Source organism: Streptococcus entericus DSM 14446, from assembly GCF_000380025.1.
GTDB classification, from domain to species: Bacteria; Bacillota; Bacilli; order Lactobacillales; family Streptococcaceae; genus Streptococcus; species Streptococcus entericus.
The window spans coordinates 56,741-105,772 of sequence record NZ_KB904182.1 but is presented as its reverse complement, the minus strand read 5'-3'; the positions used below and the strand labels follow the sequence as shown (position 1 = coordinate 105,772).

The window sequence follows — 49,032 nt, the reverse complement described above, 5'->3', positions numbered from 1 at the left end:
CCCGAAAACTGCACGCATGATACTACCTCTTTGTCTTGAATGATTCCTTGTTTTAGAGATGTCATTTTCAATACTCGACGTCTAGCGTCCCACATACTTTGATAACATTCTTTCTAAAACAGGTGTCTTGCCAGTTTTTGTTGCGACGTCTAGCGTCAAAAAGCCCCACGACTTAACAAGACACCTCTACTTTATCATCTTGAGAATGAAAAAAGTAGTGAGTACTCTCTCCCGTCGGAGATTTCCTCACTACTAATCTTAGTATGTTTTTGTACTCCATTAGAACTTTTTGTTTACGGTGTTCAAATGCTATTTTTTTCTAGATGTTATGGTAAAATTGCTCATATCAACCGTGGATAGGAGAATGGTATGATCATTTTCGAATTCCCAGGGACAGGGAAAACAACATTGTCCAAGAAGAATGATAGGGCCATTGATTTGGAGCTATCTGAAATCAAATACGATAACAGTACTGTGCAACACCTGACAAAGGAGCAACGAAAAGCTATCAGACGGCCATTGAGTTCTAAAGGATACAAGAAAAAATATGTCCAACAAGCTAAGTTTTATCATGAAAAAGGTTATCTGGTGCTAGTTGCGATTAACATGATGCTGTGGTTGCTGTTGGCCATGCGAACATGGTCGGATCAGAGTTTTCATGTGGTTGTCCCGTCCTGGCAGTTGAGGCAAGAATACAAATGGCGCTATCAAGAGCGTGGTAATAACCGACGATTTATTACTGAAGTTATGCTGGTCTGGTATCCAACAACCTGGTTTTTCGGTCTTATGGCTCTGATTTTTCCAAATCAAGTGACCATTCTTCAATCGGGTGAGTACCTTGGGAAGGTTTGTTTAACAAAGGGCTATCTCTCCTCAGGCAAGATGACTTGACACCTTTTGTTTTTGGTACTTTTTTAGTGATACGGTAAATAGCTGAGCTGATTTCTTATACTGCCTGTTAGCTTACTTCTTAAACGAGTTAATCGTTTTCAAATTTTCATTTGAAAAAAAACTTAAAAAGAGTTACAATAGACGTATAAAATTTATTATGTCAAAAGGAGTCTTTATGGCAGTTAGTACACGTCTTATCGAAACGATTGATGGGCAGGAGATTCATCAAATTACCTTGTCAAATCGCCGAGGAACTCGGGCGGATTTTCTGACCTTGGGAGCGACTTGGCAAAGTTTTTATTTCCCTCAACCTGATGGTCGATTGACTAATTTAGTCTTGGGGCATGAGCTGCCTAGTGACTACCTTAAAAATGGCATCTGTGCTGGTCAGACAGTCGGTCGGGTGGCTGGTCGGATAAAGGCTGGTCAAGCCATAGTCAATGGTGAGCTCTGCCATTTACCAGCCAATAATAACGGGAATACCCTACATGGTGGACCTTGTGGTCTTCACCGCCAAGTCTGGGATTACGAGGTTATTGAAGAAGAAGGCAAGTCAGGCGTTCGTTTTAGCTATCGTGCCTTGGCTGCCCTTGATGGCTTTCCTGGAGATATGACCATCACTGCAACTTATGTGCTGGATGATCACGACCGTCTCACTGTGACTTATGAGGGTAGTGAGGCGACCAGTGATACCCTCTTCAATCCGACTAATCATGTTTACTTTAACTTAGGTGAGCAGGATAATTTAGCGCGGCATACCTTGTTTATCGCTGCTAATGCCCGGCTTGAAACAGATGAGCATTTGATTCCGACAGGGCGACGTCTGGATGTCACAGGAACACCTTATGATTTTCGGAAGAGCACATCAGTTATTGAAGCAATCAGCCTCACAGGTGGGTTAGACGATGCCTTTGAGGTCCTTGTTCCTGAGACCAATCCTATTGCTATCTTGACTGATCAGATGAGTGGCAATCAGGTCACCGTTTACTCTGAGCGTAATGGTCTGGTGGTTTACAGTTTTAACTTCCCTGAGGAAGGTGTCGTCTTCAGCCGAAGCAATGGGCGAGAAAACTTGAAACATGAAGGAATCGCTCTGGAAGCCCAAACCTTACCTGATGCGGTCAACCATGCTGATTTTGGGGATATTATTTTGAAAGCAGGTCAGACTGCCCGTTACACGATCACCTACGATTTTGACAGGATTGACTAATAAGTTCTAAAAAGCCACCAGCTGTCTCGCTGGTGGCTTTTTAGGGTTAGCGACCTTTCAATTCCAGATAGCGATTGTACCAAATCTTAACGTATTCTTCTGAGAAGGGGCCTTTTTTTTGATTGATCCAGTCAACGAGGATTTTCACATTTTCCTTTAGGATCAAGTCCAAATCAGTAGGGTAGCCCATCTGACGACGATGCTGCTCATATTCTTCAATATCCAGCAGCTTTTTTGTTCCGTCAGTAAATACTTTGACATCGAGGTCATAGTCGATATACTTGAGCGCCTCTTGGTCGAGAATATAAGGGCTAGCCATATTGCAATAATAAGAAATCCCCTCATCTCGAATCATGGCAACCACATTAAACCAAAATTTCTTATGGAAATAGACCAGAGCTGGTTCTCGTGTTACCCAGCGCCGCCCATCATTTTCCAAGACCAGAGTGTGGTCGTTGACCCCAATAACCGCATGCTCAGTGGTTTTTAGAATCATGGTATCTCGCCAAGTGCGATGGTGCTGGCCATTATGCTTATAACTCTGAATCGAAATAAAGTCGCCCTCTTTAGGTAACTTCATCCGCTTACCAACTTTCTAAAAAGTTTATCCACGTTATTTTACCATAATCTGACTAAAAACGCACTAAAAATAATCCCGAAAGGCACGGTCAATGGCGGAAAACGAATAACCTTTCCGAGCTAAGGCCTGCTTTACCCGCTGTTTCAGTTCATAGCCCTCGTATTTTCTGCTGTATTTCCGCTCTTGTTTCTCGAGTTCCGCCAGCAAGAGTTCGTCCTCTTTCTCTTCGTCGGTGTCAATTGTTGCTGACGCAATGGCGGAGCTTGCTGTCTGATAGGAGAAACCCTTGTTGAGTAGGTGTTGGGTGAGCTTGTCTTTGAGCGCTTTCTGTGGTAGTTTACCACTATACTTTCGGATGGCCTTGTTGACGAGCCGTTCAACAACCTCAGTAAAATCAGACTCCTCTAAGGCAGCCTCAATCACTCTCAGAGGAACCCCTTTTTGTATCAGTTTTTGTTTCAGTGCAAATGACCCCTTGTCACCAGAATAGAGATTGCCTTGAATCAGTTGCTGGGCATAGCGGGCATCGTCCAGCCATTTATCGACAGTCAGGCTGTCAATAACGGTCGAGATGATACCTTCGTCAATCTCATGCTTCATCAGGTAATCACGGACTTCCTTGCTTGTTCGCTGTTTGAAAGAGAGGTGATAGAGGGCGAGATTTTTACCATAGGAAAATTGCGCAAACTGGCGAATGTCCTCTAGTTCCACATCGGTAATGTCCTTGCCCTTGGTCAACATGAAACGAACAATGGTATCCTCGGTGATGTAAAGTCTCTCTGTGTCGTCTAGCTCTAGCAGGTAAAGACGTTTTTTCTTTTCAAGTTTAGTAATCTTCATGTCTTCTATTATAGCAAAAAAGCGGTCCAGCTAACAATCAGGGCAATCTTGTGGCTTTGTAAATCGTTTCTTAAACCGTTATCCAATAGGAAAAAACGCACAAGAGCAGGCAATCAGGTCTCCTGAACTTGTGCATTTTCATGGGTTATGGTGCGGTAATCGTATCTACCCCACCCATGTAAGGACGTAGGACTTCTGGGATAGTGACAGAACCGTCTTCATTTTGGTAGTTTTCAAGGATGGCTGCCACGGTGCGACCAACTGCCAAGCCTGAACCGTTGAGGGTATGGAGAAGCTTGACCTTGCCATCTTCGTCACGGTAGCGGATTTGGGCACGACGGGCTTGGAAATCTTCGGTGTTGGAACAGCTGGAAATTTCACGGTAGGCATTTTGCGCAGGGATCCAGACTTCCAAGTCGTAAGTCTTAGCCGCTGAGAAGCCCATATCGCCTGTGCAGAGGGTTAAAACGCGGTAAGGCAGTCCTAGTTTTTGCAGGATATTTTCAGCGTCAGCGGTCATTTTTTCCAATTCCTCGTAAGACTCTTCTGGCTTGGCAAATTTGACCATCTCCACCTTGTGGAATTGGTGAAGGCGGATGAGACCGCGGGTGTCACGACCAGCAGAGCCAGCTTCAGAGCGGAAAGATGGGCTCATAGCGGTGAAGTAAATCGGCAAATCCTTGCCGTCGATGATCTCGTTGCGGTAGAAGTTGGTCAACGGAACTTCGGCTGTCGGAATCAGTACCAACGGACGCTCGTCGTCTGCGATTTCAAAGGTGTCTTCCTTGAATTTTGGATAATTACCTGTGCCGAACATGGAATCACGGTTGACCAAGTATGGTGTGATGATTTCTTGGTAGCCTTCGGCATTGTGCTCGTCTAACATGAAGTTGTAGAGGGCGCGCTCTAATCGAGCTCCTAATTTCTTGTAGAAGAGGAAGCGGCTACCTGTGACTTTTGCCCCGCGTTCCCAGTCTAGGATGTCGAGGTCTTCGCCCAGGTCCCAGTGAGCTTTGGGTTCAAAGTCAAAGGTGCGTGGTGTCCCCCAACGGCGGACTTCCACATTGTCTTCCTCATCTGCTCCCACAGGGACGCTATCGTGGGCAGTATTTGGCAGGATAGCGATGGTCTGGCTGATTTGCTCATCAATGCTGGTCAATTCAGCATCGATCGCTTTGATGTTAGCCCCTAGCTCTTGCATGGCAGCGATTTGGCTGCTGGCATCTTCTTTGTTGCGTTTGGCAGTTGCAATAGCCTCGGAAGACTTGTTGCGCTTGGCCTTAGCTTCTTCAGACTGGACCAAGAGTTCACGGCGCTTTTCGTCTAAGGTTTTGAGGGTTTCTAATACCTTGCGGTCTACCCCACGTTGGGCGAGTTTGCTAGCTGTACCGTCAAAATCAGTACGTAGTCGTTTGATATCTAACATAAGAGTCCTCCAAAAAATAAGTGATTAAGCCTTAAAGTCATCAAGGCTGATAGCAACAGATGGGTAGTGTGACAAGGTCGTCAAGTCCGTATCTAGCGGTAAATCGTAGATGGCGAGGTAGTCGCTAGGGTATTGCCCTTGAAGCTGTTGCAACTTTTCTTCGACGCGTGCCGAATCGGTTGACGCAAAAACAACTTCTACAACCCCATCTGTTTGATCGATAAAGGCATGGACAATGAGTTTGATCAAGATGACCTCCTTGATAAAAAAACAGCACCAGTGTTTCTGCTGGAGCGTGTTCACGCGGTTCCATCCAGCTTCGCACAAGTGCCTTGATTAGTGATTGAGTTGTCTACACGGTAGAATTTCATCTGTCTTTTCTATCTGCTCACAGCTACCGCAGACTTTCTGAAAGAAAAGGACACACTACTTATCCGTTGGTCTTATTATACTTGATTTAGGACGATTTGGCAAATACTTGCTTGATTTTTTTACCGATTGTCTGCAAGAGTGTTGGCAATTTAATCACCTTGTCATTGCCAAGCTTCTCTCGAGCGATTTTCAGAATCTTACCAGAGTCCTTGCTGGCAAAGAGGAATTTTCCGCTGTCAGTTTGGATTTCAAAATGTCGGCTAATGGTTTTTCCATGAACGTTCGCACCGATATGCTGAATGTTGCCCCAAGGAATCTGGATGTAGCGTTCGACATTGGTGTCTGGGTAAAATTCGATTGCTTTGTCGCCAATGAGAAATTTGCCGACCTTGCTACCGATGTCTGCGTAGGACACGCCAGTTGTTTGAAAAAGAACAGTTGTGTTGAGTGATTGTGCCATCGTATCTCCTTTTGCTGTTTCTATTATAGCATAAAACCCTCACTATGTGAGGGTTTGCCATCTTACATGATACCTGTAACGCGTGCCAAGATACCAACGATGAAGAGACCTACAATAATGGTGATTGGAGATACTTTTTTCTTGAGCAACCACATACATAGGAAGGTCAAGAGCAAGTGCATAACACCTGGTAAGAGACCGTCTAAGTTTTGTTGGAAGCTAGTTATCTTAGTTGGTGTTTGAGAGAGACCTTGACCAACTTGGGCAAAGGCTTCACGAATTCCCTCGCTACCTTCTGGCAATTTATCCCAGTGGATAAATGCTTTATCATCTAATTGCACTTCTGAAACGTTAAAGGCAAACTTGATGGATACCCAGCGTTCTGCCAAAACAGCGATGATGAACATCCCAAGGATTGAGGCACCTTTGGTGATGTCTTGAAGGATACCACCTGACATGTCTTTAGTGATTTCACGACCAGATTTGTAACCGAACTCTTGGGTGTACCAGAGGAAAAGCATACGGATGGCGTTCCAAGCGATGAAGAAGAGCAGTGGACCGATGATGTTACCTGATACGGCAAGGGAAGCACCGAGGGCACCGAGGATTGGGCGAACAGTAAACCAGAAAACAGGGTCACCGATACCAGCGAGAGGTCCCATCATCCCGATTTTAACCCCTTGGATAGCGGCATCGTCTACTTGACCACCGTTAGCACGCTCTTCTTCAAGAGCGAGGGTAACACCGACGATTGGTGCTGCCACGTAAGGGTGCGTGTTGAAGAATTCCATGTGGCGTTTAAGTGCCGCTTGTTGGTCTTCCTTTTTAGTGTAAAGTTTTTTGATGGCTGGCACCATAGTGTAGGCCCAACCCAAGTTTTGCATCCGTTCGTAGTTCCAAGAAGCTTGAAGGAACTGAGAACGCCACCAGATGTTCTGACGGTCTTTCAGGGTTAATTGTACTTTTTCTGACATGTTTTTATCCCCCTTCTTAGTAGTCTTCTAAAATGTCGCCAATTGGGTCACCTGAACCAGCGTTACCAGCGTTACCGCCTTTTTTAGAGAGGTTGAGGTAGATGAAGGCAAGGGCTGTACCAATGGCACCAAGAGCAATCAAGGTCAAGTCGCTGACAGCAGCCAGAGCAAAACCAAGAGCAAAGAACGGCCAAACTTCGCGGGTTGCCATCATGTTGATAACCATGGCAAGACCAACCGCGATAACCATGCTACCGCCGACAGCCATACCACCTTGCAACCAATCAGGCATAGCTTCCAGCATGGCACGTACAGCATCAGCAGGAACGGCAATCAAGAGCGCCGCAGGAATAGCGATACGCAGACCTTGAAGAGAGAGAGCAACCAAGTGGTAGCGCTCAAGTGCCGCAAAGTCACCGCGCTCAGCAGCTGCGTCGGCACCGTGCACCAAACCAACGGAGATCGTGCGGACAATCATGGTCAAGAAAAGACCAGCAACAGCTAGAGGGATAGCAACGGCTTGTGCGACTTGGATACCATTGTTTGAGAAGTCGCCACCTTTGATCAAGATGATAGCAGAAGCTACAGAAGCCAGAGCCGCGTCAGGAGCTACCGCAGCACCGATGTTAGCCCAACCAAGAGCCAAAAACTGGAGGGTACCACCGAGCATGATACCGGCAGTTAGGTTACCACTCACCAGACCAATCAAGGTACAAGCCACGATGGGTTGGTGGAATTGGAATTGGTCAAGGACACCTTCCATACCAGCTAGGAAGGCGACCACGACGATTAAAATAGCAGAAATAATTGAAATATCCATTATTTTATCCTTTCAGTAAGATACAAAGGGTGTTAAAAATCCACAGTGAAAATAGGCAACTAGACGAAGAAACGCTAGTTTCTAGGAGAGTTGGTCTTTTTCACACAGGATTTAACCCGTGTTCAATTTCATAAGACATAAGGACGTTAAGAAAATGCGATAAAATCCGCAGGCAGATCCGCCGATGGTATTGCCATCTAGGAGCTGACCAAATTTTGGAGCATTTTTAGTCCGAATTCAGTTTTGAGTTTAACAAAGAAAAGTTAGTTCACATTTGCTTTTTTAATCAAGTCAAACAGGTTGCCAGGTTTATCATTTGGCACCTTGCGAACGTCGAAGCTGACACCGAGGTCGCGTAGCTCTTCAAACGTTGCCACATCGGCCTTATTCATCGACAAGGCGTTTGTGACCATGGTTTTACCTGTCGAGTGCGCCATTGAACCAACGTTGAGGACTTGAATTGGCACACCACCCTTGATAGCTTCGAGAGCTTCTTGAGGTGTTTCAAACAAGATCAATGCTTTCGTGTCACCAAAGCGAGGGTCTTTTGCCGCTTCAATGAGTTTTCTAATCGGCACAACGTTTGCTTTCACCCCGTTTGGTGCAGCTTGCTTGATAAGTTGCTTACGCAGTTCATCTTGGGCGACAGTATCTGAGGCAACGATGATACGGTTGGCTTTAGAGTCCGGTGTCCAAGCAGTTGCCACTTGACCGTGCAAGAGGCGGGTGTCGATACGCGCCAAGTTGATTTTGAGCTTGCCGTCTCCGATGACTGTGCCCTCAGGAATAGCTCCTTGACGAACTGGTGCTGCAACTGGTGCGGCAGTTGTTGATGCAGGCTCGAGTGATTCAGGTAGAACCTTAATCCCTTCGCGTGCTTCTTTGAGAATATTAGCTGCCACTTGTTCGACACCAGCACTAGCGTCCATCAGGCGCTCTGTGTAGGCTTGGATTAACATTGGCAGGTTGAGGCCTGTGATGATAGCTACCTTGCGTTCAGGAGTTTCACCTGCGACACGGCTGGCTTGGTTAAATGGCGAACCACTCCACAAGTCAGCGAGGACAAGGATTTCATCATCGGCGTCAAATTGAGCGATAGCTGCACTGATTTTTGCGTGCAAGTCATCTGGACCTTCGTTTGGCATAAAGGTCACGACTTGTACTTTTTCTTGTTCGCCAAAAATCATTGCACCTGACTGGTGAATGCCAGCAGCAAACTCACCATGGCTGGCAATAACAATACCGATACCCATTCTTGAATTTCCTCCTTTAAATTATTTTTCATTGACATGACTAAAATAGCCTCTTATTGTGTTAAAAGTCCTTCTTAACCATGTCAAAGAAAGTCAAGAACGTCATTATTGTAAAACGATTTCAATTTCTTGTCAATAGGTAGAAATTATAATAATTAATCAAGTTAACCTATAAGTGAGCGAGTAAACAAAAACGAAAAAACAAGCTAGATAGCCTGTTTTTAGGAGTTTTTGGGTAGTTCAGTTTGTTAAAACATGAACAAAAGTAACATAACAATTGTTTCTGCTTGTTCGAAAATATTTTTATTTTTTCAATTAATTGAAAATGCTTACCTTTTGCTTTCGATATTTTTCTGAAACTTACAAAAACAATTCACGAAGTTGCTGGGCGACCCCGTCTTCATCGCAAGTATATGAAATCTGTTGATCAGCATATTCAAGGAGCATGGGATTGGCATTTTTCATGGCATAGCCAACGTTTGCAAAAGCTAGCATCTCTGTGTCATTTTGCTCATCGCCAAAAGCAATCAAGTCTTCTCTGGACCGTCCTAAACTGGTCAATAATCGCTCTAAAGCATAGGCTTTGTTGATGCCTTTGGGTGAAAACTCTAACAGATTTAAGGGTCCGCCCCAAGAATCAACTTCAATCTCATGCCTGAAATAGGCTTTAATCTCTTTTGCCAGCTGGTACTTATCCTCGTGACGGGTTTGCACTAACAATGCAAGAGGATCTGCGAGTAGCTGATTTGGGTTAAGCAAGAGGTCATCGCTCAGCTCATTGAGCCCAAAAAGTTTTGGATCAATCTTATCCCGCTGATCTAGAGTGACGAGGAAATGGTCGCGGTATTCGCTAGCGACGAAGTCTAGTTCGAATCGATGGGTTTCCTGCAGTAACTCAAGGAGGTAAGAGCGATCGATGGTAATGGCATGTTCACCTGCCCAAGCTTTTTCAGGGATATGTAACATTGCTCCGTTAAAGTTAATCATCGGGGAGGTCAGCCCAAGCTGTTTATAGTAGGCTTTTGCCATACGATAAGGGCGCCCTGTAGCAATGACAACTGTATGCCCCTTGGCGATAACCTGTTGAATCGTCTTAACACTGTTTTCTGAAATGGTGTGGTCACGGCGAAGGAGTGTGCCGTCTAAATCAATAGCAATTACTTTTTTTGTCATAAGAGGTATTATAGCAAAAAATTGGGAAAAGTTCAGCTGCAAAGCTATCAAATCACCAGTCAAAGGTTGTAAATTTTGAATAAGGTTAAAAAATTATTGTTTTTTAATAAAAAAGTGTTGCAAAAGAATTTTTTTGTGGTATACTAAAGATGTCGACAACATATTGATAAACAATAAAAAAGAGTTGAAAAGAGGTAAAAATAATGATTTAATCAGTTCTGAAAACGATTTATTGGCTTTGTAACTATTCTTAATATCTAACTAACAAATACATCAAAAGGAGTTTCATCATGAAAAAAGAATTATCATATTTAAAAATTGTCGTACCTATCTTGAAAGTGATAGCGATTATTCAAAGTATCGGTTTAGCTGTTGGTGTAGCACTGGCAACTTTCTTTAGTATTAACGGTGTTGATAAGGGGTGGAAAATATTAACAAGTTGGGCAGCAAGCACAGGTGGAACCATCACTGGTAAATTTCCAGATATTCCACATCCTATTTTCTTATGGGTGGGTATTTTTCATGGAGTTCTAATTTTAATGTTGATGATTCTAATCCGAAAATTCTGCCAGAACCTTGTGGTGGGTAAAATTTTTGTTCCTGCTAATGTTACCTTGACCCGCCAAGCGTCACTTGTATTGCTTATAAACGGCTTTATTAGTGTGACTGGTGTTATTGGTGAGATTTCAGTAGGAGGCATTGATTTATTGACACTCCTAGCAGCTCTGGCAGTTTTTACCATTTCTAAAATTCTTGAGCAAGCAAACGCCATCGCTGAAGAAAATGATTTTACCATTTAGGAGGTTAGTCGATGATTATTGTGAACCTAGATGTGGAATTAGCAAAGAAAAAAATGAAATCACAGGATTTGGCTGAAAAGATAGGCATCACGACCGCTAATTTGTCTATCTTGAAAACAGGAAAGGCGAAAGCCGTTCGTTTCTCTACTTTAGAAGCTATCTGCCGTGAGCTCAACTGCCAGCCAGGCGATATTTTAGCCTATCAACCAGACCAAGACTAAACCTAAAACCAGCCAATAGGCTGGTTTTTTGGTATAATATAGCTATATCGTTTTATTCGGTGAAAATCCATCAAAATCGGCTTTTTTACATCCTTTTGTGTATGTGGTGCGTAGAAAAAGCAGGACGAAACTGATATAAATTGAAAGCTAGGGGGGATAATCGGGGGATTATTCCCCTCTTTTTTATTGGATTACTTTGAGGAAGTTATCAGTTACGCTGGCCGATATTTCTTCTTGGATATGGGTGTACTTCTCGGTCATATAACTTGTTGAGTGACCAAGAGCGGCTGCCATATGTTCAATCGGAATACCGGAGGCGACAGCTTGGGAGGCGAAGAAGTGTCTCATCATGTGCGGACGGACATAAATACCGCAAGCTTTTTCTACCTGATGAAAAAGGTCTTCAACACGACTAATAGGAATAGGGAACCCCCTACGATGAGCGTTAGGATAGTGGGCAAGAAAGAGGTAATCATCTGGGTTCAGTATTCGTCCCTGCTCCTTAGCCAGATGGCGTGAGGTTTGAATAGCCGTGCGGAAAAGGTTGCTTGTTTTTTGGTCTAGCACGACAACACGACGGGAGTCTTTGGTTTTCATCTGTTCCAGACCCTGCTTGTTCCGCCCATCACGGCGGTTTGTCCTTGAAGCTGTTAGATGGAGTTCTAGGCGACCGTCTGACCGTTCTACGGGCGTTTTGAGCTGAATACCTGCGACTTCACTTTTTCGCAGGCCAAAGTAGGTGCTACGGAAGATGGTGTACTCGTAATCGCCGAAGAGGTTGCGAGCTGTCTGGTCTATGATTTTGAAATCAGCCAACTTGAGCTTGCGGTTTTGGGGTAGAATATGGCTCTCTCCAATGTAAATTTTTTGTAAGGTATTCTGGGTCAGATTGCCACAGGCGACAGCATCGTTGAGAATAGCCATGAAAATCCCATGGGCTTGTCTGACGCTATGTTTGCTGTGGGTCTTGAGCATGCCATTGATGAAGAGCTCGTAGTCCTCACGGTTGAGGTCTTTGAGCTTGACGTGACCATATTTGGGAAGGAAGTGGTTGGTATAGATGCTGACCTTGTTGGCTTCGGTGTCAGGTGCCCATTGACCAGTTCTAGTCTTTTTATCGTAGTATTTTTCCCAAAACTGGTCAACGGTCAGGTTTTTGCTGATGTGGTAGTCGCCTTGGTCGATTTTATTTTCAATCTCCGCGAGGGCTGACCGTGCCTCGGCAAGGGTTTTGAGACCGCTCTTGGTAACCTCTTGCTTGCGACCGTTGATCATGAAAGAGCGCCTGATGTAGTAACGTTTGCCCTTGGTGGTGCTGTAAGTAAAAATATTTGGGTAATTTGTTGGTATTTTTGTCATTGTTTTTCTCCTTTGTGATGACTTCTGGACAAGGTCTTTTTCACGTCGGAGAGGTTGACATCACCCCCTTTCAGGTGTTAAAATGGGTATAGTAAAGAGGCCTACTGAAAAGCTGGTTTTTACTATACAGGCTAAGTCCATCACTCAAACTTTGGTCGGGGAGAGTGGTGGGTTTTTTTATTTGTTCAAAATTAAAGGAATGAGTATTCCTAAAATAGCAACTGCTGTTCCTATAGACCATAAAATAAGCTCTCTCTTATCTTTACGAGCTTGTTCTAGAGATTCTATTTTTTCATTGGCTAAATCAACTTTAAGATTAGCAAATAAATTCTCTAACTTATTTTCAAAATTATCAAATTTTAAATCAACTTGTTTGGTCAATGCGTCAAATTTTAAATCCGATTTTTCCGAGCTATGCTGAACATCCGTACTGATTTTGTCAAATTTCAAATCTATTTCAGATTTAGTGTATGTTTCCTGTGACATAATAGATTCCTCCTGTTGTTTTCTTGATTCTATTATACCATTAATGTGTGACGGGGGTGCTTTTGTTTCTGCTTTTGCATTATTTAAATACGCAATATTTGTAGGCTTGCTTTTAAAATTGTCCTGTGCTTCCATCATATCATCTCCCATAAGCCAAAATGATGATAGCTATATGCTGTGTCAACTTCTTTACCATTTTCATCTAGCAATACAAATAAAAACAAGAAGTCACTTGGAGCCTGAATTGTAAAATTGAAATCAAAATTTCCTGTAGCTTTTCCATATCCATCTTTCAGTAAGACAAAATCTTGGTTTGCAATATTTACTCTCGTGGCGTGGACTGGATAGTTTGTACCATCTGGGAAATGTGCTGAAACAGATAGTATGTAATTGGTATCAGGTCGTAAATTAAAAAAATCTAAGAAAGCCACTAAAGATACAGAGCCAGGATAGAAATCAAAATTGTTGATAGTACTTAACAGCTGACCATTGCCTGTATTTACAATTTTTAGAGCAGTCATTTTCTCTTTGAATAGATTTTGTTTTAGCGGGATACTAACCATATTTACTCCTTTACTATAAACCAACTATATTCCTAAACTCTTCCTGGATCATGTTGCCCCTCCACCGGTGTGAAGCTGCCGACTACCTCAAAGATTTTGATGTGGGTGTCTTCGCTTGGTGGGAAGGGGATGGTAAAGTCTGGGAACTGGTCTTTGTCTTCGTTGATGGAGACCAGAAGTAGCCCCTCATCGGTGGTGTAGACTTTTTTGAAGTAGTTCTTATCATCGACGACGACGACGCACTCTTGACCGTTGTAGTGGCTAGTGCCGTAGTCTCTGAGGTAGAGGATGTCGCTGTCGTCATAGTCTGGTGCCATAGACCAGCCATCAACCATGGTGGCGATATCGTAGCGGGGTGGCTCTTCATCGGTGTAGACGTACTTGTCGTTGTCGTAGTCATCGTAAGAGAAGCCTGTGGGTCCTGCTTTGGCGGCAGACGTGTAGTAGACTGTGAAGAGCAGTTGCTCTGCGAGTGTTGCCTCGTCCTCCTCACGTTCTAGAACCTCTCTAGCGTAGCCTAGGACGCTTTTTTTACCCTCTGGGGATAATTCCCTCACTGTCTCTATAATCGTCGCTGTGAGTTCGTCTGTGGGCGTCTGTGAACCTGGGGAGGTTTTGGTTTTAGGAGAATACACCTCCACGAGGTCAGACTTTTCCACCTTGAAGAAATTGGCCATCATTTCTATTTTGTCAATTCGAGGGTAGGTTTTTGCATTGACCCAGTCGAGGACAGTTGTATATTTGAAGTTCATTGTTGTGGCAAAATCTTTGACATTCATCCCTAATTTGTTAAGGTGTCTTCTGATATTAGTTGCCATAATTTCTTTATTTCCGAGTGAACTAGTCATAAGTTACCTCCGTTCTCTACATTTATAGTATAACGGGAAAACCGTGTTTTTGTCAAATAAAAATAAAAAAAATAAAAAAATCGGGGTTTTTGTGTTGACAACACGGTTAAACCGTGTTATAATAGTCTCGTAAGGTTGATAAAGACCTTAACAAAAAGAAGGAGGAAAGGCGGATGATGGAACACATCATAAAAAGCCTAGTCGATAAGGAACTCACACTTCCAATCATCGTCCTAGGCTTAGCAAGAGAAGCCCGCTTATGGCACAAACAAGTGCTTGAGCACAGGCGGAACTTGCACAACAAAAAGTAAGAGCAAGGGGCGAAAGCCCCAACCTCTTATCTTTAGTGTATCATCATCTGCCCAAGAAAGCAAGATGGAAAAAGTCGTCTTAGTGTTAGGTGGTCTTTTGGTGGTATCTTTTGTGACCAGACAGATTGTGAAATATAAGAAAAAGTCCAAAAAGAGGTAGGAAGGAGAATAAGTTATGACTCAAGAAACTAGCGGTAGCATTCAACAAACAGTCGACAGCGAAGTGGTCAAGCTGGTTAAAATTTCTGTTTTTCGTGGGGCAGGAACCCCAGAAGATCCAGGACGGACAGTTGAGCAGTATTTTAATTTTGACCATGAATTGATTTACGAAATTGACCCTTGGCGTGAGTATCTTCGCATGCAAAGTAGTCTGCTATTTTCGTCTGAGTAATTGCTTATCGTCGTTGATTGTGAGGATATTTTGGAGAAGTGCTTCTTTTTCTGCACGTTCAACATACCAGCCTTTAATCAATACTTCGATGAAGCGAATCAGTTTTAGCGCTTCTCCTGGTTGAATATCAACAATCAGATTGACATCTTTTTCTGGATGAGCCCCAATGTTTCCGAGTTGGCGGAGGGCATCAAGGACTTTTCTGGTGGTTACATCGACTTTGTCCTCAATCAACTTGATTTCGTCAAAAAGACTTTTTCCTGTGACACCCCAGAAGTCTCTAATCATGCCTTGTAAGCAACGCCGTGACAGGGTTGCTGAGGCTTTGGGACTAAGGTTTAAGATGGCGCAGGCTTCGTTATAGTCCTCAAGAATAACTTGGGGGACGTAATCTGGGAACTGGATAGCTTCGGAAAGCGGGTAGAAGCTGATGCCTTTGTCTGGGAATTGTTTCCCAACACCTTGAATATCGATGGAAATTTTGTGGCAGTCTGCATTTGGACAAGCAAAGAATTGAACTAGGATTTCATCATCACCGTTGCTTACAGTGTCATTGATTTTCATAGCCTTTCCTTGTCGGAAGGATAAACTCTCTTCCTTGTAGGTTCCATAGGTTTCAGTTGCACCTTGCTGGCAGAATGGGCAACGCAAATTATTTTTATCCATAAGATTTCTCCAATCATTTTATTTTCATTATATCACATAGAAAGGGGGTGAGGGGATTTGAAGTTGACTTTGAGAATGCTTCGAGCAGGGACGAAAATGACACAAGAAGAAGTTGCTCAAAAGTTAGATATTGCTACTTCTACATTGAGCAAATGGGAAAACGGTAAATCGTTTCCTGATGTCTCTGAAATAAAGAAGTTAGAAGAGTTATACAATGTCAGTTACGCTGACATTAACTTTCTACCAAACAACACGGTTTAACCGTTTTGATATCCCCGCAACCAGCGGGTAGGAAGGAGGAAGAATGAAAAATTCAATTACAGAGTATGATAATGCACTTTTTATTAATGATTACCGAGTCCCTTATGTTATTAAGGACTCTGTAAAAGTAGATCAAGATAGCATGCAAGTCACGATTACTATCGCGATTAGCGACTATTTAAGGATTCATAAACAAAAAGAACCTGTAGAGGTTTACAAGTTCGACGATAATTTACCAGAGTAAATTAGCTATTGCTTTTGAGATACTGCTTGGGGTGAATGGCAAACCTTCTGACTTTAGAAATTCCTTTGCTTTTGTTTTTGTATCAGAGTTTTCTAAAGCTCGTAGGTAAGAATGTCCAGCCGTTGATATCCTATTGATTTGGTACAACGTCCCGTCAACTGTTGGATAACGTTTTGCGATAACTAGACCATCATCAATAAGATTATCAAGAACTTCAAGGGTTGCCTCAACCATCAGTTGTTTTGGAAAAGTTTCTCTCATTTGGAAAAGTTCTTCTTTTTCAGATAAGAATTCAAACAGTTGGAAGGCATCGTTGATACGCTCGTCATGGATAACCTCTAAAATACACTTATAAATGACAAAATAGTCTAGCATGCGAACCTCACGTTTTTATTTCAGTATAACATATTTTTAATAGCTCTGCCATTTTCCGAAATGGTCGAAGAAAGGGGGTGAGGGGAGTGGAACATAAAATATCCTCTTTGCTTACCTCGCTTCCGAAAGAAAAGCAGATATGGGGCGAACTGTTCATGTGGGTCGTTATGTATGGGATTCTTTACCCTAAGGACAAGCAGGATATGACTTTGACCCGAATTGTTACCGAGACATCAGACGGTAAGAGAAAGACGGTCTATAAACTAGAAATTGATACGGAGGTATAATATGGAATTACAAATTTTCAAAAATGACCAATTTGGTCAAATTAGAACAGCTGATATTAACGGCGAGGTCTACTTCAATCTCAAAGATTGTTGTCACATCTTGGATATTAAAAATCACAAAGACGTGGTTTCTCGATTAAATCCAAAGGGGGTAGCTACTACCGACCTCCTTACTAATGGCGGAACTCAACAAGCAAACTTTATCAACGAAGCTAACTTCTACAAACTGGTTTTCCAGTCTCGGAAGCCAGAAGCAGAAAAGTTTGCGGATTGGGTCACCGCAGAGGTTTTGCCAACAATTCGCAAGCAAGGTGCTTACGTTACGGATTACAAGGCAGTTGAATTGGTCAGCAACCCTAAAGCTCTAGGAGATTTTTTGCAAAGTCTAACTGATCAAGTCAAATCGCTTGAGGCTAAATTGGAAAAACAAAAACCTCAGGTTCTGTTTGCCAACGCCGTCTCAGCCAGCCAGACCTCTATCTTGATTGGTGACTTTGCCAAACTGCTCCGTCAGAACGGCAAGAACATCGGTCAGAACCGTCTGTTTGCTTGGTTGCGGGAACATGGTTTTTTAATCAACCGAAAGGGTAATAGTTGGAATATGCCAACTCAACGAAGTATGGATATGGGGTTGTTTGAAATCAAGGAGACGACCATCAATCATTCGGACGGACATATCACCATCAGCAAAACACCGAAGATGACGGGCAAGGGCCAGGTTTACTTTATGGAGAAGTTGCTGGTCGAGGAAGTGGCATAGGAAGGAGGTGAGGGGATGAGACCTAAACGGTATCCGTATAGACAAAAAGAACCTACTGCGGTAACAGTAGATTCAGGAAAAATAGTCCTTGGGAATTGGACTAAAGAACAAATAGACTCAACTAAACAAATCTAATAAAATCACCTTCAACTGTGAACTCATTATTAGATTTAATAGTAATTTGACCTTGCGAAACCTCATCTAAAACAATTGTTCCGTCATCAAAAATATAAAATCTTTGAAAATATAATCGGTCTGAACTGTTTACAAACTTATAGACTAGATTACCTTTGGGAATAAATTGATAACCTTGAGGATGGTCGCTTGGCGATACATACACATGTTGTAAATTTTGTTCTTCTATATTCATATAATCACCTCCTTTCCGTGTTGATTTTTGTGTGAATAAAGAGTGTAAAGGTTTACTCACAAAGCTATTATATCAGAAAGGTTAGAAAAACACAACATGTGGTTGTGGAAAACTTTATAAGCACTAGATGTTGTGTTTTTGATATATATGTGGGAAAAGTTATCTCAACTAATGGAAGAGCGCCAGTTGAATATGAATCGGTTGGCAATCCGTTCAGGAATTAACAAGAGTCATTTCGCTGATCTGAAAAGGGGCAAAATTAAATCACTGTCCTGGGCGAATATGGTCAAGCTCGCTGATGCATTAGACATCAGCCTAGACGAATTTAGATGAAAGGAGGAGAAATGGACGAAAACTTGCGAGGAATTCCATGCGGATACAATCCAGTTGTCTTAGGAAGTATAGTCAGTGCTGATACACGTATTTGTGGAGAGATCGTGACTGTATTTCGTGGCGATATTGTCTTTGGAAATCTGACAAAACTAGATGTGCAGACGGAATGCGATATCAGACTATCTGATTTGTACGATAAGAATAAAGACGATATCCCACCAAACGATTGTTTATATGTCGTTGTCACTGATGGTTTGTCTGGTACTATTTATGTTTGCGGACATACTCGTCGAAATGAATGGAGTGTGTTTGCAAAAACGGCAGGTTATGCCTAGTGCACAAAAAAAACGACTGTGGGAACAGTCGCTAACTAAAAATACTTACTTAGATTATACCACAGGAGGCTAAAATGGAAAAGGTTTTTGATGGTTTTATTGAGTGGTTAAAGGGGGTTATCCTTGAAACTCTTGATAAACTGGTTCAGCTTCGGCTGATGGAACTTGAGGCAGACGTCTATAATTTGAAAGAAGTTGCCGAGAAATTAAACATGAGCCCTGAAACCTTCAGAGCTTATCAGCACGAATATGAGGCTCTGGGTTTTCCTAAAGAGCTTCCTGGAAAGAAATGGAAAAAGCTGGCGGTTTTGAACTGGCTAGCTGATAAAAATTAAGACTTCTGGACAAGGTCGAAAAATAAAGGAAGAGAAATGAAAAAAAATGAAGTTAACACGCCGTCACGGCTGACGAGGCTGGAGAAGTCTGTCAGGGCGGTTGAGTCGAACCAAAAGGAGGTCGACTATCGTCTGAAATTGTTAGAAAAGACGACTAGGCGACAGGAGACACTTATCGGTGGTTTGTTGGTGATTTGCGGGCTGTCGATACTGGTTTCGATGTTGGCAGTTCATCTGGCTTTTCAGTCGGTGGATCGCGTGCATGAGCTGGATAGGCAGGCGGTAAGATTAAAAGACAGCTATTTAGCCAATAGTCAGCGTTTGGAGCGGATGTTCAGAACCGCTATTGCAGGAAAGGAGTATTACGGTGATTAAGCAATTTTTACTCAAACAAGCGATTGATTTTGTGTTCAAGTGTCTCAAGGAGAGCAATCTATCCAGCAGAGACAAGTTGCGCTTTGGGGATGCGCTTGGTCAGTTGGCTTGGCAGTTAGAGCAGGACTTGGACGATGGTCGGGGTCTGGTGGTTGATTTGGACAGCTTGGAGGTGTGAGATGATACGGTTTAAGATTGAGCAGATGGTGATGTCGTTTGGTCACTATGTAGAGACTGGGGACTTTGAACATTTGGGCGATATTGCTCGGATTTTGGTTTGGGATGGGACGTCTGGGGAGGTGAAACTATAAAAACTCTAACGAGAATGGAACTTTTGCTCCAGTCCTTACAGCGATGGAATGCTACAGGAGATGAGGAGCATTATCAGGATTTGCAACGGATTTTAGATTATCAAGAAGGAGAAGAAAATGGCTGTTAGAAAAACAATTGGTACCCAATCAACAGGCTATGGCCGGATTGGTTGTGACATGAGTTTTTACAATGATATTGTGGAGATAGCTGAAAAATGTAATATGACATTAACTTCTGTCACGAATGCTCTGTTAGGTTTTGCTCTTGCAAATAGTGAGATTGTGACAGAGCAGAAGACTATTGAAGTTTGTTCGTTTAGAATTGGCGGGGAGGATTTCGAAAATGGTCACGATCAATAAATTAGAAATTGAAAACGTCAAGCGTATTAAGGCGGTTAAGGTCGAGCCTGCTGCTAAGGGGTTGACGATTATTGGTGGGAATAACAACCAAGGCAAGACCAGTGTGTTAGACGCTATTGCTTGGGCGTTGGGTGGCAACAAGTACAAGCCTAGTCAAGCGATGCGTGAGGGGTCACAAGTACCACCTACTCTAAAAATCACCATGTCAAACGGTCTGGTGGTTGAGCGTAAAGGTAAGAATGCGAGCCTCAAGGTTATTGACCCTAATGGTCAGAAGGCGGGGCAGCAGTTGTTAGATAGTTTTGTCGAAGAACTATCTATCAATCTTCCTAAGTTCATGGAAAGTACACCAAAGGAAAAAGCAGATACACTCTTGCAGATTATCGGTCTTGGTGATGTGTTAGCAGAACTGGAAATCAAAGAGAAAGAACTTTATAACCAACGACATGCTATCGGTGTCATTGCTGACCAGAAGGAAAAATTTGCTAAGGAGCAGGTACATTATCCTGACGCACCAAAGGAGCTTATCAGTATTTCAGAGCTCATTGCACAACAACAATCTATTTTGGCGAAAAACGGTGAGAATGCTCGTAAACGGCAACAGCTAGTAGTCATCGAGCAAAACCATGCGTTCAAACAGAATGAAGTTGATGAACTCAAACGCAAGCTCAGTGAAGCTGAAAAGCAGCTGCAACAATTGACTGATGATTTGACTATCGCAAAAATGGATACTATGGATCTCCATGATGAATCAACCAGAGAAATTGAGGAGAACATTGCTCAGATTGATGAGGTGAACCGTCGTGTTCGAGCTAATTTAGATAAAGAAAAAGCCGAAGATGATGCCAAGGCTGAGCGTGTCAAGTACACTGAATTAACAACGAAGATTGAAGCGGTAAGGCAAGAAAAACGCGACTTGTTGACGAATGCCGATTTACCTCTTGAGGGCTTGATGGTAGATGATGGAAAATTGCTCTATCTTGGTCAGGAGTGGGATAACATGTCAGGAAGCCAACAACTCACGGTGGCAACTGCTATTGTCCGCAAGCTCAAGCCAGAATGTGGTTTCGTCCTCATCGATAAATTGGAGCAGATGGACAAACAGACCTTGGAAGAGTTTGGTGCATGGCTGGAACGTGAGGGTTTGCAGGCCATTGCGACCCGTGTGTCAACTGGGGAAGAGTGCGCGATTATCATCGAAGACGGCTACTCTTTGGAGAATCCAGACTATCAGCCAGCACCTGCTCAACCAGCGGGGGCACCTAATTGGACATTTTAGAAAGGAGTAACACATGCAAATTACACGAGGCAAACGTGCGCGGGCGCAGCGAGTAGTCATCTACGGACCTGAGGGGATTGGTAAGTCGAGCTTTGCCGCTCAGTTCCCAAATCCGCTCTTTATCGACACGGAAGGGTCAACGGATAATATGGATGTGGCTCGCTTGGATAAACCAACTAGCTACACCATGCTAAAAAATCAGATTGCTTGGGTTAAGGCTAACCCAACAGTCTGTCAGACTTTGGTCATTGATACCATTGACTGGGCGGAGACCTTGGTTAATGATGATGTTTGTGCTCAACACAATGTCAGAGGGATTGAAGAAATTGGCTGGGGGAAGGGCTACACCTATGTCAAGGAAGAAGTAGGACGTTTGCTAAATCTTCTCAGTGAGCTGGTTGACTTGGGTATCAATGTGGTCTTGACTGCTCATGCTCAAATGAGAAAGTTTGAACAACCTGATGAAATGGGAGCTTATGACCGTTGGGAATTGAAGTTGGGTAAGAAGACTGGCTCACAAACGGCACCTCTGGTCAAGGAATGGGTTGATATGGTGCTTTTTGCTAACTATAAGACGGTTGTTATGACTACCGATAATGGGAAGAAAAAAGCTCAAGGTGGTCAGCGTGTTCTCTATACCCAACATCACCCTGCTTGGGATGCTAAAAATCGTCATGGTTTACCAGAGGAGCTACCGTTGGACTATGGGGCTATTGCCCATATCTTTACCTCACAAAGCCAACCTGTACGAGCTCAGCCTGATTCTGTCTCTCAAGAACCTCAAGCAGGCACTATGGGACCAAATCCTGTTGAGCGACCAGCACAGGAACAAACGAGCCTAGATGTGAATATGTCGCAGGTTGTACCGTCAGTTACTCCGAATTTTGCAAGAGAAGTTTCTAACATCACTGAGGTAATACCTCAACCTTTGAGGGAGCTCATGCAGTTGGACGGTGTGACAGAAGATGAACTCAGAGGGATTCAATCTGAGCTGAACCACATCCCAACAGATACACCTTTTGAAAATTATCCTGATGGGTATTTTGACTTTTTAGTGAGTTACTGGAACAATCCAGGTTCAAATGGTTCGAGCATTAAAGACATCATTTTGAAAAATAGAGCATTTTAGGAGGAATTTATGACTAAAACAATTAACCTAGACCTGTCCGTCATTGGTGAGGGTGGTCTGCAAGAGAAAGTGGATAAGGAATTGGCTAAGGTCTTTGACAATATCCTTGATCCTAACACCGATGTTAAGACTGCCCGCAAGGTGGTCATCACCCTGACCATGAAGCCTGATGAGGCTCGTCAAACAGTTAACACTGTTATGGATGTCAAGTCCACTCTAGCGCCTCAAACGGGGGTAGCCACAACTGTGCTGGTCGGTGAAAAGGCGGGTACTATCCATGCTAATGAGCTTAAGAGTGCCATGCCCGGACAGACCTTCTTTGACGAAGAAGCTGTCTTGCGGACGGATATTGGGCAACCAATTGATGACCTTGAAAAAGGCGTCAACGAAGATGTGATTGATTTTAATAAAAAGAAAGTAGGTAACTAAGATGTCAGAAAATATCAAAGCAGTCGTGGAATATGGTGTTGAGCTCGCTGGTCGCGAAGAAAAGGTTATAGAGATTGATGGTAAGGATTATTACGACGCCAATAACTACCGCATGGTTGAATTGGAGCCAAAACGCTACCCTGCCTGCCTAGAGCTGCGAACTTTGGCTAGTCTGGTGGATTATCTCAAGTCAGACTTAAATGGAATCAACCAAGAGCGGGTAATGGTTGTGGTTGAAAATCCGACAGAAGTGTCCGTCTATAGTCAAGACGATGAGCGGTCTGTTCGGACACGGTTGGTCAACGTTCAGGCGTTGACACCGTCAATTCATTTCGCTGAATGGGAAGAGGCGTCAGATTTCAATGTTCTGTTGCAGTCCAAGTTCCAAGACCGAGATGATCGCTGGACAGTACTTGAATTTGCGAGTGCATTACGAATTGAGAATGCGGCAGATATCAAAGATGATGGTGTTTCGCAGGTTACAACTATCAAGGACGGAGTGGCTAGTGTCGCAAAAGCCAAGGCACCGAACCCTGTCACCCTACGTCCATACCGCACCTTTGCAGAAGTTGAGCAACCAGCAAGCCAATTTATCTTCCGTGTTAATAAGCGGGCTGAAATGGCCTTATTTGAGGCTGACGGTGGTGCTTGGCGGCTAGAAGCAGTCAACAACATTGCAACCTACCTGAAAGAGGCCTTGGCTGGTCAGGAAAATATCACTATTTTAGCTTAATAGGAGGAACCAACATGACACAACAATACAACCAACCAGAACGCGAGCTTGCATGGGACGATGAAATCGTCCAAGACGGTTCGGGCTTTGTCCAGTTAAAACCTGGTGATTACCAGTTTACTGTTACAAACTTTGAACGAGCCCGTCACACGCCGAATCCGCAAAATCCAGGAAAATTGCCAGCTTGCAACAAGGCCGTTATCACGCTACAAATTGAGACGGCAGAAGGTATCGCTCAGTTGACCCACAACCTGTTCTTGCATACCTCAACTGAAGGCATGTTGTCAGCGTTCTTCGGGGCTATTGGTCAGAAGAAGCACGGGGAACCACTTCGGATGAACTGGAACACGGTGATCGGTTCCAAGGGCGTGGCTCGCATTGGCAAACGAAAAGGAACTGGCCAATATGCAGACCGTGAATACGATGATGTGAAATCTATGATTTATGCTGACGATGTGGACTGGACCAAGGTTTTGAACGGTAACGGTCCTGGCACGCCAGCTTATCAGCAGACATCGCAACAACCAACTTATCAGCCACAAGCACCAGGTCAGCAGCCTTATCAACAACCACAGACACCGCAACAGCCGACTGGGCAATCAACTTGGAGTGGGTTCTAAACTATGGATCTGAGACCGTATCAAGCAGAGGCACGGTCAGCCGTTCAGCAGGAATGGGAAGAGGGTCGCAAACGCACCCTCTTAGTCCTGCCAACAGGGTGCGGTAAGACCATTGTCTTTTCAAAAATTATCGAAGACCGGGTGAGAATGGGCGAGCGAGTACTTGTTTTAGCTCATCGTTCAGAGCTTTTGGAACAGGCCAGCGACAAGCTGATGACAGCGACAGGGCTGGGGACAGCCCTAGAAAAGGCTGAGAGCACATCGGTCGGCTCCTGGTTCCGTGTCGTGGTCGGGTCAGTCCAGACTATGCAACGTGAGAAAAGGCTGAGCCAGTTCCCGCCTAATCACTTTGACACCATCATCATTGATGAAGCCCATCATGCTATCTCGGATGGCTACCAGCGGGTTCTGGGGCATTTTGAAGAGGCAAATGTTTTGGGGGTTACAGCCACCCCAGACAGGGGTGACAAGCAGAATCTGGGCAAGTATTTTGATAGCTTGGCTTATGAGTATTCCCTGGTTGATGCCATCAAATCAGGCTATCTATCTAAAATCACAGCAATCACTATTCCGTTGACTTTGGACCTATCTAAAGTCAGTCAACAAGCAGGAGATTTTAAAGCTAGCGAGATTGGAACTGCCTTAGATCCTTACTTGGAACAGATTGCAGACGAGATGGTTAAGCAATGTGCTAACCGTAAGACTGTGGTATTTCTCCCATTGGTCAAGACCTCACAGAAGTTTCGGGATATTCTAAATGCCAAAGGGTTTAAGGCTGCCGAGGTCAACGGAGAAAGCAAGGACCGTGAGGAGGTGCTGGCAGACTTTGACAAGGGCAAGTACAACGTCCTCTGTAACTCCATGCTCTTGACTGAGGGCTGGGACTGTCCAAGTGTAGATTGTGTGGTTGTCCTGAGACCTACCAAAGTGCGGGCTCTTTATAGCCAGATGGTGGGGCGTGGCACTCGTCTCTATCCTGGCAAAGAAAATCTGCTTTTGTTGGATTTTCTCTGGCATACAGAGCGACATGAGCTTTGTCGTCCTGCCCATCTGATTGCTGGCAGTCCAGAAGTTGCCCAAAAGATGGTCGAGAATATGACCGAAGAAACTGAGATTGCTTTCGAACTTCTGGAAGCCGAAGAAGTAGCAACTAAAGATGTTATTGCTGAACGTGAAGAGGCCTTAGCCAAACAACTGGAAGAAATGCGTAAACGCAAGCGCGCTCTTGTTGACCCCTTGCAATTTGAAATGTCTATCAATGCGGAAGATCTTGTGGACTATGTTCCAGAGTTTGGTTGGGAAATGGCACCTGTCTCTGATAAGCAGAAGCAGGCTCTGGAGAAATTTGGCATCTATACCGAAGAAATCGGTAATGCAGGAAAGGCTACTAAGTTGTTAGACCGTTTAGCCAAACGCCGTGATGCGGGATTGACGACGCCTAAGCAAATTCGACTACTAGAACGCTATGGCTTCCAACATGTAGGTATGTGGAAGTTTGAGAGTGCTAAAAATATGATTGACCGTATCGCAGTATCTGGGTGGCGATTGCCAGCGGGAGTTAGACCGAAAGAGTATCAACCAGAATAGGAGGTTAAATGGCAGATAGAGAATTTGATTTAATCCCCTTGCTAGATCATATCAATCCAGCGACACTGTCTTATCAAGACTGGATAACAGTAGGTATGGCGCTCAAGCATGAGGGCTATACCGCTATGGATTGGGATATTTGGTCGCAGGCAGACAGTCGCTATAAAAAAGGGGAATGTTTCGCTAAATGGGATAGTTTTCAAGGGAGTGGCATGGGTACCGTAACAGGCGCCACAATAACCCAGATGGCCAAGGACAACGGTTGGGTGTCAGAATTTCGTTTAGCTGATGACGCTCATGAATTGGACTGGGATAGCACCATCGACCGTGATTATAAAATCATTGACAAGAACTGGGTTGAGGCTAAGGAAATCAAGGAGCCTGTCAACTGGTCACCAGTTCAGGAGCTGATTACTTACCTTGAAACCATCTTTGACTCAACAGACTTAGTGGGTTATGTGACAACGACATACCCGATTGAGACCGATAATGGTCCTATCTATAAGCCGACCCAAGGGAACTATGACCGCACCGCTGGGGAGCTGATTCAGGCTTTGCAGAAGTGTGAAGGTGACATCGGTGCAGTCTTCGGAGACTACAAAGAAGAAGCTGGGGCCTGGATTCGTTTCAATCCTCTGGACGGGAAAGGGGTCAAGAATGACAATGTGACGGACTTTCGCTACGCCTTGGTGGAATCCGACAGTATGGACCTTGGTAAGCAATATGCCCTCTTCAAGGAATTAGAGTTGCCGATTGCAGCTCTGGTTCACTCAGGTAAGAAATCCCTGCATGCTATCGTCAAGGTGGATGCAAGGGATTATCAGGAGTACCGCAAGCGGGTTGATTATATCTATGCCATCTGTAAGAAGAATGGCTTGGACATCGATACCCAGAACCGTAACCCCAGCCGTCTGTCTCGCATGCCTGGTGTAACTCGAAACGGTCGCAAGCAGTTCTTGGTCGATACAAACATCGGTAAAACTAACTATGAAGAATGGTTTCAATGGATTGAGGATTTGAACGATGATTTACCTGATCCTGAAACCCTAGCCGACCAGTGGGATAATTTGCCAGACTTGGCACCAGAACTCATCAAAGGAGTTCTTAGGCAAGGGCACAAGCTCTTGATTGCCGGTCCGTCTAAGGCTGGTAAGTCATTTGCTTTGATTGAACTGTCAATTGCGATTGCGGAAGGCAAAGAGTGGCTAGGCTGGGCTTGTGAACAAGGCAAGGTTCTCTATGTCAATCTGGAGCTGGATAGACCATCAGCTTTGCATCGCTTTAAGGATGTGTATGAAGCGATGGGACTGCAGCCTAACAACTTAGCGAACATCGACATCTGGAACTTGCGTGGTAAGACTGTTCCAATGGACAAACTAGCACCTAAACTAATCCGTAGGTCACTCAAGAAAAATTATCAAGCCGTCATTATTGACCCTATTTATAAGGTTCTGACTGGCGATGAAAACAGCGCAGACCAGATGGCACACTTTACCAATCAATTTGACAAAGTAGCAACCGAATTAGGTTGTAGTGTGATTTACTGTCACCACCACTCTAAAGGTGCTCAAGGTGGCAAGAAGTCCATGGATCGTGCTAGTGGTTCGGGTGTATTTGCCCGTGATCCAGATGCGTTGATTGACTTAGTAGAACTTGAGCTCACTGAAGAGCTTGTCAAGGCAAGGTCAGAAAAAGCAGCGGCTAAGATTTACCAACAGGCTCTACAAGAAAAAGCTCTGGACTACTACCAGCACGAAGTTACATTGGACGACTTGGAAAGTCGCTATCAGATGCAACAGCACTTTGACAAAGCTATTAAGGATATCATGGTTAAACAGCCGTACCTAGAAGCAGTCAAAAAAGCCCAGCATGAGGTAGAAATAGCTACAGCTTGGCGAGTGGAAGGTACGCTACGTGAGTTCGCGAAGTTCAAGCCAGTTAACATGTGGTTCAGCTATCCCGTTCACTCTGTGGACACGACTGGGGTGCTGGCGGATATTGAGCTGGAGGATAGTAAACCCAACTGGCAGAAAACTACTAAGGTAGCTCGTGAAAATCGTAAATCCAAAGAGCAAAACGCAAAGGAACGCCAAGAATCTCTAAAAAAAGCATTTGAGACGACCAGTTCTTTTCATCCTGATGAGCCAGTAACTAAAAAAGAACTAGCGGAGCATATGGGAGTCAAAGAAAGAACTATCGAAAATTACGTCAACGAAAGTGAAAATTTTGTACTAAAAAACGGAAAAATCTTAAAAATTGAATAAATCACGAAAACGAAAAAAACGAAAATTCTATAACGAAAAAAACGAAAATCAAACAATATTTTCGCGTCGTGATTACGAACATTCTGTATAAATTTCGCTTTCGTTCAAATTACGAAAAAAACGAAAAAGTTATAGAATTTTCACGAAAACTTTGGGGATAACCCCAAGTTTGGGGAGTATTTTGGATTCGCTTGTCAAAAAGTCAAAAAGAGAAAGGGAAAGGGGGCTTTAGACTCCGCCCCCTTATCCCTTGTCTCTCTCTTTGACAAAGCGCGCAACAAAGAAAGAAAGGAAAAAAGAAAATGCGTGTAAGTATTTTTAAAACTAAATTTAACGATAATGATTTTGAATTAAACAACCTTGAAACAGCTGTTGAGGAGTTTGAAGATGAAATCAATGGCCATATATATGAATTGGAAAAGGAAGGGTGCAAGGACATTGACATCACCTTCAAATTCTTTGATGATGGTCGTGCTATTGCCACGATAGTTACCCAAGATTGGTCGTAACTATGATTGAATTTTTCTTACCTATGGCAGAAATTCCAACCACTACCCACCAGATGAAAAAAGTTCGAGTAGTGAATGGGAAGCCGCAGTTTTATGAACCAGCTGAGTTGCAGGATGTGCGGGCTATGTTCATGGGCCTCTTGGCTAAGCATAAACCTCCTGAACCGTTAGACGGTCCTCTGCGACTGACGACCAAGTGGCTATTTCCCAAAATCAAGGGGACGGTCAATGGTCAGTACAAGCATACTAAACCTGACACAGATAATCTGGTCAAGCTATTGAAGGACTGCTTAGAGCGGTCGGGTTACTACGTCAATGATAGCCGTGTGGCTAGTGAGATTGCTGAGAAGTTTTGGGCTGACACAGTGGGAATCTATGTCAAATTGGAGCAGTTATGAAGATTAACTACATTGAGTTTTTTTCAGTTGAAATCCCAAACTGGATGAGGGAAAGTAACCAAAAGATGGTAGAGTTGGGCTTTGGCAGTTTTGCTTACTGGCAATGGGCTAATCAATCGATGAGTGCTATTTGTAACAAGTATGGCAACGATGATTTGATTAACGGGCAGTTTCATCTCATTTGGGAATGGCTGACCCAACAGCAGAAGAGAATGGAGGAAGTGTGATGAATAAGCAGAAATTAATTGAGAAGTATGAAAGCCTTAAAGGGATTTGGAATAGCCCGGGTTCTATCCCGGCATTGGAGTGCTTTTTGCAAGATCTATATCAACTCACCGAACCGCAGAAAGTCGTAATTCCGAAGTTTGTGGCGGAGTACATCAAAGAATACAAAGAAACAAATCAAAATATATACAATCTATTGACCGAATACCCTCCAGAAATTGGTAGTTGGCTAGATGGTAACTATAAGAAGCGACTTGACACCTTCGCCCGTGCTTGGCTTGACTGCTACGAAATTGAGAAAGAGAAGTTGTATACGGTGGAGATTCCTGACCCACATAATCATATCTGGATGCATACTGTTCTTTCAAGAGCTCCAAAAGGACTTGTTAGAGTATGTATGATTAACAACTCTGAATGGAAGTCTATTAGGCAGTACCACTTGACAGAAGCTCAGATTAAGAAGGATTTTGAATGGGCGTGGCAGTTCGCTAAGCCTGTAGAGGAGGTGGAGTGATGAAACTCGGTGACTTTGATAAATTAAAAAAGTTAAACGAGGAATTATACCAACTCGAGAAATTCCTCAGAATATCTGAAAAATGTTGGAATAGAATCTTCCTGAAAGATCTATCCCGTAACCTAAAATTTTCAACGTCTTATGGCTTTCTTAGCGATAGCATTCATTGCTCCTCAAGGCTAGCGGGCAGAGTCCAGCTGGCAATAGCTGAGGAAATAGAACAGATTAAAGAAGACATAAGATTGTTAGGGGTGGAGGTCACAGATGATTCCGAAGTATAGATTTTGGAGTACAGCAGAAAAGAAAATGTATGAGGTTTTCTCTGTTCATCTAATGACAGGCATGGTTGAGGTTGAAAGTGGTAAATATTTTCTAATCCCTCAAGACGGCTTCCTCATGCAATCTACAGGCTTGTTTGATAAAAATGGTAAAGAGATTTTTGAGGGGGATGCGGTGACATATAACTCCTCAAAATCAAAATATATTGTAAGCTTTGGTCAGTTTATATGTTACTTTGCGGCATACAACAAATGCGGTGAAAATATTTTGCGATTAGCACCGGGGTATGGTTGGTACTTAAAACACTTCCGAGATAGCTTTTGGAACGTGTCTGGGGAGGTCATGGATGAGCCTGCTAAAATCGAAGTCATCGGCAACATCCACGAGCACCCAGAACTGATGGAAGATCCATCCCAAGAAATTTTACAGAAAAAAGGAGAACAGCAATGAATAAATGGATTAAAAAAGCAGCCATCGCTGCAATGACAGCCGTAAGCGTGATAACCTTGGCGGCGTGTGGAGATACAGAGGCAACGACAACAGCTCGTGACGAGGTAAGAGCTACGAGAGATTTGGCTGACAAGTTTGCTGATAGCCAGCAGACCCCAACAGACATCGACTACTCGCTGGAGCGGTACAATCTCATTCGCAGAGCCTATTGGGTCAATGGACAGCGTGAAAAGGCTATCCAGTTGCCGTCAAAGATTGAGAAACCGATGGGCTACATCCTTCTCATGAATGGTTCGGCAGTCGTGGGGACTTTCACGGTTGATGGAAAGGTGTCTTCGTTGAACTCGTTTTTGACGCCTGACTCTGAGTATTATGAGTATTCTGGAGGAGACTTTTCGTCAAAGAACGCATGGTTGCCAGATGTGGATGGGTCTTATGGGGAGAATGATAACGGGATTTTCTTCTTTACGCCAGATGGTAAATATCTGGAGTGGACAGGGGAGTACCTTTATTCAGACATTCCATTTGATGTACCAAATGCCATTGTCAATGTCAATTAAGGAGGCGATGATGAAGTCAAAATTTTTAAGCATTTTAGCTGGTGGGTTCCTAGTGGCACTACCTGCTAGCCTTTGGCTATTTTCCCCACAAATCCAAGGTGCGCTGAACCAAAAACACTATGAAGTCCAGAAGGTCAACGAACGAACCTCGTACAAAGTTCGCAAGGAGGCTGAGGACACGGCTCGGAGCATGGTGGCGTCCTACAAGGCGGACCGGTTGGCCTATGAGCAGTATAAGGGGTCGGACAAGGACGAACACCAATCATGGGCTCAGTCCTATAAGCAAAGAGCCAACAGTACGGCAACCAAATACAATGAGTATATATTGAAAAACTCCTACGTCTGGGACGGTAATGTGCCTGAGGATATTGAGCAAGTGTTGGAAATCTTAGAGTAGTGCAATAAAAAAGCCAGCGACTGCTGACTCCGTGGGTATATCTGGTAATTATATTATACCATAAGGAGGGCGAGAAATGGCGAAAGATAAGACACCAGCCCATTATTTGTTGGAGGAATTGCGGATTATCCCGAAGTTGATTGCCGAGTTACGAGCTGATATCGAGGCTACTCGGAGCTCTGTCTTGAGCTCTCCGAAGTGGTCTGATGTGAAAGTTCAAGGCGGTCTGAGATTGTCGCAGGAAGACAAGAACATTGCTATCGTGGATGTGACTGACTACAACACCAAGCAGATTGAGAATTTACTCAAACGACGGCAGGAAATCATTGACTTGCTGATGACCTTGCCAGACATGCTCCAGAGGCACGTCCTGGTTACGACCTACGTCAACTGCCAGACCTTTGACGAGGCTATCGATAGGCTGGAAATGAACCGCAACAACTACTACATGCTGAAGCGCAAAGGCGTGGATAGCTTGGATGAGTTACTAAATCGTACAAAATCAGTACTAAATAATACTGGAACGGTACAAATTGATACTCAAAAATACTAATAGAGGTGGTATTATGGTAGTATCAAGAATTGAGGCAGGGCCAGATGGTCTTGTCGTTCGGAGAGTTGGTTCGAGGGGTTAAGACGGCGGACTGTAAATCCGCTCTCGTAAGAGGTCGCAGGTTCGAATCCTGCACTCTCCATTAAAGGTTATGATGATAGTCCTTCGGGTGACGAACCCGTAAAATGAGGCATAAAGCTGGTCCCTCCTCCGCTTGTTACAAGTGGTTTTGGTTGTCATCTGTAGGAACGTGAGCCGTGATTGGAAAACGGCAGAGGTAGCTACTCGAGCAGGTCCGTGTGACGTCCACGGCAGTAAGCTCTGTGTCGGTTCGATTCCGACTGTTCCTGTTATCTGCTGCCTAGGTAAAGCAGAAAGTATATGTTGCGATATGGCACATCGGCTCGGGTATAATCCGTAGAGGTCGAACGTAGTATGTGGAAGTTGCAACTAAATCATATTACAGGTTTGACTGCATGTGGAAAGGTTGCAAACTGGAAGCATGCAAAGGCGGTTCGAATCCGCCCGCATATATTTCAAGTCACTCGCTGAGTGGCTTTTTTATTTTAGAATGGAGGCGATGACTTATTGCAAATAGAGATGAATTTGGCTTGACTCCAAAGCAAAGGTTTTTTGCTGATGAGTACATCGCCAACAAGGGAAACGCTACGGACGCAGCTAGAAAAGCAGGTTATAAAGTACCTACAGCTTCTGGCAAAGAAAACCTCCAAAAACCTCCAATCCAGAAATACATCAAATCACGGACAGAACCAATTTTGGAAGAATTGAAAGTGACAGGCGATGAGGTCATTAGAGAGATTGCCAGTATTGCTTTTGGCAGGGTGCAGGAAGGCTACTCCAAAAAAACTAACCTGATGACCAATGAAGTTGAGTTAGAAATGCGGTATGAGCATACCGCAGACACTGAAAACCGTCTAAAAGCTCTCGAGATTTTAGGTAGACACCTTCAGTTGTTCACAGATAAATCAGAGGTTCAAATATCTGGGACAGTCACTTTCGTTGATGATGTTCCGCTGGAGGACGATGATGACTGATGTGCAGGTTTCGATGAGGCAGGCTTTGGGGAGGGGATACAACCGCTTTTTTCACTCAAAGAATTTCTATCGAGTGGTCAAAGGCGGCCGTGGTTCTAAGAAGTCAAAGAGTACAGCTCTTTGCTTCATTCACGACATCTTGAAACATCCGTGGGCTAACTTGCTTGTGGTTCGTCGGTTTTCAAACACCAATAAGCAATCAACCTATACAGACCTCAAATGGGCTGCTAATCGTTTGAGCGCATCTCACTTATTCAAGTTTAACGAGAGCTTGCCAGAAATCACTGTCAAGGCAACAGGCCAAAAAATACTTTTTCGAGGTTTGGACGATGAACTGAAAATCACGTCTATCACCGTAGATGTTGGTTCACTTTGCTGGGCGTGGTTTGAGGAGGCTTATCAAATCGAAAACGAAGATAAGTTCTCGACAGTAGTTGAGTCTATTCGTGGATCGTTGGACGTCCCTGATTTCTTCAAACAAATCACAGTCACGTTTAACCCTTGGAACGAACGCCATTGGCTCAAGCGTGTCTTTTTCGATGAAGAAACGCAGAGAGCGGACACTTTTGCAATAACGACAACTTTCCGTTGTAATGAGTGGTTGGATGATGTCGACGTGAAACGCTACGAGGACCTTTATATAACCAATCCAAGGCGTGCTCGTATCGTCTGTGACGGGGAGTGGGGAGTTGCCGAAGGTCTTGTATTTGAAAATTACTCAGTCAGAGACTTCGATATTAAAGCAACTATTAAGCGTGTTGGAGAGACTGCTGCAGGGCTCGACTTTGGTTTTACGCATGACCCGACAACTTTTCCACGGCTTGCTGTTGACCTTGAGAAAAAAGAACTGTGGATATATGCAGAGCACTATGAGTATGCCATGACCACAGAGGATATTTACAAAATGATTGTAGAGACTAATATGCAGAATGCTCTGATTACTGGAGATAGTGCTGAACAACGCTTGATTGCGGAATTGCGGTCGAAGGGTATTAAAAGGTTAACTGCATCAATCAAAGGAAAAGGCTCGATAAACGCAGGCATAGACTTTATGAAGCAGTTTAAAATCTATATCCATCCGACGTGTATCAAGACTATCGAGGAATTCGATACGTACATTTATAAAAAAGATAAAGACGGGAAATGGTTGAATGAGCCTGTAGATGCTAACAACCACATTATAGATGCTATTCGATACGCTTTGGAGCGTTACCATATACAGAGACAAAAGAAAGGGAGCCAGTTCGACATTTTGCGAGCTGGTTTTGGTTTATAAATGACACATAAGGAAACATTTGTAGATAGCACGGGACACAGTCGAATCTTAGAGTTTCGTTTCCACCGTGAGGCTAGATTGAGATACCAGGCTAAGGAATTGAACGAGCTGTTAGCCAACGATTTCGAATTGCTCAGAAACATCATTGAGCATCATAAGAAAATTCAGCGTCCACGGATTCAGGAGTTGCTGGATTACGCTGAGGGAAATAACCATACAGTTAGCGTTGTTAATCGCAGACGTGAGCAGGATATGGCAGATGCAAGAGCAATCCATAATTTCGGACGTGCGATTGCAGTCTTTAAACAAGGTTATCTGGTTGGCAAACCTATTCAGGTTAAGTACGAGGGAGACGGAGACAATCAAGCTATCATAGATGAGTTAGCTAAACAAAACGACTTCCACAGCATCAACAGAGCGCTAGTGTTGGATCTATCAAAGACAGGTCGTGCTTATGACATGGTTTATCGTGCTCAGGATGACACGACAAGAACCGTTAAACTAGATCCCCTTAGTACCTTTGTGGTGTTTGATAATACTTTAGAGGCGCATAGCGTGGCAGGGGTGCGGTATTACAAGGCTGGTCAATTTGACAGCGACAAAGAAATCGTCGAAATTTACACAGATAGCGACATCATTACTTTCAGCTATGATGGCCAACTAGAGGAAATTGACAGGAAACCTCATTCTTTTGGTTTAGTTCCCATAACCGAGTATCTCAATACAGCGTCAGGGGTGGGGGACTATGAGACAGAACTGTCCTTAATTGATCTCTACGACGCTAGCCAGTCTGATACGGCTAATTATATGCAAGATTTATCAGACGCAATTCTGGCCATTTTTGGGCGCATGAGCTTTCCTGAGACGTGCCAAACGCCAGAACAACAAATCGAATTTATGCGCAAAATGCGCAAGGCTCGCTTGATGAATCTCGAACCTCCGACAGATACAGAAGGAAACGAAGGGCGCATTGATGCTAAATACCTCTACAAGCAATATGATGTTGCTGGGACCGAGGCTTATAAAAATCGAATTGTCAATGATATCCACAAGTTTACCAACACACCTGATATGACTGACATGAATTTTTCTGGCCATCAATCTGGAGAGGCTATGAAATGGAAGGTTTTTGGTCTTGATCAAGAGCGGGTGGACATGCAAGCTCTATTTGAAAAGTCTCTGAGACGGCGATACCGATTGATTGCTAATATTGGTAAAGTAGCCAAAGAACTAACAAATTTTGATGTCTCTAAACTCAGCTTTACCTTTACACCTAATCTGCCGGCAGATGCAGGCACTGTTATTGCAAACGCCAAAAATCTGTACGGGATGGTCAGTGATGAGACTGTATTTAGTCTTTTGGAAAACGCAACAGGCGTCAAAGCTTCAGATGAGATAGGACGTTTGCAGTCTGTAGCCACAAAAGAACCAATGGGCAGGATAGCGCATGAAACACAATGATTATTGGGTCAATCGTAGCAAAGCTATTCTCGCTCACGTCGATCGAACAGACATTGATATTTTTGCTGAAATCCAGAAGTTATATGCTTCGGAAGCGGTAGAGATGCAAAAAGAGTTGTTTGCGTTTGTGACAAGATATGCTGACAATAACGCTATGAGCTATCAGGAGGCCCTACAGCGTCTCCGAGGGCAAGACCTGTCAGATTATCAAGCTAACGCTCAGAAGTACCGTGAGCAGGCTGAGAAGGACCCAGAACTACTAAAACGATTGAATGAGCAGTATGCGGCATCTAAGGTAACCCGCATGGAGGCCTTGAACTTAGAACTGGTGTATAAAATCGGCACCATGAACGGAGTGCTCCGAAAGTCGTTCGAGGACTACTTGAAATCAACCGCCAACTATGTTTACCAAAAGGCCTTAGGAGGACATGCAGGAGCCTTGAATGAGCCAGCGTTGCAAGAACTCATAAGGACTCCGTTTAACGGTGCTGACTATTCAGAACAACTCTGGGGGAATACAGATAAGCTGGTTGAGGATGTTAAAGATATCTTAAAACGAGGTTTTGTCCGTGGCGATGATGTAAGAGCTATGGCCCAAGAGTTGGCAACTAAATACAATGTGGCGCGCTCAAGGGCTCAGACCTTAATCAGGACTGACGGGACCTCTATCATCAATCGAGCAACTATCCGCCGATACCAAGACGCCGGGCTTAAGTATTATCGGATTCTAGTTCAGTTAGATGGCAGGACTACTCAGATTTGCCGAAATATCGCCAAGGATGATAAGCGATACCACTTAGACGAGCTCCAGGTTGGTGTTACAGCTCCTCCATTTCATTTTAATTGCCGGTCTACGGTTATTCCAGATGAGGAAGAGTTGGAACGCGATAAGAAATTTGGCATTGATAATGACTTGAACAGCGTAAATGATAATGTTATAATTGAACCAGAGAAATACTTGCAACATCAATTTTCTTATTATGAGCAAGGCGTCCCGAAGTTTATTCCTACCAACACAATTTTTGAAGCTACAAAAGCTATAGCTGGGTTCGGTGCCGATAAAGAATTAAGAATAGCTGATAAATTAGTTCAGATGTATGGTGGGGAGTCAAAAGAATGGACTAAAATGGTCGGTAAAATTGAATCCAATCAGTATATCTTTGATATGCACTGGTATGAAAATAAAAATGACGGTCTTCAAAAAGATATAAAACTTAAATTCAGAAAGGAGAAATAAAATGACTAATAGCATTGCAAAATTACGATATGTCGGCGAGTCATTCGGCGTTGATTCTTTAACCAACGGTAATATTTACGATGTCTTAGAGTTTCTTCCAGATGATTTAGTTAGAGTCGTAGATGATAGTGGAGAAGATTATCTATATAGTTTTACAAATCCAAAACCTATCGACGGAAGTTCCGTAGGGGGGCGTTGGGAAACTGCATAAGCACCTAGAGAAATCTAAGTGCTTTTTTTGTACCCAAAAACAGGAGGAGATATGATTTTAAGTCTGACTTGGCTAATACTGCAATTTGCAATTTTTGTGGTTGTAGGAGCACTTTCAATTATTTTATCTTTATCAGCAATTAAAGGACTAGCTGATTTTTTGATTATGTTTTTCAAGGAGATGTAAATTTTAAATGAAAATCATTGAATGCCTTAGAAAGAAGTTTGTGCCACCCAACCCTTCGATTATTTTTTATAAGAAATTATCAGAAGCAGTATTTGAAGGTTTTAAGAAAGGAATAAAAAAATGAACAAACGGATTAAGAAGAAATGCTTGTTAGCAGAGTTACAGCGAGCTAACAACCTGCAACAAGAGGTCATTGAATACTACGGCAACCAGCTAGCTCAGGTCAAGCGAGAGATGGCAGAATTGCGGGCGATTGTGGAGCAGAACGCTGAGGCTGCCAACAACCGCTTTGACCTGCTAAACAAAGCCGTCGAACAATGGCTAGAGCAGTCCAAGCAGGAGATAGAGGAGATTCGGTTGCGTGCCAACCTTGCTGAAGCTGACTTGCTTGAGCGTTTAGAGGGCTTGCTTCAAGTAGTCTATTTACAGAATGTGGAGGCAACGAACGCACGCTTTGATGTTTTAGAAGCTGAAAATAAATCGATGCGAGTTGATTTAGATGAGGCAGTTATTGAATTTAGGAAAAATAAGAAAAAAGGCTTATTCGGCCGTAAATAATTTAACCGTGTCGAAATCGAGGCGGTTTTCTTTTCGCCCTGTCGCATGGCGTTAAACTAGGCAAAAAATCATCATAGCGTGGCTTATTTGCAAAGGTGGACCAAAACCATTCGGAAGGGACTAGAGAGCGTGAGACGTCCGTTCTCGTGGCTCTGGTGAAGCGTTAGAGGCTATCTGTGACAAATAAGACTAGCAGGAGGAAAACATGAAGAAAACTTTAGCAGAATTACTCAAGCACTCAGCAGATACAGGAACAGGTTCTGCATCTGTTCAAGAAACAGAAACTCAAGAGCCGACAGAAGTAGTTGGCGATGACGGAGCAGAGACCTTTAAGGGTCCGCAATCACAGTCAGAATTGGACAGTCTTATCAACAAGGCCGTGCATAAGTCCTTGGAGAATTATAAGAAGGGCGAGCAAGACCGTATCGCCGAAGCTATCAAAAAAGAAAAAGACTATGCCAATTTATCAGCTGCTGAGCGGGAACGTAAGGAATTTGAAGACCAGCAGGCCCAATTTGCCAAGGAACGGGCAGCATTTGAACAGGAAAAATTGACTGTCCAGGTTACAAAAGATTTGGCAGAAAAAGGGTTGCCTGTTGAATTTGCTGAATTATTGGCTGTTGGTGATGCAGAAACAGCCCTAGAAAAGGTTGGGGCGTTTGAGTCTGCTTTTAATAAAGCAGTTAATGCAAAAGTTAAGGAATCGTTGCGCCAGGATTCTCCACGAAGTGGCGGAACTGGTGCATCTAACGCAACTAACTACGGCGCTCGTTTGGGAGCTACTGTCGCTCAAAACAGCAGTAAGTTAGTGGATTAATCAATACACAAGGAGGTTGTTATGAAAACAACAAAACTAGGCACAAGTGCTGAGATTTTGCACAATTTGCCGTATGAAGCTATCTCTGTGACGGTCGATAAGACGACTACAGGAACTGTAACCGAGAATGGTCGTAAGATTTTAAAGGCCGGTACGTTTTTGGCTGGTGATGGTGCGTCCATCTTTGCTGATCGTACTAAAAAAGTCAAGAAGCTGACTAATGATACATCTGCTGAATACGTTGATGGTATTTTACTGACAGATGTTGACGTGACGGATAGCGATGCATCAGCGGCGCTTGTTTACCGTGGGACTATCCGTGAGGATCGTTGTAACAGTGGCACTGTTGACGCTAACGTCAAGGCTAAACTGCCACATATCCAATTTGTGAAAGGAGTCTAATATATGGCTTTAATTTATGATACAGTTACAGCTGCTAATCTAGCAGGTTACTACAACGCTGCTAAGCAGAATGTCGATACTACTTTTGGGGAGAAAGCATTCCCAGTCACTAAGCAATTAGGCTTGAAGCTGGCCTTTGTAAAGGGCGCGGCAGGTAAGCCAGTTGTTCTTCGCGCATCTGCTTTTGATACTAAGGTGACGATTCGTGACCGCATTTCGGTTACTTTGACCGAAGAAGAAATGCCGTTTTTCAAAGAGTCGCTATTGGTCAAGGAAAAGGAGCGCCAGCAGTTGAATATCTTGCAACAGACCAACAACACAGCTTTAATTGACACTGTTTTGCAAACAATTTTCGATGATCAAACGTCCCTAGTTTCTGGTGCCAAGGCCCGTTTGGAAGCGATGCGTATGCAGGTTCTCGCGACTGGTAAAATCTCTGTGGTTTCTAACGGTCAAAGTCTAGACTATGACTACGGTGTGGAAGAATCTCACAAAGGGACAGTTAAGACGGCCTGGTCTGCCGCTAAAGCTACGCCGCTGGCAGATATTGAGGCAGCAACCAACGCTCTATCAGCTCTAGGTGGTAAAGCCGAGGTCCTTATCATGAATGGCAAGACCTTCGCTTTGGCCAAAAATGCAGCAAGTACAGTAACAATTATCAAACCACTTGCACCTGCTGGGTCGTCTGTCACTAAGCGTGAGTTTACGGACTATCTCAAAGATGAGCACGGTCTGTCTATCCAAGTGGTAGATGACACCTATCGTGACGAGGACGGCACCATCAAGAAATACTTCCCAGACGGGACTGTCACTTTTGCGCCTAATGCTGCATTAGGTCGAACAGTATTTGGCACAACTCCAGAAGAGAGCGACCTTATGTCTGGCGTAAACAACGCCGAGGTGTCTATCGTTGAAACCGGCATCGCCATCACGACGACTAAGGAAACGGACCCCGTCAACGTACAGACCAAGGTATCAATGATTGCCTTGCCATCGTTTGAACAACTGGACAATGTTTACATGCTAGACATTGAGCCTTAACAGCTAGGAGGTGTCGCATGGCACTACTCGACAAGCAAAAGATTATTGATAATATTAAGATTGACTTAGAAATCACGGACAATTTGCAGGATAATTTGCTTAACATGCTCTTGGAGAGAGTGATTAAGCACTTCAAAGCGGAGTACGGCGTCACAGAGATTGATGACGCCTATTCGTTTATCTTCGAGGACTGCACCATCAAACGATTTAACAGGCGAGGTTCTGAGGGGGCAAGGTCAGAAAGTGTGGAAGGGCATTCGGTGTCGTATTACGACAACAAGAATGAGTTTCTGCCTTATGACGATATGCTCCAGAAGGCTTTTGGCCGGTCTGGGCAAGCGAGTCCGGGACGGGTGTTTGTCTTATGAGGTATGCAGACCGCGTTATCCTGATTACAACCACAGCGCAAAAGGAATTGCTGGGCGAGAAAATCGTCAAGAAAGAGTCTAAGCCTATTCCGTGTTTCCGCGGTGGATTTTCCATTGATGAGCAGATGGGGATTTTTGGCAACTATAGCCATGACCGCTTTAAACTTTATCTCAAGGGGAGATATGATGGATTCGTTGAGGTTAAATATCAAGGCAAAATCCGTAAGATAAGCGGTAAAATCCACCATCGGAATCAGACGGTAATCTACCTATGAGCATTAAGTTTAAGGTTAAAGGAGTTGATCGCTTGGTCCGTCAGATGGCCTATAAGAGCAAGCAAGCCCAAGTAGCCACGGAGAAAGAACTAGAACGTTCTAGTTTGCGGATTGAGCGATCGGCTAAGGTAAATGCCCCTGTCAAAAAAGGGGTGTTAAGGAATACTATTTTCTCAATAAAAGCTGGCAAGTTAACGTATAAGGTTACAGCACCTCAGCACTATGCGATATATGTAGAAAAAGGGACGCGTAAAATGCGCGCTAAGCCGTTTATGGCTCCTGCAATCGATGCAGAAAGACCGAAGTTGATCAATAATCTAAGGAAAATTTACGGAAAGTAGGTGAAGCATGACGCACTATTCGCCATCTACCCTATTTTTAAGTGACATTGCCAAGCGGTTGGAAGTTTTGGCTATTCCAATCTTTTTTAAATTACCTAGCGCTGACCAAATGGAGCCGTTTGCTGTCATTGGGTCTAACAACTCCGATACCTCACGAACTGCCCAGACGGGGGTCTTGATTGAGGATATACGGGTAAATATTGACTTGTACCTCGATGGGACTAGTCGGACAGAGGCCGAGGAGATGAAATCTAAGGCTCTGCGAGCGCTAGGGAGACGAAATGCCACAGCCAATATCATTCCAGATGACAGTATAGGGCGTGAGGTTTATCATGTCGCTATTACAGTCTCTGACACAATTTTTTAAAAGGAGAATTAAATGGAAGTAACTGAACAAATCAAAGTAACGACCGCTAAGCCATTATCTGGCAAGAAGGTCTTTTACTTTATTCAATCTATTCATGCAAAACTTGGTAGCAATGCTATCTTGCCTGCTTATCGTACTGATGGTGGCTTGACCTTGGGCGCTGAATACTCTGACGAGCAAACGCAACAAGGCCTCTTGTTGGACAAGACCAATACAGCTCACGAAATCGAATTAACGACTAAATTTGCGCCAGCCGATCCGTCAGTAGCGGTTATCGAAAAAGCAAATGATACGGGAGAATCTGTAAAAATTTGGCGCGTTCTGGTTGACGAAAGTCTTAAGAAGAAAGGTAAAGGTAATCTTTCTCAAAAAGACGTTTATCCTGCTAAATTCGGTTACGCTAAAATTGGTGACATCGAATACAGTGAAGGTATAGAAGATATCGTCGAAGCTAATTATACGGCCAGCATTGTTGGTAAGTTGCAGAACGGCGAATTCCCGCTCTCTGATGAGGAAATCGCTTTGCTAAATGATGTTTACGAATACCAAAACCCAGGCGAAACAACCGGTGATTACGACAACATCAAAAAGTCCGAAGACTAATTAACAGGGATGGCAAGTGTCATCCCTTTTCTTTTTATGGAGGAATCATGGAATTTACAGTAAAAAACAAACCTGTCGAGATTAAATTCGACTACCGCTTAATGTTTGCGATTGACAAGAAATTGGCGACTACTAACGCTCAGACTGGTGAAAAGAACAACGATGGCGTGGCTAACCTATTTAGCAAAATCTTAAACAAAGATGACCAAGGCATTGTTGATTTGATTGTCTTGTCAACAGACAAAACCAGCGAAAACGAAGCAATCACTGCTATCGTAACATGGCTGGAAGATCATGAAGCGACTGACACAGATGAGCTTTTTAAAGGTATCCAAGATGAAATGGTGGAATCTGGTTTTTTCAAAGGGAAGATTTTGAAATATATCGCGAATATAGAAAAAGTCCTCAAGTACATGAAGAGCCAGAAAGACGTAGACGAGCTGCAGGTCAAAGCGGTAGAAGAAACTATTACCGAGATGAAAAGCGCAGCATCTTAACAGAGTGTGCCAGACTAGGACTGACAGACTTAGAGCTTATCTACTCACTGAACAAGTGGGAGCTAGATGCCATCCTTGAAGGTCTGCATTACAGACAGATTGAGGAGCGTGAAAATCTATCTGCCTTGGCTTTGGAGTTGCGCTATACGCTAAATGCTAAGAAAGTTAGTGCAAGTAAGCTGAGCAAGAGAAAAGATCGTGACAAGGTCCGGAATTTGTTTAATGACAATCATTCGACTGGCCAGCAGAGTAGTGATAATCTGGCGGAAAAACTTAAAAAATTGAACGACTATTTCATGAATCGATAAAAAGAAAGGAGGGGAAGATGGCACAATTTGATGGGTCTATCTTTGCGTATGTCGGCGCGGATATAAAAGACTATCAGCAGGCAATGAATCAAATCCAAGCTAGTACTCAGAAGGCTTTTCAGAGGGCACAGGATGCAGCTGTCAACAGTTCAAATGGTCTGGTCAAGATGGTTGGTCAGACTATGGCGCAGTTGGCAAGCAATGGCCAATCTCTGGGGCAACGACTCGGGAATGCTTTTTCAACGGGTTTGAATTTGTCCTTGGGTCAAATCCAGCGGATTGCGGCATCCATTGGCGAAAAAATTCCCCAACCCATAAAAAATGGATTTGCACGAGCCATGACAGCTGTTCAGACGACAGTTTCAGCTGTTGGTAGTAAGATTAATGCAAGTATAGCAAAAACTTTTAATTTTGATATCAGTAAGGCTATCAGCAAACCAAGCGCCGCTATTTCTCAACTGCATCATGCAGTTAATAAATTTGCAGATGGAGCGATAAGTAAACTAACTGCGGTAGGCGGCGCCTTTCTTAACTCTGCAAATAATATGCAGAGTCATTCTGGCGTTTTTCGCGCGATCGGAAACAGTGCTATTTCAACTGCAGCTAAGGTTGGTTTTTTAAGATCAGAATTGGTTTCGACATTGTCAAAAACCGCTTTAAGTCTTGGAAAATCATCTTGGAATGATGTTTTTTCTGGAATCGTTTCGAGTGCTGCCCAGTCTTTAAGTCGCCTGAAATCAAAATTTGATAGCACAGCCGACAAAATCAGCAACTCCTTTGGTGGAAAACTGGTCTCGAGCATAGCCAATCTATCAACTAAGATGGCCAGTGCTTTGGGTAATGGTTTTACCAACCTGTCGGCCAAAGCGACTAGTGTTCTCAATGGGATAAGCCAAAAATTCGCTAACTCAGCAAGCGCAGGCGAAAGGCTAAGAAGTACCATTTCAAGTATCGTCTCAGCGTTCAGCTTAATGGCAGTAGCTCAAAGGGCTATAAGTGCGGTAACTGGGGCTCTTGACGGCGCAGTTAGTCGTGTGGATACGATGAACCGTTTCCCTAAAACTATGGAGTTGTTCGGCTATTCGGCAGAGCAGTCTAAAGGAGCGATTGACAAGCTTTCAAACGGCATCGAAGGTCTGCCCACAACGTTGGATAGTGCAGTTTCTGCTGCTCAACAACTAACCATAACGACAGGAAATCTCGATCGTGGTACAGATTTGGCATTGGCATTCAACAACGCTATGTTAGGATACGGAGCTACGACCGAAAACGCCGGTTTTGCCCTAAGGCAATTTAACCAAGCGCTAGGATCCGGGAAGTTACAGGCAGAAGAATTCAATTCGATTGCAGAAGCGGCACCGGGATTGATGAATAAAATGGCGACAGCGTTTGGCAAAAACAATGTCGCTGAATTCAAGAAAGCCTTATCCGAAGGCGAGATCACGATGGACCAATTTTCGGATAAGTTGATCGAGCTTAATAACGAGGTTGGCGGTTTTGCAGATATGGCACAAACGTCAGCTGGCGGAATTCGTACTGCAATGGGCAATGCTAAAAACGCCGTTGTCCGTGGTGTCGCTGGTATGATTACCGCTTTTGATGAAGCTGCTAAGGCTAATGGTATGAAAACCATTGCCGAGAACCTGTTATCGCTTAAACCTATGATTTTAGGAGCGTTTGATACTGTTAACAATATCATCCCTAATCTTGTAGGTGCTTTTGCCCGGTTAAAGTCAATGGTCAAAATTGATACATCTGGTTTTGGTGCAGGTATAAAGGCTGGTTTTGATTTAGTCAATCAAGCTCTTGGAGAATTTGCCAAAAAAGGGGAAATCTCTAAAGAAGTCATTGATAAAATTAAAGCTAAAATCGAAGAAATCGGGCCCAAAGCGATCGCGGCATGGGCGTTACTCAATCCGAAGACGGCTATCGCTACACTTTTGCCATTGATAAGCAAATTAGGTGCTCTTGGTGTATTCTTGGGAGGTCTGGGGGCAAAGTTCGGAGCTTTTGGCTCTATTGTAGGCTCTGCTTTTAGCAATGTCGGAGGTTTAATCGGCGTTCTTGCCGCCAAAATGACGGGGCTATCCGGTGTTTTTGGCATGGCAGCAAGTCGCGGTCTCTCTGTACTTGGTACGATGACAAGCGCTATGACGAACATAGCAGGTGTTGCTATGGCAGCAATCGGACCAGCGGCTATCCTTGGTTTAGTAGTAGTAGGGTTAGGATTGATTAATTCCCAATTCGGGGCTCAAATTGACCAGCTTTTGAGCATTGTTAACACCAAGGGGCCGTTAATCATCCAAAATCTAGTTGGTGGTATTACTAGCAAAATACCTGATTTGATTGCAAGCGGGGTGGATTTAATTGCTCAGTTTGCAAATAGTTTTGCAATCATGTTCCCTGTTTTAGTCCAAGCTGGAATTGATTTGATTTCTAGCCTTGTGCAAGGGGTAGGAGCAAATGCAGGTAGTTTAATTAGTTCTGCAATTACTGTTATCTTTACTTTTGTAAGTTCGATTGTAGGGGCGTTGCCTCAGTTGCTATCGCTTGGGATGGATTTGCTTGCTAATATCGCAAGTGGCATTGTATCTAACATCCCGCTGATTGCTGAGCAGGCACAAGCTATTGTTACTAATTTTATGTCCAGTATGTCGGCGAATATGCCGAACATTGTTGCTAAGGGTATCGAGATCATACAAAATCTGGTGACCGGGGCTATCCAGATGTTGCCTACGATCTTGCAAATCGGCACGCAGGTTATCACTGGGTTTATCAGCGGATTGGTATCCTATCTACCGCAAATTCTGACAGCGGGCGTGAGCCTCATCATCCAGCTGGTCCAAGGGATTATTCAGAATCTACCAACGATTATCCAATCTGGTGTACAGATCATCCAATCTCTAATCAGTGGCATTGCACAATCTCTTCCACAAATCATTGCCGCTGGCATCCAATTAATTGTCCAGTTGGCGATGGCTTTAATCCAAGGTTTACCGACCATTATCCAGGCTGGTTTTGATCTTATCATGGGTCTTGGTAAGGCAATGGTAGAGGCAATTCCTAATGCTCTTTCTGGTGTTTGGGAAGGCATCAAGTCAGGATTTACAGGTGTTTGGGACTGGGTTACTGGTAAAAACTCCGAAGGCGCAGCAAATACTAGCGCTAAAATCACCGAGACAGCTACTACAGTTGAGGCAACAACAGCTAATATGGCGGCTAATGTTTCGACTAACATGCAGTTACTAGCTGATGGCGTGAATGTCAATATGTCTACAGCTAATCTGAACGCGAACAACCAAGCTTTGCAAATGTTAACCGGCGTTACCGGTCAAACAAGCGCAATGGCACTGACTGCAACCAATGACACTCTTGCTTTGGCTATGGGCGTAAATGACAATTTAGCAACCGCTAGCACCAATGCAACCGCAAACGCACAAGCGATGGCAAGCGGCGTAAACACGGCAACATCCACCATGAACTTAGATGCCGTTAATCAAGCGCTTAGTCTATCAGCGGGTGTATCTGCCAACATGTTGCAGGCTCAAACCAACGCTACGAGCGCTGCACAAGTCGCAAATACTCAGGTTGCTGCGAATTTTAACCAGATGCAGACTAGCGCAAACAGTGCAGCTAGCGGTCTGGCGACAAAAGTCACGGCAGAGCTAAATAAAGCTTCTTCTTCGGCCAATTCTGCGTCTGCTAAGATTTCCTCTGACATCACTAGCAATTTTGACAAGGCCAAGTCTTCGGCAACCAGTGCCATGAATGGCTTGTCATCTGCTGTAACTAGCGGGATGAATAAGATTACCTCGGCCGTCCAGTCTAGCGGAAATAAGATGAACTCGGTGTTTGCAAACACCTTTAATCAAGTCAGAAGTGTGACACAATCGGGTATGGCAGGTGTAGCCTCAGCTATCAGCAACGGCATGAACCAGTCCTTGTCTGTCACAACTAGCACAGGGGCCAATATGGTGGCTATCATGAATGGTACTGTAAGGGCTATGGCATCGGCTGGTTATAATGCAGGCATTGGCTTTGGTAACGGTCTTGCTGGTACAGCAGGGTATATCTACTCAGTAGCCAACAGCATTGCAGCAAACGTCTCTGCGACGATTCGTAGAGCTTTGGACATCCACTCACCGTCAAGAGAAACCAAAGAGCTCGGTAGTTTTACCGGAGAAGGTTTCGCTATCGGTATGGCCGGATGGCTCGGAGATATAAAAGATATTGGTAAGGAGTACGCCTTGGCAGTTACAGACCAAAAATGGGGCGTTGAGAGCTCTATGACTTTATCTGGTCAAGTATCTAACTCGGGTATTGCGTCCAGCATTGAGAGCTTGTCTGACGAAGTAAAAAACACTTCTCTGGCTGAGCCGGTCTTTGAAGTCCATAATGAAATTGTTGGTGATAAAATCTATACACACGTCAAAGAGAAGGAAGCCCGTGAAGAGGCTAAGAATGATTATTTTAACTATTAGAAAGGCAGGTAAGTTATGGATCTGTTAATCACTAAAGGAAACACGTCTGTCAAGCTATCAGACTATGGCCTTTATAATATTACTGTCGCCGATGGCTCGCCTGCCATCTCTATAGATAAGCGGTCAGTCAGTGGTCGAAACGGGAATATTTACGGTGGGGCAGTCTTTACTGCAAAGACGATTAAGGTATCTGGACGCTTTAGCGTAGATAGCCCTCGGGCAGCCATGGAAAAGCAGGATGAATTAAACGGTTTGTTATTAGATGACGAGCCGTTTTTTATCACCAAAATGTATCCTAACAAGGCTGGATTTTATGATTTTCAAGTCCCTGGTCAAACGACAGGGGATTTGGACGTTATAAGGCAGCCACATACTGCTTGGAAGTACCGCTATAAAGTCGTCGCAAGTAGCGAGATTGATTTTCGGTTTGTAGGGAATTCTGGCCAAGGGCTGAAATACGATATCTCTATGACATTTACAACAACGGATTTACCGTTTGGTATGACAATCCCAAAGACGTTGACGCTTAATGGCGGGGCTTTTGATTACGCAGGAACTGCTAAGCTTAGCCAGCTGGAGTGGCCTTTTGTGGTCGAAATGACTGCTGACGGGAATCAGTCTGGATTTTATTTGGAAATATCGGGCAAGCGATTTGAGTATAGTCAGGTCGGGAATATCAATCCTGGTGATGTCTTTAGGCTGACAGGAATTGAGACAACCAAAAACCGAATCAATGTCAATGCCAAAACGAATTACGGGTATTTTGTCATCAGTCCGACATTGAATAAAAAAATCACGTACAAGACAAATTTCAACGGTACTATTAAGCTGTTGAATTTCGTTGAGTTGTACAAGTAAAGGAGGTGATTGCAGTTGATTACGTTTTTAGATGAGCGTGATGTCGAATACGGCGCTTTAGCAACCATTAAGGCTACAAACGCGGTGAATGGCGAGCGGTCAATCTCTGGTGAAATCATCTCTGGTGATCACGTTTTGAGCCATATTGAACGTGGTTGGCGATTGAGGTTTGAAGATGAATACTATGTCATCACTTACGCTAAACCGATTGATGGAGGGCGTCAAACCAGTGTTTCTTTTGATGCGGTTCATCAATTTTTTTGGGATTTTGACAAATCGTCTGTCCACAGTCAGTTAAAAGATGGATCGCATACCTTTGACGCTTATCTAGAGTTTATCTTCAAGGACAGTGGATACCGCTACACAGTAGACTCGCTGTTGAAAATTTCGGCTTTTTCTAAACAATCGTTTGGCTATAAAAAACGTTTGACTCTCTTTAATGACATCATCAAGTCAACGGGTGTTGAATTTGCTGTCTCAGGCAAGGTTGTTAGGATCCTGGCAAAGGCAGGGACGGACTTATCCACGGTGGTTCGAAAAAACTTTAATCTAAATGAGTTGGGTATTGAAAAAAATATAGGGGACTTTGTGACCTATCAAAAGGGGTTTGGTGCCTGGAACGATAGCGAAGATCACTCTAAAGGGCGCTTAGAAGTTGAGTACGAGAGCCCCTTGGCTTCTGTTTACGGACGTTTGGAAGCAGAGCCGTTTGTAGACGAGCGTTACACCATAAGCGAAAACATGCTGTCTGTCCTTAAGGAAAATGTCGATAAC

The 49,032-nt window shown here is 43.8% G+C and carries 67 protein-coding genes and 1 tRNA gene (1 of these 68 running past the window's edge); 52 read left to right on the top strand and 16 right to left on the bottom strand.

The window, feature by feature from the left end:
- Nucleotides 1–369 precede the first annotated feature (369 nt).
- Together A3GW_RS11020 and A3GW_RS0108360 are read left to right on the top strand one after the other, a co-directional pair.
- Nucleotides 370–891 (top strand): hypothetical protein, encoded by a 522-nt coding sequence (locus tag A3GW_RS11020; protein WP_018368838.1) that lies wholly within the window; start codon nt 370–372, stop codon nt 889–891.
- Nucleotides 892–1,066: 175 nt separating this feature from the next.
- On the top strand, nt 1,067–2,101 hold the full coding sequence (locus tag A3GW_RS0108360) for an aldose epimerase family protein (protein ID WP_018368837.1): 1,035 nt from the start codon (nt 1,067–1,069) through the stop codon (nt 2,099–2,101).
- Nucleotides 2,102–2,147: 46 nt separating this feature from the next.
- Here A3GW_RS0108360 and ntdP read toward each other — a convergent pair whose 3' ends face one another.
- From ntdP to A3GW_RS0108315, 9 genes are all read right to left on the bottom strand, one after another.
- Entirely contained in the window at nt 2,148–2,681 is a 534-nt protein-coding gene (gene ntdP, locus A3GW_RS0108355; RefSeq protein ID WP_018368836.1) for a nucleoside tri-diphosphate phosphatase, read from the bottom strand.
- Nucleotides 2,682–2,744: 63 nt separating this feature from the next.
- Nucleotides 2,745–3,521, bottom strand: a complete 777-nt coding sequence (recX, locus tag A3GW_RS0108350; protein WP_018368835.1) for a recombination regulator RecX — start codon at nt 3,519–3,521, stop codon at nt 2,745–2,747.
- A 145-nt stretch (nt 3,522–3,666) separates the two neighbouring features.
- Complete coding sequence (serS, locus tag A3GW_RS0108345; RefSeq protein WP_018368834.1) at nt 3,667–4,947, bottom strand: serine--tRNA ligase; 1,281 nt, start codon at nt 4,945–4,947, stop codon at nt 3,667–3,669.
- 24 nt (nt 4,948–4,971) lie between these two features.
- Nucleotides 4,972–5,196: a hypothetical protein gene (locus A3GW_RS0108340; protein ID WP_018368833.1), complete on the bottom strand. Its 225-nt coding sequence runs from the start codon at nt 5,194–5,196 to the stop codon at nt 4,972–4,974.
- A gap of 208 nt (nt 5,197–5,404) precedes the next feature.
- Complete coding sequence (locus A3GW_RS0108335) at nt 5,405–5,779, bottom strand: DUF956 family protein (protein ID WP_018368832.1); 375 nt, start codon at nt 5,777–5,779, stop codon at nt 5,405–5,407.
- 62 nt (nt 5,780–5,841) lie between these two features.
- Nucleotides 5,842–6,753, bottom strand: coding sequence for a PTS system mannose/fructose/sorbose family transporter subunit IID (locus tag A3GW_RS0108330; protein WP_018368831.1), 912 nt, complete (start codon nt 6,751–6,753; stop codon nt 5,842–5,844).
- A 16-nt stretch (nt 6,754–6,769) separates the two neighbouring features.
- On the bottom strand, nt 6,770–7,576 hold the full coding sequence (locus tag A3GW_RS0108325; protein ID WP_026216669.1) for a PTS mannose/fructose/sorbose transporter subunit IIC: 807 nt from the start codon (nt 7,574–7,576) through the stop codon (nt 6,770–6,772).
- Nucleotides 7,577–7,836: 260 nt separating this feature from the next.
- A complete protein-coding gene (locus A3GW_RS0108320; protein ID WP_018368829.1) occupies nt 7,837–8,826 on the bottom strand; it encodes a PTS sugar transporter subunit IIB in 990 nt (329 codons plus the stop codon).
- Nucleotides 8,827–9,186: 360 nt separating this feature from the next.
- Nucleotides 9,187–9,999, bottom strand: a complete 813-nt coding sequence (locus A3GW_RS0108315) for a Cof-type HAD-IIB family hydrolase (RefSeq protein WP_018368828.1) — start codon at nt 9,997–9,999, stop codon at nt 9,187–9,189.
- A 290-nt stretch (nt 10,000–10,289) separates the two neighbouring features.
- Here A3GW_RS0108315 and A3GW_RS0108310 point away from each other — a divergent pair, with 290 nt between their 5' ends.
- Together A3GW_RS0108310 and A3GW_RS0108305 are read left to right on the top strand one after the other, a co-directional pair.
- The gene (locus A3GW_RS0108310) at nt 10,290–10,799 is read left to right on the top strand and encodes a hypothetical protein (protein ID WP_018368827.1); all 510 of its coding nucleotides are present in this window, start codon (nt 10,290–10,292) and stop codon (nt 10,797–10,799) included.
- Nucleotides 10,800–10,810: 11 nt separating this feature from the next.
- Nucleotides 10,811–11,020 (top strand): helix-turn-helix domain-containing protein, encoded by a 210-nt coding sequence (locus A3GW_RS0108305; RefSeq protein WP_018368826.1) that lies wholly within the window; start codon nt 10,811–10,813, stop codon nt 11,018–11,020.
- 183 nt (nt 11,021–11,203) lie between these two features.
- On the opposite strand, the gene A3GW_RS0108300 is transcribed toward A3GW_RS0108305, so the two are convergent.
- The 4 genes from A3GW_RS0108300 to A3GW_RS11575 form a co-directional block, all read right to left on the bottom strand.
- The gene (locus A3GW_RS0108300; protein WP_018368825.1) at nt 11,204–12,379 is read right to left on the bottom strand and encodes a tyrosine-type recombinase/integrase; all 1,176 of its coding nucleotides are present in this window, start codon (nt 12,377–12,379) and stop codon (nt 11,204–11,206) included.
- Between the two features lie 177 nt (nt 12,380–12,556).
- Nucleotides 12,557–13,003, bottom strand: coding sequence for a hypothetical protein (locus tag A3GW_RS11015; RefSeq protein ID WP_018368824.1), 447 nt, complete (start codon nt 13,001–13,003; stop codon nt 12,557–12,559).
- Nucleotides 13,000–13,428 carry a hypothetical protein gene (locus A3GW_RS0108290; RefSeq protein WP_018368823.1) on the bottom strand — a complete coding sequence of 143 codons (429 nt, stop codon included), beginning with the start codon at nt 13,426–13,428 and terminating at the stop codon, nt 13,000–13,002. The genes A3GW_RS11015 and A3GW_RS0108290 overlap by 4 nt, the downstream gene beginning before the upstream one ends.
- Before the next feature lie 32 nt (nt 13,429–13,460).
- Nucleotides 13,461–14,276, bottom strand: a complete 816-nt coding sequence (locus A3GW_RS11575) for a LexA family transcriptional regulator (protein ID WP_018368822.1) — start codon at nt 14,274–14,276, stop codon at nt 13,461–13,463.
- A gap of 173 nt (nt 14,277–14,449) precedes the next feature.
- Between A3GW_RS11575 and A3GW_RS11900 the strand changes: the two genes are divergently transcribed.
- Together A3GW_RS11900 and A3GW_RS0108275 are read left to right on the top strand one after the other, a co-directional pair.
- Entirely contained in the window at nt 14,450–14,587 is a 138-nt protein-coding gene (locus A3GW_RS11900; protein ID WP_018368821.1) for a hypothetical protein, read from the top strand.
- Between the two features lie 175 nt (nt 14,588–14,762).
- Nucleotides 14,763–14,978, top strand: coding sequence for a hypothetical protein (locus tag A3GW_RS0108275; RefSeq protein WP_018368820.1), 216 nt, complete (start codon nt 14,763–14,765; stop codon nt 14,976–14,978).
- Here A3GW_RS0108275 and A3GW_RS0108270 read toward each other — a convergent pair.
- Nucleotides 14,961–15,644, bottom strand: coding sequence for a DUF4145 domain-containing protein (locus tag A3GW_RS0108270; RefSeq protein ID WP_018368819.1), 684 nt, complete (start codon nt 15,642–15,644; stop codon nt 14,961–14,963). The two genes, A3GW_RS0108275 and A3GW_RS0108270, sit on opposite strands and share 18 nt — an antisense overlap.
- A 75-nt stretch (nt 15,645–15,719) precedes the next feature.
- Here A3GW_RS0108270 and A3GW_RS0108265 point away from each other — a divergent pair, with 75 nt between their 5' ends.
- The gene (locus tag A3GW_RS0108265) at nt 15,720–15,905 is read left to right on the top strand and encodes a helix-turn-helix domain-containing protein (RefSeq protein ID WP_149036286.1); all 186 of its coding nucleotides are present in this window, start codon (nt 15,720–15,722) and stop codon (nt 15,903–15,905) included.
- A 43-nt stretch (nt 15,906–15,948) separates the two neighbouring features.
- Nucleotides 15,949–16,149 carry a hypothetical protein gene (locus tag A3GW_RS0108260; RefSeq protein ID WP_018368817.1) on the top strand — a complete coding sequence of 67 codons (201 nt, stop codon included), beginning with the start codon at nt 15,949–15,951 and terminating at the stop codon, nt 16,147–16,149.
- Here the strand turns inward: A3GW_RS0108260 and A3GW_RS0108255 are convergent.
- Entirely contained in the window at nt 16,138–16,524 is a 387-nt protein-coding gene (locus A3GW_RS0108255) for a hypothetical protein (RefSeq protein WP_018368816.1), read from the bottom strand. The two genes, A3GW_RS0108260 and A3GW_RS0108255, sit on opposite strands and share 12 nt — an antisense overlap.
- 288 nt (nt 16,525–16,812) lie before the next feature.
- Between A3GW_RS0108255 and A3GW_RS0108245 the strand changes: the two genes are divergently transcribed.
- Nucleotides 16,813–17,571, top strand: coding sequence for a phage antirepressor (locus A3GW_RS0108245; protein WP_018368814.1), 759 nt, complete (start codon nt 16,813–16,815; stop codon nt 17,569–17,571).
- 121 nt (nt 17,572–17,692) lie between these two features.
- On the opposite strand, the gene A3GW_RS0108235 is transcribed toward A3GW_RS0108245, so the two are convergent.
- A complete protein-coding gene (locus A3GW_RS0108235; RefSeq protein WP_018368812.1) occupies nt 17,693–17,941 on the bottom strand; it encodes a hypothetical protein in 249 nt (82 codons plus the stop codon).
- A gap of 147 nt (nt 17,942–18,088) precedes the next feature.
- On the opposite strand from A3GW_RS0108235, the gene A3GW_RS0108230 reads away from it, so the two are divergent.
- The 43 genes from A3GW_RS0108230 to A3GW_RS12240 form a co-directional block, all read left to right on the top strand.
- The gene (locus tag A3GW_RS0108230) at nt 18,089–18,274 is read left to right on the top strand and encodes a helix-turn-helix domain-containing protein (protein WP_026216664.1); all 186 of its coding nucleotides are present in this window, start codon (nt 18,089–18,091) and stop codon (nt 18,272–18,274) included.
- On the top strand, nt 18,271–18,609 hold the full coding sequence (locus A3GW_RS0108225; RefSeq protein WP_233275322.1) for a hypothetical protein: 339 nt from the start codon (nt 18,271–18,273) through the stop codon (nt 18,607–18,609). Before A3GW_RS0108230 ends, A3GW_RS0108225 begins: the two co-directional genes overlap by 4 nt.
- Nucleotides 18,610–18,683: 74 nt before the next feature.
- Nucleotides 18,684–18,944, top strand: coding sequence for a helix-turn-helix domain-containing protein (locus A3GW_RS0108220; protein ID WP_018368809.1), 261 nt, complete (start codon nt 18,684–18,686; stop codon nt 18,942–18,944).
- 36 nt (nt 18,945–18,980) lie between these two features.
- Entirely contained in the window at nt 18,981–19,319 is a 339-nt protein-coding gene (locus tag A3GW_RS0108215; RefSeq protein WP_018368808.1) for a hypothetical protein, read from the top strand.
- Nucleotides 19,312–19,497 carry a hypothetical protein gene (locus tag A3GW_RS0108210; RefSeq protein ID WP_018368807.1) on the top strand — a complete coding sequence of 62 codons (186 nt, stop codon included), beginning with the start codon at nt 19,312–19,314 and terminating at the stop codon, nt 19,495–19,497. The genes A3GW_RS0108215 and A3GW_RS0108210 overlap by 8 nt, the downstream gene beginning before the upstream one ends.
- 1 nt (nt 19,498) lies before the next feature.
- Nucleotides 19,499–19,630, top strand: coding sequence for a hypothetical protein (locus A3GW_RS12130; RefSeq protein WP_018368806.1), 132 nt, complete (start codon nt 19,499–19,501; stop codon nt 19,628–19,630).
- A 117-nt stretch (nt 19,631–19,747) separates the two neighbouring features.
- A complete protein-coding gene (locus tag A3GW_RS0108195; protein ID WP_018368804.1) occupies nt 19,748–19,990 on the top strand; it encodes a hypothetical protein in 243 nt (80 codons plus the stop codon).
- Nucleotides 19,974–21,269, top strand: coding sequence for an AAA family ATPase (locus tag A3GW_RS0108190; protein WP_018368803.1), 1,296 nt, complete (start codon nt 19,974–19,976; stop codon nt 21,267–21,269). Before A3GW_RS0108195 ends, A3GW_RS0108190 begins: the two co-directional genes overlap by 17 nt.
- A gap of 13 nt (nt 21,270–21,282) precedes the next feature.
- Entirely contained in the window at nt 21,283–22,398 is a 1,116-nt protein-coding gene (locus A3GW_RS0108185; RefSeq protein ID WP_018368802.1) for an ATP-binding protein, read from the top strand.
- Nucleotides 22,399–22,407: 9 nt separating this feature from the next.
- Nucleotides 22,408–22,827 carry a hypothetical protein gene (locus tag A3GW_RS0108180; protein WP_018368801.1) on the top strand — a complete coding sequence of 140 codons (420 nt, stop codon included), beginning with the start codon at nt 22,408–22,410 and terminating at the stop codon, nt 22,825–22,827.
- A 1-nt stretch (nt 22,828) separates the two neighbouring features.
- Nucleotides 22,829–23,560 (top strand): hypothetical protein, encoded by a 732-nt coding sequence (locus A3GW_RS0108175; protein WP_018368800.1) that lies wholly within the window; start codon nt 22,829–22,831, stop codon nt 23,558–23,560.
- A gap of 14 nt (nt 23,561–23,574) precedes the next feature.
- Nucleotides 23,575–24,180, top strand: a complete 606-nt coding sequence (locus A3GW_RS0108170) for a hypothetical protein (protein ID WP_018368799.1) — start codon at nt 23,575–23,577, stop codon at nt 24,178–24,180.
- Nucleotides 24,181–24,183: 3 nt separating this feature from the next.
- The gene (locus A3GW_RS0108165) at nt 24,184–25,767 is read left to right on the top strand and encodes a DEAD/DEAH box helicase (protein ID WP_018368798.1); all 1,584 of its coding nucleotides are present in this window, start codon (nt 24,184–24,186) and stop codon (nt 25,765–25,767) included.
- Nucleotides 25,768–25,775: 8 nt separating this feature from the next.
- Nucleotides 25,776–28,031 (top strand): AAA family ATPase, encoded by a 2,256-nt coding sequence (locus A3GW_RS0108160; protein WP_018368797.1) that lies wholly within the window; start codon nt 25,776–25,778, stop codon nt 28,029–28,031.
- A 302-nt stretch (nt 28,032–28,333) separates the two neighbouring features.
- On the top strand, nt 28,334–28,540 hold the full coding sequence (locus A3GW_RS0108155) for a hypothetical protein (RefSeq protein ID WP_018368796.1): 207 nt from the start codon (nt 28,334–28,336) through the stop codon (nt 28,538–28,540).
- Nucleotides 28,541–28,542: 2 nt separating this feature from the next.
- A complete protein-coding gene (locus A3GW_RS0108150; protein WP_018368795.1) occupies nt 28,543–28,938 on the top strand; it encodes a RusA family crossover junction endodeoxyribonuclease in 396 nt (131 codons plus the stop codon).
- Nucleotides 28,935–29,165 (top strand): hypothetical protein, encoded by a 231-nt coding sequence (locus tag A3GW_RS0108145; RefSeq protein WP_018368794.1) that lies wholly within the window; start codon nt 28,935–28,937, stop codon nt 29,163–29,165. The genes A3GW_RS0108150 and A3GW_RS0108145 overlap by 4 nt, the downstream gene beginning before the upstream one ends.
- The gene (locus A3GW_RS11265; RefSeq protein WP_018368793.1) at nt 29,165–29,677 is read left to right on the top strand and encodes a DUF1642 domain-containing protein; all 513 of its coding nucleotides are present in this window, start codon (nt 29,165–29,167) and stop codon (nt 29,675–29,677) included. Before A3GW_RS0108145 ends, A3GW_RS11265 begins: the two co-directional genes overlap by 1 nt.
- Complete coding sequence (locus A3GW_RS0108135; RefSeq protein WP_018368792.1) at nt 29,677–29,958, top strand: hypothetical protein; 282 nt, start codon at nt 29,677–29,679, stop codon at nt 29,956–29,958. The genes A3GW_RS11265 and A3GW_RS0108135 overlap by 1 nt, the downstream gene beginning before the upstream one ends.
- On the top strand, nt 29,942–30,406 hold the full coding sequence (locus tag A3GW_RS11260) for a YopX family protein (RefSeq protein WP_018368791.1): 465 nt from the start codon (nt 29,942–29,944) through the stop codon (nt 30,404–30,406). The genes A3GW_RS0108135 and A3GW_RS11260 overlap by 17 nt, the downstream gene beginning before the upstream one ends.
- Complete coding sequence (locus A3GW_RS0108125) at nt 30,403–30,966, top strand: hypothetical protein (RefSeq protein ID WP_018368790.1); 564 nt, start codon at nt 30,403–30,405, stop codon at nt 30,964–30,966. Before A3GW_RS11260 ends, A3GW_RS0108125 begins: the two co-directional genes overlap by 4 nt.
- 10 nt (nt 30,967–30,976) lie before the next feature.
- Nucleotides 30,977–31,363: a hypothetical protein gene (locus tag A3GW_RS10995; protein WP_018368789.1), complete on the top strand. Its 387-nt coding sequence runs from the start codon at nt 30,977–30,979 to the stop codon at nt 31,361–31,363.
- 76 nt (nt 31,364–31,439) lie between these two features.
- The gene (locus A3GW_RS0108115) at nt 31,440–31,916 is read left to right on the top strand and encodes a DUF1492 domain-containing protein (RefSeq protein WP_018368788.1); all 477 of its coding nucleotides are present in this window, start codon (nt 31,440–31,442) and stop codon (nt 31,914–31,916) included.
- A 59-nt stretch (nt 31,917–31,975) separates the two neighbouring features.
- Nucleotides 31,976–32,058: transfer RNA gene (locus tag A3GW_RS0108110), tRNA-Tyr, on the top strand.
- Nucleotides 32,059–32,527: 469 nt separating this feature from the next.
- Complete coding sequence (locus A3GW_RS0108105; RefSeq protein ID WP_018368787.1) at nt 32,528–32,971, top strand: terminase small subunit; 444 nt, start codon at nt 32,528–32,530, stop codon at nt 32,969–32,971.
- The gene (locus A3GW_RS0108100; protein WP_026216659.1) at nt 32,940–34,247 is read left to right on the top strand and encodes a PBSX family phage terminase large subunit; all 1,308 of its coding nucleotides are present in this window, start codon (nt 32,940–32,942) and stop codon (nt 34,245–34,247) included. Before A3GW_RS0108105 ends, A3GW_RS0108100 begins: the two co-directional genes overlap by 32 nt.
- Nucleotides 34,248–35,708 (top strand): phage portal protein, encoded by a 1,461-nt coding sequence (locus A3GW_RS0108095; protein ID WP_026216658.1) that lies wholly within the window; start codon nt 34,248–34,250, stop codon nt 35,706–35,708. It abuts the gene before it with no gap.
- Entirely contained in the window at nt 35,695–36,945 is a 1,251-nt protein-coding gene (locus A3GW_RS10990; RefSeq protein WP_018368784.1) for a minor capsid protein, read from the top strand. Before A3GW_RS0108095 ends, A3GW_RS10990 begins: the two co-directional genes overlap by 14 nt.
- A gap of 1 nt (nt 36,946) precedes the next feature.
- Complete coding sequence (locus A3GW_RS0108085; RefSeq protein WP_018368783.1) at nt 36,947–37,156, top strand: hypothetical protein; 210 nt, start codon at nt 36,947–36,949, stop codon at nt 37,154–37,156.
- Between the two features lie 51 nt (nt 37,157–37,207).
- Complete coding sequence (locus A3GW_RS12125; RefSeq protein ID WP_018368782.1) at nt 37,208–37,342, top strand: hypothetical protein; 135 nt, start codon at nt 37,208–37,210, stop codon at nt 37,340–37,342.
- Between the two features lie 120 nt (nt 37,343–37,462).
- Nucleotides 37,463–37,900, top strand: a complete 438-nt coding sequence (locus A3GW_RS0108070) for a hypothetical protein (RefSeq protein WP_018368780.1) — start codon at nt 37,463–37,465, stop codon at nt 37,898–37,900.
- A 205-nt stretch (nt 37,901–38,105) separates the two neighbouring features.
- A complete protein-coding gene (locus A3GW_RS0108065; protein WP_018368779.1) occupies nt 38,106–38,717 on the top strand; it encodes a DUF4355 domain-containing protein in 612 nt (203 codons plus the stop codon).
- 21 nt (nt 38,718–38,738) lie between these two features.
- Complete coding sequence (locus A3GW_RS0108060; protein WP_018368778.1) at nt 38,739–39,119, top strand: hypothetical protein; 381 nt, start codon at nt 38,739–38,741, stop codon at nt 39,117–39,119.
- A 3-nt stretch (nt 39,120–39,122) separates the two neighbouring features.
- Nucleotides 39,123–40,160 (top strand): major capsid protein, encoded by a 1,038-nt coding sequence (locus A3GW_RS0108055; protein WP_018368777.1) that lies wholly within the window; start codon nt 39,123–39,125, stop codon nt 40,158–40,160.
- 17 nt (nt 40,161–40,177) lie between these two features.
- Nucleotides 40,178–40,528: a phage head-tail connector protein gene (locus tag A3GW_RS0108050; protein WP_018368776.1), complete on the top strand. Its 351-nt coding sequence runs from the start codon at nt 40,178–40,180 to the stop codon at nt 40,526–40,528.
- Nucleotides 40,525–40,803 carry a hypothetical protein gene (locus A3GW_RS0108045; RefSeq protein WP_018368775.1) on the top strand — a complete coding sequence of 93 codons (279 nt, stop codon included), beginning with the start codon at nt 40,525–40,527 and terminating at the stop codon, nt 40,801–40,803. The genes A3GW_RS0108050 and A3GW_RS0108045 overlap by 4 nt, the downstream gene beginning before the upstream one ends.
- Entirely contained in the window at nt 40,800–41,144 is a 345-nt protein-coding gene (locus tag A3GW_RS0108040; RefSeq protein WP_026216657.1) for an HK97-gp10 family putative phage morphogenesis protein, read from the top strand. The genes A3GW_RS0108045 and A3GW_RS0108040 overlap by 4 nt, the downstream gene beginning before the upstream one ends.
- A 7-nt stretch (nt 41,145–41,151) precedes the next feature.
- Entirely contained in the window at nt 41,152–41,511 is a 360-nt protein-coding gene (locus A3GW_RS0108035) for a hypothetical protein (protein WP_018368773.1), read from the top strand.
- A gap of 12 nt (nt 41,512–41,523) precedes the next feature.
- Complete coding sequence (locus A3GW_RS0108030; RefSeq protein ID WP_018368772.1) at nt 41,524–42,114, top strand: phage major tail protein, TP901-1 family; 591 nt, start codon at nt 41,524–41,526, stop codon at nt 42,112–42,114.
- A 47-nt stretch (nt 42,115–42,161) separates the two neighbouring features.
- The gene (locus A3GW_RS0108025) at nt 42,162–42,611 is read left to right on the top strand and encodes a tail assembly chaperone (RefSeq protein ID WP_018368771.1); all 450 of its coding nucleotides are present in this window, start codon (nt 42,162–42,164) and stop codon (nt 42,609–42,611) included.
- A 325-nt stretch (nt 42,612–42,936) separates the two neighbouring features.
- Complete coding sequence (locus A3GW_RS0108015; protein ID WP_018368769.1) at nt 42,937–47,400, top strand: tape measure protein; 4,464 nt, start codon at nt 42,937–42,939, stop codon at nt 47,398–47,400.
- Nucleotides 47,401–47,415: 15 nt separating this feature from the next.
- Nucleotides 47,416–48,258, top strand: a complete 843-nt coding sequence (locus A3GW_RS0108010) for a phage tail domain-containing protein (RefSeq protein ID WP_018368768.1) — start codon at nt 47,416–47,418, stop codon at nt 48,256–48,258.
- 15 nt (nt 48,259–48,273) lie between these two features.
- On the top strand, nt 48,274–49,032 hold the beginning of the coding sequence (locus tag A3GW_RS12240; protein ID WP_083907135.1) for a phage tail protein. The gene runs 3,894 nt beyond the window's last position; the window shows 759 of its 4,653 coding nt (coding positions 1–759); it begins with the start codon at nt 48,274–48,276; the stop codon falls past the right edge of the window.

What these genes read in the sequence shown, in the direction of transcription:
- A3GW_RS11020 (WP_018368838.1), top strand. Translation starts at nt 370, where the DNA reads ATGATCATTTTCGAATTCCCAGGGACAGGGAAAACAACATTGTCCAAG.
- A3GW_RS0108360 (WP_018368837.1), top strand. Translation starts at nt 1,067, where the DNA reads ATGGCAGTTAGTACACGTCTTATCGAAACGATTGATGGGCAGGAGATT.
- ntdP (WP_018368836.1), bottom strand. Translation starts at nt 2,681, where the DNA reads ATGAAGTTACCTAAAGAGGGCGACTTTATTTCGATTCAGAGTTATAAG.
- recX (WP_018368835.1), bottom strand. Translation starts at nt 3,521, where the DNA reads ATGAAGATTACTAAACTTGAAAAGAAAAAACGTCTTTACCTGCTAGAG.
- serS (WP_018368834.1), bottom strand. Translation starts at nt 4,947, where the DNA reads ATGTTAGATATCAAACGACTACGTACTGATTTTGACGGTACAGCTAGC.
- A3GW_RS0108335 (WP_018368832.1), bottom strand. Translation starts at nt 5,779, where the DNA reads ATGGCACAATCACTCAACACAACTGTTCTTTTTCAAACAACTGGCGTG.
- A3GW_RS0108330 (WP_018368831.1), bottom strand. Translation starts at nt 6,753, where the DNA reads ATGTCAGAAAAAGTACAATTAACCCTGAAAGACCGTCAGAACATCTGG.
- A3GW_RS0108320 (WP_018368829.1), bottom strand. Translation starts at nt 8,826, where the DNA reads ATGGGTATCGGTATTGTTATTGCCAGCCATGGTGAGTTTGCTGCTGGC.
- A3GW_RS0108315 (WP_018368828.1), bottom strand. Translation starts at nt 9,999, where the DNA reads ATGACAAAAAAAGTAATTGCTATTGATTTAGACGGCACACTCCTTCGC.
- A3GW_RS0108310 (WP_018368827.1), top strand. Translation starts at nt 10,290, where the DNA reads ATGAAAAAAGAATTATCATATTTAAAAATTGTCGTACCTATCTTGAAA.
- A3GW_RS0108305 (WP_018368826.1), top strand. Translation starts at nt 10,811, where the DNA reads ATGATTATTGTGAACCTAGATGTGGAATTAGCAAAGAAAAAAATGAAA.
- A3GW_RS0108300 (WP_018368825.1), bottom strand. Translation starts at nt 12,379, where the DNA reads ATGACAAAAATACCAACAAATTACCCAAATATTTTTACTTACAGCACC.
- A3GW_RS11015 (WP_018368824.1), bottom strand. Translation starts at nt 13,003, where the DNA reads ATGATGGAAGCACAGGACAATTTTAAAAGCAAGCCTACAAATATTGCG.
- A3GW_RS0108290 (WP_018368823.1), bottom strand. Translation starts at nt 13,428, where the DNA reads ATGGTTAGTATCCCGCTAAAACAAAATCTATTCAAAGAGAAAATGACT.
- A3GW_RS11575 (WP_018368822.1), bottom strand. Translation starts at nt 14,276, where the DNA reads ATGACTAGTTCACTCGGAAATAAAGAAATTATGGCAACTAATATCAGA.
- A3GW_RS11900 (WP_018368821.1), top strand. Translation starts at nt 14,450, where the DNA reads ATGATGGAACACATCATAAAAAGCCTAGTCGATAAGGAACTCACACTT.
- A3GW_RS0108275 (WP_018368820.1), top strand. Translation starts at nt 14,763, where the DNA reads ATGACTCAAGAAACTAGCGGTAGCATTCAACAAACAGTCGACAGCGAA.
- A3GW_RS0108270 (WP_018368819.1), bottom strand. Translation starts at nt 15,644, where the DNA reads ATGGATAAAAATAATTTGCGTTGCCCATTCTGCCAGCAAGGTGCAACT.
- A3GW_RS0108265 (WP_149036286.1), top strand. Translation starts at nt 15,720, where the DNA reads ATGCTTCGAGCAGGGACGAAAATGACACAAGAAGAAGTTGCTCAAAAG.
- A3GW_RS0108260 (WP_018368817.1), top strand. Translation starts at nt 15,949, where the DNA reads ATGAAAAATTCAATTACAGAGTATGATAATGCACTTTTTATTAATGAT.
- A3GW_RS0108255 (WP_018368816.1), bottom strand. Translation starts at nt 16,524, where the DNA reads ATGCTAGACTATTTTGTCATTTATAAGTGTATTTTAGAGGTTATCCAT.
- A3GW_RS0108245 (WP_018368814.1), top strand. Translation starts at nt 16,813, where the DNA reads ATGGAATTACAAATTTTCAAAAATGACCAATTTGGTCAAATTAGAACA.
- A3GW_RS0108235 (WP_018368812.1), bottom strand. Translation starts at nt 17,941, where the DNA reads ATGAATATAGAAGAACAAAATTTACAACATGTGTATGTATCGCCAAGC.
- A3GW_RS0108230 (WP_026216664.1), top strand. Translation starts at nt 18,089, where the DNA reads ATGTGGGAAAAGTTATCTCAACTAATGGAAGAGCGCCAGTTGAATATG.
- A3GW_RS0108225 (WP_233275322.1), top strand. Translation starts at nt 18,271, where the DNA reads ATGAAAGGAGGAGAAATGGACGAAAACTTGCGAGGAATTCCATGCGGA.
- A3GW_RS0108220 (WP_018368809.1), top strand. Translation starts at nt 18,684, where the DNA reads ATGGAAAAGGTTTTTGATGGTTTTATTGAGTGGTTAAAGGGGGTTATC.
- A3GW_RS0108215 (WP_018368808.1), top strand. Translation starts at nt 18,981, where the DNA reads ATGAAAAAAAATGAAGTTAACACGCCGTCACGGCTGACGAGGCTGGAG.
- A3GW_RS12130 (WP_018368806.1), top strand. Translation starts at nt 19,499, where the DNA reads ATGATACGGTTTAAGATTGAGCAGATGGTGATGTCGTTTGGTCACTAT.
- A3GW_RS0108195 (WP_018368804.1), top strand. Translation starts at nt 19,748, where the DNA reads ATGGCTGTTAGAAAAACAATTGGTACCCAATCAACAGGCTATGGCCGG.
- A3GW_RS0108190 (WP_018368803.1), top strand. Translation starts at nt 19,974, where the DNA reads ATGGTCACGATCAATAAATTAGAAATTGAAAACGTCAAGCGTATTAAG.
- A3GW_RS0108185 (WP_018368802.1), top strand. Translation starts at nt 21,283, where the DNA reads ATGCAAATTACACGAGGCAAACGTGCGCGGGCGCAGCGAGTAGTCATC.
- A3GW_RS0108180 (WP_018368801.1), top strand. Translation starts at nt 22,408, where the DNA reads ATGACTAAAACAATTAACCTAGACCTGTCCGTCATTGGTGAGGGTGGT.
- A3GW_RS0108175 (WP_018368800.1), top strand. Translation starts at nt 22,829, where the DNA reads ATGTCAGAAAATATCAAAGCAGTCGTGGAATATGGTGTTGAGCTCGCT.
- A3GW_RS0108170 (WP_018368799.1), top strand. Translation starts at nt 23,575, where the DNA reads ATGACACAACAATACAACCAACCAGAACGCGAGCTTGCATGGGACGAT.
- A3GW_RS0108165 (WP_018368798.1), top strand. Translation starts at nt 24,184, where the DNA reads ATGGATCTGAGACCGTATCAAGCAGAGGCACGGTCAGCCGTTCAGCAG.
- A3GW_RS0108160 (WP_018368797.1), top strand. Translation starts at nt 25,776, where the DNA reads ATGGCAGATAGAGAATTTGATTTAATCCCCTTGCTAGATCATATCAAT.
- A3GW_RS0108155 (WP_018368796.1), top strand. Translation starts at nt 28,334, where the DNA reads ATGCGTGTAAGTATTTTTAAAACTAAATTTAACGATAATGATTTTGAA.
- A3GW_RS0108150 (WP_018368795.1), top strand. Translation starts at nt 28,543, where the DNA reads ATGATTGAATTTTTCTTACCTATGGCAGAAATTCCAACCACTACCCAC.
- A3GW_RS0108145 (WP_018368794.1), top strand. Translation starts at nt 28,935, where the DNA reads ATGAAGATTAACTACATTGAGTTTTTTTCAGTTGAAATCCCAAACTGG.
- A3GW_RS11265 (WP_018368793.1), top strand. Translation starts at nt 29,165, where the DNA reads ATGAATAAGCAGAAATTAATTGAGAAGTATGAAAGCCTTAAAGGGATT.
- A3GW_RS0108135 (WP_018368792.1), top strand. Translation starts at nt 29,677, where the DNA reads ATGAAACTCGGTGACTTTGATAAATTAAAAAAGTTAAACGAGGAATTA.
- A3GW_RS11260 (WP_018368791.1), top strand. Translation starts at nt 29,942, where the DNA reads ATGATTCCGAAGTATAGATTTTGGAGTACAGCAGAAAAGAAAATGTAT.
- A3GW_RS0108125 (WP_018368790.1), top strand. Translation starts at nt 30,403, where the DNA reads ATGAATAAATGGATTAAAAAAGCAGCCATCGCTGCAATGACAGCCGTA.
- A3GW_RS10995 (WP_018368789.1), top strand. Translation starts at nt 30,977, where the DNA reads ATGAAGTCAAAATTTTTAAGCATTTTAGCTGGTGGGTTCCTAGTGGCA.
- A3GW_RS0108115 (WP_018368788.1), top strand. Translation starts at nt 31,440, where the DNA reads ATGGCGAAAGATAAGACACCAGCCCATTATTTGTTGGAGGAATTGCGG.
- A3GW_RS0108100 (WP_026216659.1), top strand. Translation starts at nt 32,940, where the DNA reads ATGATGTTCCGCTGGAGGACGATGATGACTGATGTGCAGGTTTCGATG.
- A3GW_RS0108095 (WP_026216658.1), top strand. Translation starts at nt 34,248, where the DNA reads ATGACACATAAGGAAACATTTGTAGATAGCACGGGACACAGTCGAATC.
- A3GW_RS10990 (WP_018368784.1), top strand. Translation starts at nt 35,695, where the DNA reads ATGAAACACAATGATTATTGGGTCAATCGTAGCAAAGCTATTCTCGCT.
- A3GW_RS0108085 (WP_018368783.1), top strand. Translation starts at nt 36,947, where the DNA reads ATGACTAATAGCATTGCAAAATTACGATATGTCGGCGAGTCATTCGGC.
- A3GW_RS12125 (WP_018368782.1), top strand. Translation starts at nt 37,208, where the DNA reads ATGATTTTAAGTCTGACTTGGCTAATACTGCAATTTGCAATTTTTGTG.
- A3GW_RS0108070 (WP_018368780.1), top strand. Translation starts at nt 37,463, where the DNA reads ATGAACAAACGGATTAAGAAGAAATGCTTGTTAGCAGAGTTACAGCGA.
- A3GW_RS0108065 (WP_018368779.1), top strand. Translation starts at nt 38,106, where the DNA reads ATGAAGAAAACTTTAGCAGAATTACTCAAGCACTCAGCAGATACAGGA.
- A3GW_RS0108060 (WP_018368778.1), top strand. Translation starts at nt 38,739, where the DNA reads ATGAAAACAACAAAACTAGGCACAAGTGCTGAGATTTTGCACAATTTG.
- A3GW_RS0108055 (WP_018368777.1), top strand. Translation starts at nt 39,123, where the DNA reads ATGGCTTTAATTTATGATACAGTTACAGCTGCTAATCTAGCAGGTTAC.
- A3GW_RS0108050 (WP_018368776.1), top strand. Translation starts at nt 40,178, where the DNA reads ATGGCACTACTCGACAAGCAAAAGATTATTGATAATATTAAGATTGAC.
- A3GW_RS0108045 (WP_018368775.1), top strand. Translation starts at nt 40,525, where the DNA reads ATGAGGTATGCAGACCGCGTTATCCTGATTACAACCACAGCGCAAAAG.
- A3GW_RS0108040 (WP_026216657.1), top strand. Translation starts at nt 40,800, where the DNA reads ATGAGCATTAAGTTTAAGGTTAAAGGAGTTGATCGCTTGGTCCGTCAG.
- A3GW_RS0108035 (WP_018368773.1), top strand. Translation starts at nt 41,152, where the DNA reads ATGACGCACTATTCGCCATCTACCCTATTTTTAAGTGACATTGCCAAG.
- A3GW_RS0108030 (WP_018368772.1), top strand. Translation starts at nt 41,524, where the DNA reads ATGGAAGTAACTGAACAAATCAAAGTAACGACCGCTAAGCCATTATCT.
- A3GW_RS0108025 (WP_018368771.1), top strand. Translation starts at nt 42,162, where the DNA reads ATGGAATTTACAGTAAAAAACAAACCTGTCGAGATTAAATTCGACTAC.
- A3GW_RS0108015 (WP_018368769.1), top strand. Translation starts at nt 42,937, where the DNA reads ATGGCACAATTTGATGGGTCTATCTTTGCGTATGTCGGCGCGGATATA.
- A3GW_RS0108010 (WP_018368768.1), top strand. Translation starts at nt 47,416, where the DNA reads ATGGATCTGTTAATCACTAAAGGAAACACGTCTGTCAAGCTATCAGAC.